Annotated in this window: 49 protein-coding genes (1 of these 49 running past the window's edge); 29 read left to right on the top strand and 20 right to left on the bottom strand. The window is 29.1% G+C overall.

Going from position 1 to position 57,671, the window contains the following annotated elements:
- Positions 1-1,047, bottom strand: the 5' end (the start) of a protein-coding gene (gene ligA / locus VBM90_RS02290; RefSeq protein ID WP_323176739.1) for an NAD-dependent DNA ligase LigA. It extends 1,098 nt beyond the left edge of the window; 1,047 of the gene's 2,145 nt are visible here — the first part of the coding sequence; it begins with the start codon at positions 1,045-1,047; the stop codon falls past the left edge of the window.
- A gap of 130 nt (positions 1,048-1,177) precedes the next feature.
- Here ligA and VBM90_RS02285 point away from each other — a divergent pair, with 130 nt between their 5' ends.
- From VBM90_RS02285 to rpmA, 5 genes are all read left to right on the top strand, one after another.
- The gene (locus VBM90_RS02285) at positions 1,178-2,323 is read left to right on the top strand and encodes a trigger factor-related chaperone (RefSeq protein WP_323176738.1); all 1,146 of its coding nucleotides are present in this window, start codon (positions 1,178-1,180) and stop codon (positions 2,321-2,323) included.
- A 220-nt stretch (positions 2,324-2,543) separates the two neighbouring features.
- The gene (locus VBM90_RS02280; protein ID WP_323176737.1) at positions 2,544-3,926 is read left to right on the top strand and encodes a YitT family protein; all 1,383 of its coding nucleotides are present in this window, start codon (positions 2,544-2,546) and stop codon (positions 3,924-3,926) included.
- A gap of 54 nt (positions 3,927-3,980) precedes the next feature.
- Positions 3,981-4,223, top strand: a complete 243-nt coding sequence (locus VBM90_RS02275; protein ID WP_323176736.1) for a hypothetical protein — start codon at positions 3,981-3,983, stop codon at positions 4,221-4,223.
- 203 nt (positions 4,224-4,426) lie between these two features.
- On the top strand, positions 4,427-4,726 hold the full coding sequence (gene rplU / locus VBM90_RS02270; RefSeq protein WP_257089080.1) for a 50S ribosomal protein L21: 300 nt from the start codon (positions 4,427-4,429) through the stop codon (positions 4,724-4,726).
- Positions 4,727-4,733: 7 nt separating this feature from the next.
- Positions 4,734-4,994 (top strand): 50S ribosomal protein L27, encoded by a 261-nt coding sequence (gene rpmA / locus VBM90_RS02265; RefSeq protein ID WP_257089078.1) that lies wholly within the window; start codon positions 4,734-4,736, stop codon positions 4,992-4,994.
- Between the two features lie 56 nt (positions 4,995-5,050).
- Here the strand turns inward: rpmA and VBM90_RS02260 are convergent, their stop codons facing one another.
- On the bottom strand, positions 5,051-5,776 hold the full coding sequence (locus tag VBM90_RS02260) for a DNA-processing protein DprA (RefSeq protein WP_323176735.1): 726 nt from the start codon (positions 5,774-5,776) through the stop codon (positions 5,051-5,053).
- A gap of 167 nt (positions 5,777-5,943) precedes the next feature.
- On the opposite strand from VBM90_RS02260, the gene VBM90_RS02255 reads away from it, so the two are divergent.
- The 3 genes from VBM90_RS02255 to VBM90_RS02245 are packed head-to-tail and all read left to right on the top strand — an operon-like array spanning position 5,944 to position 10,248.
- On the top strand, positions 5,944-6,981 hold the full coding sequence (locus VBM90_RS02255) for an NAD(P)-dependent oxidoreductase (RefSeq protein ID WP_323176734.1): 1,038 nt from the start codon (positions 5,944-5,946) through the stop codon (positions 6,979-6,981).
- Positions 6,959-8,050 (top strand): aquaporin, encoded by a 1,092-nt coding sequence (locus tag VBM90_RS02250; RefSeq protein WP_323176733.1) that lies wholly within the window; start codon positions 6,959-6,961, stop codon positions 8,048-8,050. The genes VBM90_RS02255 and VBM90_RS02250 overlap by 23 nt, the downstream gene beginning before the upstream one ends.
- A 56-nt stretch (positions 8,051-8,106) precedes the next feature.
- Positions 8,107-10,248 (top strand): Tex-like N-terminal domain-containing protein, encoded by a 2,142-nt coding sequence (locus tag VBM90_RS02245; protein ID WP_323176732.1) that lies wholly within the window; start codon positions 8,107-8,109, stop codon positions 10,246-10,248.
- Between the two features lie 43 nt (positions 10,249-10,291).
- Here VBM90_RS02245 and VBM90_RS02240 read toward each other — a convergent pair whose 3' ends face one another.
- Both VBM90_RS02240 and VBM90_RS02235 read right to left on the bottom strand, forming a co-directional pair.
- The gene (locus tag VBM90_RS02240) at positions 10,292-10,981 is read right to left on the bottom strand and encodes a ribonuclease HIII (protein ID WP_323176731.1); all 690 of its coding nucleotides are present in this window, start codon (positions 10,979-10,981) and stop codon (positions 10,292-10,294) included.
- Entirely contained in the window at positions 10,981-11,889 is a 909-nt protein-coding gene (locus VBM90_RS02235; RefSeq protein ID WP_323176730.1) for a Cof-type HAD-IIB family hydrolase, read from the bottom strand. The genes VBM90_RS02240 and VBM90_RS02235 overlap by 1 nt, the downstream gene beginning before the upstream one ends.
- 311 nt (positions 11,890-12,200) lie before the next feature.
- On the opposite strand from VBM90_RS02235, the gene pyrH reads away from it, so the two are divergent.
- The 6 genes from pyrH to VBM90_RS02205 all read left to right on the top strand — a co-directional run bounded on the left by pyrH (position 12,201) and on the right by VBM90_RS02205 (position 18,091).
- On the top strand, positions 12,201-12,920 hold the full coding sequence (pyrH, locus tag VBM90_RS02230; RefSeq protein ID WP_323176729.1) for a UMP kinase: 720 nt from the start codon (positions 12,201-12,203) through the stop codon (positions 12,918-12,920).
- Positions 12,920-13,471, top strand: a complete 552-nt coding sequence (frr, locus tag VBM90_RS02225) for a ribosome recycling factor (protein ID WP_323176728.1) — start codon at positions 12,920-12,922, stop codon at positions 13,469-13,471. The genes pyrH and frr overlap by 1 nt, the downstream gene beginning before the upstream one ends.
- A gap of 54 nt (positions 13,472-13,525) precedes the next feature.
- Positions 13,526-14,893, top strand: coding sequence for a tRNA uridine-5-carboxymethylaminomethyl(34) synthesis GTPase MnmE (mnmE, locus tag VBM90_RS02220; RefSeq protein ID WP_323176727.1), 1,368 nt, complete (start codon positions 13,526-13,528; stop codon positions 14,891-14,893).
- A 1-nt stretch (position 14,894) separates the two neighbouring features.
- Positions 14,895-15,698, top strand: a complete 804-nt coding sequence (locus VBM90_RS02215; RefSeq protein ID WP_323176726.1) for a TatD family hydrolase — start codon at positions 14,895-14,897, stop codon at positions 15,696-15,698.
- On the top strand, positions 15,698-16,477 hold the full coding sequence (rsmA, locus tag VBM90_RS02210; RefSeq protein ID WP_323176725.1) for a 16S rRNA (adenine(1518)-N(6)/adenine(1519)-N(6))-dimethyltransferase RsmA: 780 nt from the start codon (positions 15,698-15,700) through the stop codon (positions 16,475-16,477). Before VBM90_RS02215 ends, rsmA begins: the two co-directional genes overlap by 1 nt.
- 162 nt (positions 16,478-16,639) lie before the next feature.
- Positions 16,640-18,091 (top strand): DUF2130 domain-containing protein, encoded by a 1,452-nt coding sequence (locus VBM90_RS02205; RefSeq protein ID WP_323176724.1) that lies wholly within the window; start codon positions 16,640-16,642, stop codon positions 18,089-18,091.
- A 35-nt stretch (positions 18,092-18,126) separates the two neighbouring features.
- Here VBM90_RS02205 and rsmI read toward each other — a convergent pair whose 3' ends face one another.
- Genes rsmI through dnaX form a run of 6 tightly spaced genes read right to left on the bottom strand, consistent with a single transcriptional unit; the run spans position 18,127 to position 23,770 of the window.
- On the bottom strand, positions 18,127-18,834 hold the full coding sequence (gene rsmI / locus VBM90_RS02200; protein WP_323176723.1) for a 16S rRNA (cytidine(1402)-2'-O)-methyltransferase: 708 nt from the start codon (positions 18,832-18,834) through the stop codon (positions 18,127-18,129).
- Complete coding sequence (locus tag VBM90_RS02195; RefSeq protein WP_323176722.1) at positions 18,827-19,747, bottom strand: hypothetical protein; 921 nt, start codon at positions 19,745-19,747, stop codon at positions 18,827-18,829. The genes rsmI and VBM90_RS02195 overlap by 8 nt, the downstream gene beginning before the upstream one ends.
- The gene (gene tmk / locus VBM90_RS02190; protein ID WP_323176721.1) at positions 19,747-20,397 is read right to left on the bottom strand and encodes a dTMP kinase; all 651 of its coding nucleotides are present in this window, start codon (positions 20,395-20,397) and stop codon (positions 19,747-19,749) included. Before tmk ends, VBM90_RS02195 begins: the two co-directional genes overlap by 1 nt.
- 27 nt (positions 20,398-20,424) lie before the next feature.
- Positions 20,425-21,009, bottom strand: coding sequence for a toprim domain-containing protein (locus tag VBM90_RS02185; protein WP_323176720.1), 585 nt, complete (start codon positions 21,007-21,009; stop codon positions 20,425-20,427).
- A 5-nt stretch (positions 21,010-21,014) separates the two neighbouring features.
- On the bottom strand, positions 21,015-21,299 hold the full coding sequence (locus VBM90_RS02180) for a YbaB/EbfC family nucleoid-associated protein (protein WP_257089044.1): 285 nt from the start codon (positions 21,297-21,299) through the stop codon (positions 21,015-21,017).
- A gap of 8 nt (positions 21,300-21,307) precedes the next feature.
- Positions 21,308-23,770, bottom strand: coding sequence for a DNA polymerase III subunit gamma/tau (gene dnaX, locus VBM90_RS02175; RefSeq protein WP_323176719.1), 2,463 nt, complete (start codon positions 23,768-23,770; stop codon positions 21,308-21,310).
- A 539-nt stretch (positions 23,771-24,309) separates the two neighbouring features.
- Between dnaX and VBM90_RS02170 the strand changes: the two genes are divergently transcribed.
- A complete protein-coding gene (locus VBM90_RS02170; RefSeq protein ID WP_323176718.1) occupies positions 24,310-26,898 on the top strand; it encodes a DNA topoisomerase (ATP-hydrolyzing) in 2,589 nt (862 codons plus the stop codon).
- Positions 26,899-26,984: 86 nt separating this feature from the next.
- Here the strand turns inward: VBM90_RS02170 and VBM90_RS02165 are convergent, their stop codons facing one another.
- Positions 26,985-27,395, bottom strand: coding sequence for a hypothetical protein (locus tag VBM90_RS02165; RefSeq protein ID WP_323176717.1), 411 nt, complete (start codon positions 27,393-27,395; stop codon positions 26,985-26,987).
- Positions 27,396-27,458: 63 nt separating this feature from the next.
- The gene (locus VBM90_RS02160; protein WP_323176716.1) at positions 27,459-28,016 is read right to left on the bottom strand and encodes a hypothetical protein; all 558 of its coding nucleotides are present in this window, start codon (positions 28,014-28,016) and stop codon (positions 27,459-27,461) included.
- A 125-nt stretch (positions 28,017-28,141) separates the two neighbouring features.
- Here VBM90_RS02160 and uvrB point away from each other — a divergent pair, with 125 nt between their 5' ends.
- The 7 genes from uvrB to VBM90_RS02125 all read left to right on the top strand — a co-directional run bounded on the left by uvrB (position 28,142) and on the right by VBM90_RS02125 (position 39,854).
- A complete protein-coding gene (gene uvrB / locus VBM90_RS02155; RefSeq protein ID WP_323176715.1) occupies positions 28,142-30,139 on the top strand; it encodes an excinuclease ABC subunit UvrB in 1,998 nt (665 codons plus the stop codon).
- 13 nt (positions 30,140-30,152) lie between these two features.
- Positions 30,153-32,993 carry an excinuclease ABC subunit UvrA gene (gene uvrA, locus VBM90_RS02150; RefSeq protein ID WP_323176714.1) on the top strand — a complete coding sequence of 947 codons (2,841 nt, stop codon included), beginning with the start codon at positions 30,153-30,155 and terminating at the stop codon, positions 32,991-32,993.
- Positions 32,994-33,056: 63 nt separating this feature from the next.
- A complete protein-coding gene (hprK, locus tag VBM90_RS02145) occupies positions 33,057-33,995 on the top strand; it encodes an HPr(Ser) kinase/phosphatase (protein ID WP_323176713.1) in 939 nt (312 codons plus the stop codon).
- Entirely contained in the window at positions 33,988-34,974 is a 987-nt protein-coding gene (gene lgt / locus VBM90_RS02140) for a prolipoprotein diacylglyceryl transferase (protein ID WP_323176712.1), read from the top strand. The genes hprK and lgt overlap by 8 nt, the downstream gene beginning before the upstream one ends.
- Positions 34,975-35,188: 214 nt before the next feature.
- Positions 35,189-36,106 carry an NAD(P)/FAD-dependent oxidoreductase gene (locus VBM90_RS02135; protein ID WP_323176711.1) on the top strand — a complete coding sequence of 306 codons (918 nt, stop codon included), beginning with the start codon at positions 35,189-35,191 and terminating at the stop codon, positions 36,104-36,106.
- Positions 36,107-36,133: 27 nt separating this feature from the next.
- Positions 36,134-37,927 (top strand): ABC transporter ATP-binding protein, encoded by a 1,794-nt coding sequence (locus tag VBM90_RS02130; protein ID WP_323176710.1) that lies wholly within the window; start codon positions 36,134-36,136, stop codon positions 37,925-37,927.
- A complete protein-coding gene (locus VBM90_RS02125) occupies positions 37,920-39,854 on the top strand; it encodes an ABC transporter ATP-binding protein (protein WP_323176709.1) in 1,935 nt (644 codons plus the stop codon). Before VBM90_RS02130 ends, VBM90_RS02125 begins: the two co-directional genes overlap by 8 nt.
- Positions 39,855-39,946: 92 nt before the next feature.
- Here VBM90_RS02125 and VBM90_RS02120 read toward each other — a convergent pair whose 3' ends face one another.
- From VBM90_RS02120 to VBM90_RS02095, 6 genes are all read right to left on the bottom strand, one after another.
- Positions 39,947-41,962: a lipoprotein 17-related variable surface protein gene (locus VBM90_RS02120; RefSeq protein ID WP_323176708.1), complete on the bottom strand. Its 2,016-nt coding sequence runs from the start codon at positions 41,960-41,962 to the stop codon at positions 39,947-39,949.
- Between the two features lie 197 nt (positions 41,963-42,159).
- Positions 42,160-45,090 (bottom strand): AAA family ATPase, encoded by a 2,931-nt coding sequence (locus VBM90_RS02115; RefSeq protein ID WP_323176707.1) that lies wholly within the window; start codon positions 45,088-45,090, stop codon positions 42,160-42,162.
- Positions 45,090-45,770 carry a ribonuclease III gene (gene rnc / locus VBM90_RS02110; RefSeq protein WP_323176706.1) on the bottom strand — a complete coding sequence of 227 codons (681 nt, stop codon included), beginning with the start codon at positions 45,768-45,770 and terminating at the stop codon, positions 45,090-45,092. The genes VBM90_RS02115 and rnc overlap by 1 nt, the downstream gene beginning before the upstream one ends.
- Before the next feature lies 1 nt (position 45,771).
- On the bottom strand, positions 45,772-46,791 hold the full coding sequence (gene plsX / locus VBM90_RS02105; RefSeq protein ID WP_323176705.1) for a phosphate acyltransferase PlsX: 1,020 nt from the start codon (positions 46,789-46,791) through the stop codon (positions 45,772-45,774).
- The gene (locus VBM90_RS02100) at positions 46,791-48,455 is read right to left on the bottom strand and encodes a DAK2 domain-containing protein (protein ID WP_323176704.1); all 1,665 of its coding nucleotides are present in this window, start codon (positions 48,453-48,455) and stop codon (positions 46,791-46,793) included. Before VBM90_RS02100 ends, plsX begins: the two co-directional genes overlap by 1 nt.
- A complete protein-coding gene (locus VBM90_RS02095; RefSeq protein WP_323176703.1) occupies positions 48,448-48,774 on the bottom strand; it encodes a hypothetical protein in 327 nt (108 codons plus the stop codon). The genes VBM90_RS02100 and VBM90_RS02095 overlap by 8 nt, the downstream gene beginning before the upstream one ends.
- Positions 48,775-48,868: 94 nt before the next feature.
- Here VBM90_RS02095 and recO point away from each other — a divergent pair, with 94 nt between their 5' ends.
- From recO to VBM90_RS02070, 5 genes are all read left to right on the top strand, one after another.
- Positions 48,869-49,540 carry a DNA repair protein RecO gene (recO, locus tag VBM90_RS02090; RefSeq protein WP_323176702.1) on the top strand — a complete coding sequence of 224 codons (672 nt, stop codon included), beginning with the start codon at positions 48,869-48,871 and terminating at the stop codon, positions 49,538-49,540.
- A gap of 28 nt (positions 49,541-49,568) precedes the next feature.
- Complete coding sequence (locus tag VBM90_RS02085; protein WP_323176701.1) at positions 49,569-50,711, top strand: DnaJ C-terminal domain-containing protein; 1,143 nt, start codon at positions 49,569-49,571, stop codon at positions 50,709-50,711.
- Positions 50,712-50,798: 87 nt separating this feature from the next.
- Complete coding sequence (locus tag VBM90_RS02080; RefSeq protein WP_323176700.1) at positions 50,799-51,182, top strand: YigZ family protein; 384 nt, start codon at positions 50,799-50,801, stop codon at positions 51,180-51,182.
- A gap of 4 nt (positions 51,183-51,186) precedes the next feature.
- A complete protein-coding gene (locus VBM90_RS02075; protein WP_323176699.1) occupies positions 51,187-52,554 on the top strand; it encodes a leucyl aminopeptidase family protein in 1,368 nt (455 codons plus the stop codon).
- Between the two features lie 80 nt (positions 52,555-52,634).
- A complete protein-coding gene (locus VBM90_RS02070; protein WP_323176698.1) occupies positions 52,635-54,014 on the top strand; it encodes a M17 family metallopeptidase in 1,380 nt (459 codons plus the stop codon).
- Positions 54,015-54,113: 99 nt separating this feature from the next.
- Here the strand turns inward: VBM90_RS02070 and VBM90_RS02065 are convergent, their stop codons facing one another.
- Both VBM90_RS02065 and VBM90_RS02060 read right to left on the bottom strand, forming a co-directional pair.
- Positions 54,114-54,728: a hypothetical protein gene (locus VBM90_RS02065; RefSeq protein WP_323176697.1), complete on the bottom strand. Its 615-nt coding sequence runs from the start codon at positions 54,726-54,728 to the stop codon at positions 54,114-54,116.
- Between the two features lie 56 nt (positions 54,729-54,784).
- A complete protein-coding gene (locus VBM90_RS02060) occupies positions 54,785-55,345 on the bottom strand; it encodes a hypothetical protein (RefSeq protein ID WP_323176696.1) in 561 nt (186 codons plus the stop codon).
- A gap of 433 nt (positions 55,346-55,778) precedes the next feature.
- Here VBM90_RS02060 and VBM90_RS02055 point away from each other — a divergent pair, with 433 nt between their 5' ends.
- Together VBM90_RS02055 and VBM90_RS02050 are read left to right on the top strand one after the other, a co-directional pair.
- Positions 55,779-57,068 (top strand): MFS transporter, encoded by a 1,290-nt coding sequence (locus tag VBM90_RS02055; RefSeq protein WP_323176695.1) that lies wholly within the window; start codon positions 55,779-55,781, stop codon positions 57,066-57,068.
- Positions 57,069-57,222: 154 nt separating this feature from the next.
- Entirely contained in the window at positions 57,223-57,633 is a 411-nt protein-coding gene (locus tag VBM90_RS02050; protein WP_323176694.1) for a hypothetical protein, read from the top strand.
- Positions 57,634-57,671: the final 38 nt, after the last annotated feature.

Here is a 57,671-nt window from a genome sequence, read left to right as displayed (position 1 = left end):
TGCATATCTAGGGAATTTAGCAGTTTTACCTAATAAATCTCAATATTCAAGTTGATTCAGTTTGATGACAAAACCATCACAGTCATATTCAAATGAATCTTTAACTAATTCAAACTCATTAATTCTTTTGATTATTGATTGAAAATCTTTTTCTACATAGTGATATTGATGTGTAGGTAAGTTTAATGATTTCAAGAAATCAACAATCTGTGATTGTTCTTTTAGTCCGTGCTCTAATGGATCTACAATATCATACATAATGATTTGAAGATCTCTCTGAATGATTAATTTACCATTTTTCTGTCTTAAAGTACCTGCTGCCATGTTTCTGGTATTAGCAAAATAATCTTCTGTAGGTTGTTTTGGTTCCTTTGGAAGCGCTTTTATTTTACCGCTATTGTAATCATCTAATTTAGCTAAATAAGCTGGTCAAGTTTTATTAATAAATTCAAGTTTCTTCTCTTCGAATTCTTCTTTTAATTGTTGATTAATTTCAAGGAATTTAGATTTGTTAATATAAATTTCCCCTCTTATTTCAATTGGTTTTAGATAATTAATTGTTTTAGGAATGCTTTTGATGATTAAAGCATTTTTAGTAACATCCTCACCAACTTTACCATCTCCACGAGTTACTGCATTTGCTAATTTACCATCTTTGTAAATTAATGAGATTGATAGACCATCAATTTTTGGTTCAAGATTGAAGTTAATTTGTGATGAATTTATAGGTGCTGTAGCATTTTTAATAAAATCATTAACTTCTTCTTGTGAATATGCTTTAGCAAGTGAAAGCATTGGTTTTTGATGAGTATATTTAGAGAAGTTCAAACTTGGAACACCACCAATTTTAGTTGTGGGAGAATCCTCTTGAATAAACTCAGGATACTTAATTTCAAGCTCCTCAAGTTCTCTTAATTTACTATCATAAACAAAGTCATCAACAAGTGGTTTATCTAGATTGTAGTAAGCGTGATTGAGTTTATTTAACTCATTTGTAAGCTCAATAATGTAGTCTTTTATTTCGTTTTTTGTAGCAGGTATTTTCATATTTTTAAATTATATAGCTTATATAAAGTTTTAAACAAAATAAGCAAATTAGTAAGTTATTTGCTAAATTTTCGACACATTATTTTTATATTTGTATATAATTAAAATATTAATAGATTGAGGAGAAATTATGAAGTTCGAAATTAGAGAGTTCACAGTTGATAAAAAAGAATGATTAACTGTACAAAATAATGTTTTAAGTTACTTAGAATCAAATAAAAGAGAAGGTCAGAAAATTGATCAAAAACTCATTTTAACATCAGCATCAAACGCTTATATGGATTCAGTTAAACAAAAATTAATGGAAGAAATGAATCTTAAAGATGCAGATAAAATTGCATTTTTACCAGTTCCACAAGATGTTAAATTCACAATTGAAGATTTTTCATTTAAATTAAAAGTTTTCTATGAAAATAACCTTGAAAAATATAATTTAGATATTAAACCTGAACCATTTAAGTTATTATCAAATGACTATAATGCAAAAATTGATGAGTTTTATAACTTATTTATTTCAGGTTACAAATTTAAACTTAATGTTGATAGAGACGTAGTTGAAACTAACGATAATGTAATCATTGAAACTAAACCTGCTGATATGCAAGAAGCTAAATTTGAAAAATATCAAATTATTGCAAATCCTGAAAGTGAACATCAATTTGAAAAACAATTAATTGGTGCAAAACTAGGAGAAGTTATTACTGTAAATTATGCAGGAAGAGACTTTTTAGTTAAACCTATTCAAATTGTTGAAATTAAAGAAATGCCAATTACTGCAGAAAATGTTCATTTATTAAATATTGACCAAATTAAAAATATGGATGATGTTAGAAAATATGTTGAAAAAACAATTTTAGAACAAATTGTTAATGATTCTGTTTTTGCTTATGGTGAAAACATTTTAAGTCAATTATTAAAAGAATTTAATCAATTGCTTGAAATTGATGATGAATTAATTGAAAACGATATGAAAGAATTTAGATTTAAAGAAGACTTCGCAGGAGATAAAAGAGAAGTTGTTAAATCAACAATTATGAACTACTTCTGAACTATGTTATTCAATAAGAAAATAGGAATTAAAATTGAATATAGTGAAATGGAAGAAGAAAGACAAAAATTATTCACTATTTTTGGAGAAAAAGCTAACCAATTCGGCGTTCAAGCAATTTCAAATATTGTTTTACTTAAAAAACTAGGGACATACTACTTATCAAAAAATGAACCTGCAGTTTTTGAGGAAAATAAAGAATACCTACAAAAGTATTTAAGCAAATAAATGTATTAAATCAAAAACACCTCAATAATGCCACGAGGTGTTTTTGATTTTTTATAAACTGATTACAAAATCTTCTAGCTTGAACTGATTATATGTGTTTTTGTGTACTTAAAAATTAAAGTTTTATGACTATTTTGCAATTCTAATTATCATAAGAATATTACTTATATGACTAGGAATTTTTTAATTATTTAATGGATAATAATATAAAATATGTTTCATGAAGAATAAAGATAATTTTGCAAATGAAAATTGCAATAAAACTACTACACCAAAATCATCTTGAATTACTAATTATTTCAAATTTAAGTCAAAGAAAATTGACCTTATTAATAAAGCTTCAATGAATCTGGATGCTAATAATTCAGCAGTGATAATTAACCCTGCTGATATTAAAAAAGAAGAAGAAAAATTAAAATACAAGATGGCCAAGTATTTAAATAATTCAAAACAAAGTAAGCTTACATTTAAGACGTTTTGGGTTAAATATTGATTAAAACTAGTGCTTACTTTTGTATCAGCATTAATTTTTAACTTTGGAATTCACATCTTTTTATCAAAAGCAGACACGATTCCTTCTGGAATTACAGGAATTCCTACTATTTTGCAATATTTATTTCCTGTTTTAAGAAACTATTTTGCTTTAATTTATTTTGCATGTAATTTACCTTTATTCATTATATTTTGAAGAAAAGTCAAGTTTAGTTTTATAGGATTAACTTTATTCTTTATGCTTTGTTTACAATTAACAAACTTTATTTTCACAGAAGAGCATGTTCATTCATTCTTGTTTGAGAAAATCAATTTAGTTCCTATTGACTATGATAATTACAATGTATCAATTAAAGATTCTAAAGCAATTGTGGAAGTTGCTTCAACACCTGGGCAAGCTAATTTAAAAGAATTAATTGATTTTAAATTAAACCCAAGTGCATTTAGTGCTGAGAAAGCTGCAGAATTTGAAAAATACGCTCAATATTCAATTGAACAATTAACACAATTAGCTTGATATTCAGATGGAATTAGCTGAGGAGTTTTACTTTATGGATGTCTTGGAGCAGTATTTATTGGTACAGGAATAGCTATTTCGTGAAAAGTTGGTGGTTCAACTGGTGGAACAGATATTATTGCTTACTACTTCTCAACAAAGCATAAGAAAAGCGTTAGTTCAATTCTTGTTATTGTTGGTTTCATAACAGCAGTTACATTTGTGCTTATTTATGGATTTGTTCGTCCAAATCAAAATGGTGAGTTATTCGGAATGAGAGAACTTTCAACATTCTTATACTTAATAGTTACTAACTTAGTTGTTGGTATGTTATATCCTAAATATAAGAAAGTAAACTTAACAATTATTTCATCAAATCCTGAAACAATTATTGCTTACTTCAAACTTATTAATTACTGACACAGTTATAGAATTGAACGTTTCAAATCAGGTTACACAGGTAAAACTGCAATTAAAATTGAAACTACAATTCTTCTTCTAGAAGAGAAAAACTTAATTGCTGATTTAAAAATAATTGATCCTACTGTTTGAGTTTCTTGCTCAAAAGTAGCTAAAGTTTCTGGTAATTTCAATACAAACTATGTAGAACAGTAAAAAAACTGTTCTTTTTTGATCAATTTTTACTATATAAATGAAAGGAGGCTAACTATGAAACTTAATGATCTAAAACCACTAGAAAAAGAAAAGTATTCGCAAATTCAACCTGGTTTTTCGTTTGCCGCTTTAGTTCCGTTAATTCCATCGATAGTTCAAGGCGCAATATCTATTCTTGGTTTATTTAAGTCATTTACATCAAATTCAGGTTCAGTTAAAGGTAAAGATCAAGAATTCAAGTGAGATAATACTGTTAAGAAAACTTCTAATGTAATTGAAAATTACTTATTATTTTAAAAAAATCATTATTCATAATTTTTCAATTTAAAGTCATCATTTCATTGAAAAAATTTGTATAACTTCTATATTTTAAGACTAAAAAAACTTACTAATTTTACTTTATTACTATATAATAAGCATGTTACATTTGTAACCGTACTAAAGAGGTTCATCAAGTGCATAAGCCACCTCAAAGACGAGCCACATTTTGGAGGTATTGCATGTTTGCAATTATCGAATCAGGTGGAAAACAACTTTTAGTTAAAGAAGGTCAAACAATCTTCGTTGAAAAACTTGAAGGTCAAGAAAACTCAGAAGTTAAATTTGACAAAGTTTTATTAGTTAACGATAAAGTAGGGAGACCTTACTTATCTAATGCTGTAGTTTACGGAACAATCGAAAAACAAGGGAAAGCAAAGAAAATTGTTGTATATCGTCACAATGCAAAGTCTACTCACAAAAGAAAATTAGGACACCGTCAACCTTACACACGTGTTAAAATTACAAAAATCGAAGGGTAATTAGAATATGGCACACACGAAAGCCGGTGGTTCTACCCGTAACGGTCGTGATTCTCATAGTAAGCGTTTAGGTGCTAAATTAGGTGATGGACAATTTGCAACAGCAGGATCAATCATTTACCGTCAAAGAGGAACAAAAATTTTCCCAGGACAAAATGTTGGTCGTGGTGGAGACGATACATTATTCTCAAAAATCGATGGATATGTAAAATACGAAAGCAGAAGAAACAGAAAGTATGTTTCTGTATATCCTGAAAGACAAAACTAATTTTAATTTATATAGTAAAACGTGCCACAGCAATTATGTGACACGTTTTTTTATTTCTAAATTTCAGTAACAGAAGTAATTAAAGTGGCTCCGGACTTAATAAGCTGATTATTCAAATCACTAAAATCATCACTAGGGAAACATTTTATATCCTTACCAATATCAGCAAAGTAATTCACTAACTGTATTGCTTTTGAGTCTCCTTTTAAGGAGAATGAAATAAATTGTTTACTCAATAAAGAACTTAATAAATTTGCTTGTTTAAAATATTCTCTTCTAGGATGACAATTTAAGGGATACTGAGATATATAAAGTTCATTTGGTTTTAAGGTTTGTTTTAAAATCTCATCATTAAAACCTTCTTTTAGAATGTGAATAATAGAACCGTTGTGATTTCTATAAAAATCAACAATAGATTTTTCACTTTCTTTATAGTCATTGGTAATTAACACGTGAGAATTAACCATATTTTCAAGATGTTTTTCAGAATTAAAACTATCTAGCATGTTTCTTTCATCAACTAGATAAACTTTATTTTTGTTTTTAAGTAGTGAAGTGTTTCCATACATATAAAGCACATAAGGTGGATATTTAATAATGTTTAAATTCAAAGGATATTCTTCATCTAAAATGGTGATGAACTTTATTTTCTTTTTCACATACTCTTTTACTCATTGTGTTAATAGATTCATATCGATTTTAGGAATGCTTTTAAGATTTTTATAAATTATGTAGTTATTTCCCTTGTGTAAGTTAGATAAATAAAATAATATTAAGTTCATTTTCTCCTCCTATTTACAATAGTAAATTTAGCTGAAAATGAACTATTTTTATACCTAGTACACTATTAGTTTAGTTTAAATAAAAAGCCTTTGTTTTAGTATAAATTTAATATAATTACTTTAAAAATTATTAGGTTTATTTTTATTCATTTTATCTAGGAGAAAATATGAGAATTGCATTTTTTGATTCTAAAGATTACGATATTAAATACTTTGAAAAATATAATGATGGAAGACACGAAATTACTTTTTTTAAAGAGAACTTAAACTTATATACAGTTAAGTTAGCTAAAGGTTATGATGCTGTATGTGGGTTTGTTAACACTTATGGTGACAAAGTAATTTTAGAAGTCTTAGCAAAAATGGGTGTAAAAGTTTGATTGCAAAGATCAATGGGATACAACAAAATTGATGTTGCTAAAGCTAACGAGTTAGGAATTCACGTCTACAGAATTTTCAACTACTCAGCTGAAAGTATTGGTGAATTTGCTTTTGCAGGATTATTAGCACTTAACAGAAATCTTTTAATTGCTAATAAAAGAGTTAAAGATTACAACTTCTCATTAAATGGACTTGATGGACTTTGTGTTGGAAATTCAACAATTGGGGTTGTTGGTTCAGGAAAAATTGGACAAACATTTATTAAAATTGCTAAAGCAACAGGTGCTAGAGTTTTAGTATTTGATGCATTTGCTCAAGATAACTTCCCTCAATTAGCTGAACAATTCGGATTTGAATGAGCTTCATTTTCAGAAATCTTACAAAACTCAGACTTTATTTCAATCCACTGTCCTTTATTACCTTCAACAAGATACTTATTTGATAAAGCTGCTATTGATATGCTTAAACCAGGAGCAATTATTATCAACACAGCCAGAGGAGAAATTATTGAATTACAAGCAATGATTGATGGGCTCAAATCAGGTAAAGTTCGTGGATTTGCAACTGACGTTTTAGAAAGAGAAGAAGGAAGATTTTACGAAGACGTTTCATCAAGAATTAAAGAACTTAAAGAACAAGATCCTCAATGAGCAGAATTAATTGAAATGGACAACGTTTTAGTAACATCACACCAAGCATTCTTAACAGATTTAGCTTTAACTCAAATAGCTAAAACAACATTAGAAAATGCAGACGCTGCGCAAGCAGGAGATTACTCAAAAGCATTAGTTTTATTAGAGAATGGAAAAATACAAAATGGTTAATACACAGGAATTATTAATTAAGAAAAATAACTTTTTCAAAGATTTATTTAGCTTCTTTAAATTAAGAGCATCAGAAAGACAAAATGCTGAGAAACCAGCTGATTTAAAAACTTGAATCATCCACGGTTTATCAGAATTTATCGGAACAATCTTTTTATCACTTGCATTAGCAGGTCTATCAATTTACACATCTTCAGGTAAAGTTGTTGAAGAATATATGTTGCATAAAATCATTGTTGGATTTTATGCAGGATTTATTGCTGTTGGGGTAGTGTTATTCATCTTTTTACGTTGAAGTTGTGACCTCAACCCAGCTGTCACTATTTATCGTTATATAAACGGTAGAAATAATGGTTACTATGCTTTATATAAAATTGCAATTCAATTCTTAGGAGCATTTGCTGCTGCAGGATTTATCTATTTATTTGGATACTTATCAGTAGGGGCAGATAATTTACCTAATGCCCCAATTACTGCAATTGGCGCTTACAAAGCTTCTTTTGTTGCAGAATTAGAAAAAGGTTCAAATCCATCAGCAAACCACGTTTTAGCAAGTGGAACAGCGTGAATTTTCTTTGTTGAGTTAGTTATGACAGCTATCTTATTGTTCCCAATTTTTTCACCAAACATTAACAATAAATACCGTGATTTAATGATTATGTTCATCATTTCATTATCAGTGTGAATGGGAATTTTAGGTGGGACAGCAGCTATTAACCCAGCTAGAGGATTAGCTCAACAATTACCTGCATTCTTTACATCAGAAACTCATGTTGGTAAGCATTTAGAAACAAAAATTACTGAAATAGCCCCTGATTTTGGGTTCGATACTTCAGTAACATTGGATCAATTAAAAAATTCATTTGCATTCGATTCATTAGTTTACGCAACATTTGCTATGTTATTAGGTGACTTATTAGCTCCAGTATTCTATGCATTTGTTCAAGGATTTACACAAAGAGTTGTAAACCCATTTGTTGTTAAAGTTATTGCATTTAAAAACTTTAGAACAGACTCAATGACAACACCAGAAAAAGAAGCAAATAAATTAAACAACAATAAACAATAATAATCTTAAGAATCACTTCTTAAAGTGATTCTTTTGTTTCTAATAGGAAGGATAATATGAAAAATAACGAATTAGCCTTGGAGTTAGCTTCAAAAGAATTAAACATTCCTACAAATCAAGTTCAAACAGTTTTAGAAATGTTATCTAATGGAGATACAGTTCCGTTCATTTCACGTTATAGAAAACAACAAACTGGTGGGCTTAATGAAGAACAAATCTATCAAATTGAATCTATTTACAAATACAAAGAAGAGCTTTTAGATAGACAACAAGCAATTATTAAAATTCTAAGTGAAAAGAATTTACTTACAGACAAGCTTAAGGAACAAATCTTAAATACAACTGTCAAAAGCGAATTAGAGTCAATTTATGAACCATTCAAGGTTGGTAAAATCACAAAAGCAACAAAAGCCGTTGAACTCGGTTTAGAGCCACTTGCAAAGAGAATTTTTGAGAATAAAAACCCTCAATTTGATGTTGCAAGAGAAGCTAAAAAATATTTAACAGAACAAGTGCCTACAGTTGAATTTGCTATTGAGCAAGCTAATTTCATTATTGCACAGTGAATTTCACAGAATGTAGAAATTAAAAAACAAATTAAAGAATCAATCTACAATTTTGGAAGAATTAAAACAACAAAGTCAAAAAAAGTTAATGATGAAAATGATGATTTAGTATTCTTAAATTACTATGATTTTTCAACACCTATTAAATACATTAAAAACCACAATGTATTAGCAATTAATAGAGGTGTTAAATTAGATAAACTGAAACTTGAATTTGAGTACAAACACGAACCATTAGTTATTATCATTTTAAAAGCTATCGATAAAACAAGAAACAATAAAGACAATGTTATTGATGCGATTAATGATTCACTCAAAAGACTTATTTTACCTAGTGTAGAAAGAGAAATCTTTAGTGACTTATTTGAAATAGCTGAAAAAGCAAGTATTAATATATTTGCAAATTCAGTTGAAAAATTATTAACTGCTCCAGCAATTACAGGGCACAATATTTTAGCCATTGACCCTGCATATGTTAATGGATGTAAAATAGCTGGATTATCTGAAAATGGAGAAGTTTTAGGTATTGCTAAAATTTACCCTAACAAACCACAAGAAAAAGTTGCAGAAGCAACTAAGGTAGTTTTAGATTTTATTAACAAGTATAAAATTACTATTGTTGTTATTGGAAACGGAACAGCTTCAAGGGAAACTGAATTATTTATTTCTAATATTATTAAGCAAAACAATTTAAAAGTTAAATATGCTATTGTTTCTGAAGTTGGAGCTAGTGTGTATTCAGCTTCTCAAATTGCAATCGAAGAATTCCCTAACTTAAGTGTTGAAGAAAGAAGTGCAATTAATATCGGTAGAAAATTCTTAGACCCATTAAATGAGTTAGTCAAAATTGATCCTAAGTCAATTGGTGTGGGTCAGTATCAACATGACTTAAATCAAAAAGAATTAGAACAATATTTAAACTTTAAAGTTCAAAAAGTAGTTAATGAGTTTGGTGTTGACTTGAACACTGCTACAAAGCATATTTTGATGTATATAGCAGGTTTAAGCAAAAAGATAGCTCAAAATATTATTGAATACAGAAATAGTAAAAAAAGTAAGAATTTCGAAAACAGAAATGAACTTCTCAAAGTTCCTGGATTAGGTCCAAAAAGTTTTGAGCAATCAGTTGGTTTCTTAAGAATATTCACTTCATCAAACTTCTTTGATAAAACAATAATTCACCCTGAATCATATAAATTAGCATCAAGAATTGTTGAAAAATTTAACTTACAACCTAATGAGCAAGGGATAGATGTTTCCAACTTAAATGCACAAACAATTGCTGATGAGTTAAATTCGGACATTTATACAGTTGAATTAATACTTCAAGCATTATCAAGTCCTACTAAGAAAATTGTTGATAATAAATCAGGATTTATCTTAAAAGACAGTGTGTTAGATGTAAATGATTTAAAAGTTGGAGATACAATTCAAGGAACTGTTGAAAATATTACTGATTTTGGTATATTTGTTTATATCGGAATTAAGAAGAATCTATTTATTCACGTAAGTAATTTAAACTTAAACGGAAATGAATCGATTTTTGATAAGTATTATCCAGGTTTAGTGATTAACTCTGAAATCACTGAAATTGACTTACAAAGAAATCGTTTAAGTGGTAAAGTTTTATAGGACTAAAAAAATGAATAGACCAGTGTATAAGGTCTATTCATTTTTATTTAAGCTTAAAATTAAGTTTTAAAACAGAGTTTAATGAGCTTTCTCCATAAGTTTGTGTGAACTCGTGGATTTGAGCAACAACGTGCTTGCTAGCTCCAAGTAAGAAATTGAAATTTCAATTCTTGCATTGTTCTTCCATATATTGCAATAAATGGTATCTTGCAATAATTGAAGCACATGCAACTGATAAGTGAATATCTTCAGCTTTATTAACTAGCAATGTTGGTAATTGTAATTCATTTAATTTAGCTCAGTTATTTTCAATAAAGAATTTTTGATGATATTTTAATATTGAATTAGTTGTCGAATATTTATCAATAATAATTGCAGTTGCTTGAATTTTGTATTTTTTAGCTAATGAACTCAATGCACTTGCATGAGTGAAAAATTTAAGTTCATTAGCATTATAAGACTTGCTTAATTTGTTATATCCAGCTTGAGTAAGTGTGTAAACGGAATATTCAAGAAATTCCATTAATCTAGGAGCTAAAGATAAAATTTGTTTATCAGATAGTTTTTTAGAATCCTTTACACCTAATGAAGCAACAAATTGTTTAAGCTTATTTGGTAAATAAACTGCACAAGAAACAAGTGGTGTTCAGTAATCGCCGACCCCTGTTTCATCAACCCCGATTACTTGTTCTAAATCAACATTAAGTTGTTTGATATCATCAAGATATTTCATTATTCTTCCTCGATAGCTTGAATTTTTCTTTTACGTGCGTTTGATTTTTCTATCTCGGCTTGTGGATTGTCTAAGAATTTGTGAATGTATTCTCCAACTCCACCTTCTTTGTTTGTTTTAGAAATTCTAATTGATGCATATTTTTTAACGTCTTTTGAAGCATTAGCCATAGCTACTGAAATGTTTGCGATTTTAAACATAGGAACGTCGTTAAATCCATCTCCTAATGCAATTGTGTTTTCAACTTTAACGTCGTAGTATCTAATTAACATACTTAAAGCTTTACCTTTGTTAGCTGTAATGTTAGTCATATCAAAAACAGGTGTTAAACCTTCTCCTTTTGATCAGTATGAGAATTCAGCTAAGTCACCATATCTTGATTTAAGGTATTTTCTAAGTTCTTCAATGTTTGTTGTCTCTTTAACGTCAAAGATAATTCCTGTAGGCATCAAAGGAATTTTGTATAAGTCTAAACCGATACGTAATTTTGAACTTGTTTTAAATCCGAAAACTTTTTCAAGTTCTTCATCGCGGTGATCTAATTGAACTCAGTCTGGTCCTTCAATAGCGATGTTTGAAACTTCTTTTTTAACTTTAGGATCACCTAAAATGTATAATGCTTCATTTAAGTTTAAATATTTAATGTAAGGGATGAATTCTTGATCATATGGATGGTGAATATGCGCTCCATTGTAGTTAGCAACGATTGTGTCAAGACCTAATGATTCATAAATGAATTTAGTACTTCTTCAAGGTCTTCCTGTAAGGATACATACAACGTGTCCTTCCTCTGTTGCTCTTTTAATTGCGCTAAGTGTTCTGTCGTGAATAACACCTGTTGCACTAGATTGAAGTGTTGTACCATCTAAGTCAATAGCAAATAAAAATTTTTCTTTTTCTGCTGCCATAATCTACCTCTTTCTTTAAATTATTTTTGGAAAATTTTATTCCTATGGCATAGGAATATTAATTGAAAATACAACATATTTGTAAAATATGTTTATAAATTATAAAGTATTTTTTAAAAAACGGTAATTTGTGAGAAAAATTGTGAAAAATTCCATAAAAAAGTGAAAAATTGCAGTTTTTATCCTTAAATTTAGAGATTTTGTAAAAAGTTAAAAAAAATAGACTGAAAAATCTTTTTTCTATATAATTAGTTTAAACATTATTATTTATATTAAATAATAAAAACTTAACTTGTTAAATAGAGGTAGTGATGATTAAGTATCAAAGAATTCTTTTAAAACTTTCCGGAGAAGGTTTTGCAAACAAAGAAAAACATTTAGCAATTGACTATGATTTAGTTCACAAAATTGCATTACAACTTAAAGAAATTGTAGCTAAAGGTATACAAGTATCAGTAGTTATTGGTGGAGGAAACTTCTGAAGAGGTGCTTCTGCTGAAAAAAATGGAATTAACAGAAATAAAGCTGACTATATTGGAATGCTTGCTACAATTATGAATGCTATTGCCTTAGGTAGCGGTTTCGAGCGTGTCGGACTTAAAGCTAGAGTTCAAAGTTCATTAAACATTGATCAAAGAGTAGCTGAATATTACATTAATGAAAAAACAATCAAATACTTAGAAGATGGTGAAGTTGTTATCTTTGCCGGAGGGACAGGTCGTCCATTCTTTACAACAGATACAGCAGCAACATTATATGCATCAGAAGTTGGTGCTCAAGTTATTTTAATGGGTAAAAATGGAACTGATGGAATTTATGATTCAGATCCTAAGAAAAATCCTGATGCAAAACATTATGATCACATCACTTATGATGAAATCTTAGAAAAGAAATTACAAGTTATGGACTTAACAGCCACAAGTATGGCTAGAGACAACAATATTAATTTAATTGTGTTTAACTTATTAGAAGAAAATTCAATTTTAAATGCACTTGAAGGAAAAATCAAACATACAGAGGTTACTAAATAATGGAATTAGATATTTATTTATTAGATTTTGCTGAAAAAGCAGAAAAAGCACTTTCACATTACCGTTTTGAATTATCAAAAATTTCAACAGGTAGAGCTAACCCTCAATTGATCAAAGGCATTCGTGTCAATTACTATGACACACTTACACCACTTGAAGAATTATCAAACATTTCAGTTCCTGAACCACAACAATTATTAATTAAACCTTATGATATTACATCAGTTAAGGAAATTAATAAAGCTCTTGAAAAAGCAAACTTAGGTGTTATGCCAATTGATGAAGGAAGTCAAATTAGATTAAACTTCCCTCCTCTTACAACTGAAAAACGTAAGGAAATGGTTAAATCATTATCTAAGTTAACTGAAAATGCTAAAGTAGGTGTTCGTAATGCTCGTCAAGAAGTTAATAAAGCTATCAAAGCTGATGAAGAGTTATCAGAAGACGAACAAAAAAGATACTTAGATGTTATTCAAAAAGAAGTTGATAAAGAAATTAGTAAAATCGACAAAATTACAAGTGAAAAACAAGAAGAATTAATGAATAAATAAATGTCAAACTAGCTTTTTAGCTAGTTTTATTGTATTTATAAGAAAGGAGACAATATGACTAATGAAACAATTGCAGCAATCAGCTCAGGTTCTCATATAAATCAACCAATTTCAATTGTTCGTGTATGTGGTCCTGATGCAGTAAATGTTGTTTCTAAAGTTTTTAAAGGAAAAATTGGCGCAGATCACACAATTTCATATGGTTTCATTCACGATAATGGACAACTTATTGATGAAGTTTTAGTTATGTCATTTGTTGGTAAAAAAGATGCAAATGGTAATGATGTATTCAATAACTATGTTGGCGAACCTTTAATCGAAATTAACTGTCACGGTGGAATTGTTGTTACAAACAAAGTTTTAAGTTTATTACTTGAAAATGGTGCTAGATTAGCTGAACGTGGTGAATTCACAAGAAGAGCTTTTTTAAATGGAAAAATGGATTTAATTAAAGCTGAAGCTATTCACGATTTAATTATGGCTCAAACTTCATCTCAAGCACTTGCATCAGTTAATAAATTCAAAGGTAAAACTTCAGGTTTAATTGATGAGTTTTTAAATAAGATTGCTGTTTTAATCGGTCTTGCTGAAGTTAATATTGACTACCCTGAATACGATGATGTTGAACGTTTAGATTCAATTAATATGTCAGAGAAAATTTCTGTTTTAATCAGTGACCTAGAAAAAATAGTAAAAATTTCAGAGGATTCTAGATATGTTTTTGAAGGAGTTAAAGTTGCATTTTTAGGAAAACCTAACGTTGGAAAAAGTAGTATTTTAAATGCACTTTTATCAGAAGATAAAGCAATTGTTACAGATATCGCAGGAACTACAAGAGATTTAGTTGAAGCCACCTACAAAATCAATGATATGTTATTTAAACTTGTTGATACTGCTGGTTTAAGAAACACTCAAGAAATTATTGAAAAAATTGGTATTCAAAAATCATTAGATCAAATTGAAAAAAGTGATCTTGTAGTTCACGTTGTATCTGCAAATGAATCTGAAGATGATTTTGATAAATTAATTGAGCAAAAATCAAAAGAGTTAGGTAAGTTCTATTTAAAAGTTATGAACAAAAAAGACTTGCTAAAGTCAGATAAGTCATTAGATGATAACGTTATTTATATTTCTGCTATAAATAACGATATTGAAGCATTAGAACAAGGTTTAGTTTCGAACTTCCAGAATATCAACATTTTAGATGAGCGTATTTTTTCAAATACACGTCAACTTTCACTTATTAAGCAAGCTTTAAATTCGCTTAAGGATGCTAAAAATGCACTTGACAACTATGCGACTTTTGACATGATTATCATCGATTTATATGCAGCGTGAGATCAATTACAAAATATTAAAGGAAATGTAAACAGAGAAGATTTATTAGATGTTATGTTCAGCACTTTCTGTTTAGGTAAATAATATGAGTTCAAAGAAAAATAAATTTGTTGATGCACATAATCATTTATCAATGACCGCTTACAAACATGAAGAAATTATCGATATGATTTGCGAGCAAGCTTATGCTAATAGACTTGAATTTATGATTGTTAATGGTGGTCACGCTGAAGAAAATAAAGAAGTTATCAAGTTAGCTAAAAAGTATCCTGATTTAATTAAACCTGTTATAGGAATTCATCCTGAAGATGGAATTGATGAGAATGATTATTTAAGATATAAAGATTTAATTGATCAGACTATTGTTGGAATTGGAGAAATTGGATTAGATTATTTCTATGAAGAAGGTGTTCCATCAAGAGAAAATCAAATTAAATCATTTAGAAACCAAATCAAATTAGCACAAGAATTAAATCTACCCATTGTTGTTCACATTAGAGATAAAATCGACCAATACCAGGCTTACCAAGATGTTTATGATATTTTAAAAGAGTTTCCTAACATCAAAGTTATGCTCCATACATTTGCTGGAAATATGGAGTGAGCTAAGAAATTTTTAGAATTTAAAAATCTTTATTTTTCATTCAGTGGTGCTGTTACATATGGAACAACGAACCAAACTAGAGATATTATTGAGTTTTTACCGCTTGAGAGAATTCTTACAGAAACTGACGCTCCATTCTTAAGAGTTCATCCATACACAGAACAAAAAAATGAACCAAATACAGTTTTATTTGTCGCTTACTACATAGCAGGAATTAAAAAAGTGGGCATGGATAAATTCACAGATAGAATTAATAAAAACTTAAGGACTTTATTTAATTTATAATGCAAAATAAAAAAGAAGTTTATGCAAAAAAGAAGTTTGGACAAAACTTCTTAAAAGATCAAAACATTTTACGTAAGATAATCAACGTATTTGATGTAAAAGAACAAAAAGTGTTGGAAATAGGACCGGGTAGAGGTGCTTTAACTAATTATCTTTTAAATGCAGGTGCTTATGTAACTGCTTTTGAAATTGATGCTGATATGGTTGATGTTCTAAATAAAGAAATAAACAATCCTAATTTTAAACTTATTCATCAAGACTTCCTGGGAGCTGATATAACTAATTTTAAGGACACTTACATTATTGCTAATATTCCTTATTACATAACAACTGATATACTATTTAAAATATTTGAAAACAAAGATAATTTTGAGGGTGTATTAGTAATGGTTCAAAAAGAAGTAGCGCAAAGAGTTTGTGCTAAACCTAATACAAAAGATTATTCAAAATTATCAGTTTCATCACAATTTTTAGCTGATTGTAAATTAGAATTTATTGTTCCTGCAAATGCTTTTTCACCTGCTCCAAAGGTGGATTCGGCTATTTTATCTTTGAGATTTAAAAATAATGTTTCATTAGATGAATGAAATTCAATTAAGGATTTCTTCAAATTATGCTTTGAAAACAGAAGAAAGAAACTTTCTTATTCATTACAAAATAAATATTCAAAAGATCATATTCTTAATATATTTAAACAATTAGGGTATGATGATAATTTAAGAATTCAACAATTATCAGTAGAGAAAATTGTTGAACTATTTAATATGTTGGAAAAGTAAGTGTAACCACTTGCTTTTTTTCTAAATTATAAAAAGTAAAATATTATAAAAAATACTAATAGTATTTAAAATAAGGCATATAAAAATTAGGGGCGAATGTAAAAAAAAAAAAAAAGTATAATAAAAATATAGGACAAAAAACAATTCGGAAGGGACGTTTATATGAAAAAGATTGAATTTAGATTTAGTGAACAAAATCCAATGAAATTGGTTTTGATTGAAAATGCTTATGCTGGTGATATTATTGATTTGTCAAGCTTAAGTAATAAAGAATTATTCATTTTAAGTAGCAGCATAAACAATGAAAGAAATGACGATATTAGAAATCAAGTAAAAACAGAAATACTTGAAAATCTTACAAATTTACCTGAATATAAGGTCAATGTTCAAGGTGTGATTGATGAGTATGATAAAAAGATTGCTTCACTAAAAACAGAACTTGAAGTCTCAAAAAGAGCAAGACAAGACGAAATTGAAAAATTAGAATCATCATTTAAATTAGCTCAAGAAATAGAAAAACAAAAGCAAGCTAATGCTTATAATGATTTAAAAAATCAGTTAAGTGAATTAAATGCTTCTATGAATTCGACAATTGAAGCTGAGAAAAGCAAGCTTGAACTAAATAATATTAAAGCAATAGAGAAAGCTAAAGAAGAATACAAAAAAGAATTAGAAAAAGAAAATCAAGTTAAGAATAATCAAATTATCGAAGAATTAAAAAACAATTTTAAAGAGCAAATTGAAGAACTTAAAAAAGAAAAAATTGAAGTTCAAAATAGATTAGAAGCTGCCAACGACACAATTGATGCTCTTAAAACAAGTAAATCATTATTATCTTCAAAGAGAGTTGGAGAAAACTTTGAAGAACAAATCGCTCACTTATTAGATCAGTACACGAACTTGGATGATTTAGTTGATTATGAAAAAACAACAACTAATATTGATGGTACAAAACCAGACTTCTTAGTTACTTTCTACAAGAACGAAAATAATAATAGAGTGAAAATTGGTTCTGTTGTTATTGAAGCAAAATCAGAAACGGAAAATGGCTCACAAAAGAACTCACAATTCATAAATAAATTAATCAAAGATCAAAAAGCTCGTCACGCAGAAACTGCATTCCTAGTTACTGAATTGGAAAAAGAAGATGACTTTCTTGTAAAGATTGAAAGAGATAAAGATAACAAGAACCAAGTTTGAGTAATAAGATTACCATTTATGATTCAAATGTTGCAACTACAACGTTATATGTTTTTAAAGGCTTCTGAATTCAATTTTGTCGAACTTAGAGATAAAATGAAAATTCTTGAAGAATTTGAACAATTCAAAAATAAACTTTTAGAAACAAGATTAGAAGCACTTAATAAAGTTGCGACTGATATGAAGAAACAAGTTGAAAAAATTCAAGATTCAGCTAATACACTTGAAAACTTACTTACAAATGATCTTGAAAGAAAATTCAGATACTTAGTTGATGAAGTTGAAAAATTCAAATTAACTAAGAAAATGAAAAAAGTTAATTGAGATAGTGCACCACAATCTGTCGAAGCTAAAACTCCACATTTAATCGAGGGAGCACAAGAAGCTCACATAGTTGAAGTAGAAGAAGAATAGAAAAAGAAAATCAGCAAATAAACTGCTGATTTTTTCTAATCCTTTTTATATTTATTTACTTTTTCTCTTTTGATTTTAGGTAAATTCAGAACCATTGTAAACTCACCTTTAATAGAGTCTAAATTTGCAAAGTGCTGAAGAATTTCGCTAGCAGACCCATAAAAAAGATTTTCGTGTAGTTTTGTAAGTTCTTTAGCTAAACAAATTTTTTCTTGTCCATTAAATACAGAATTAATGTCTTCTAAAGTTGAGATTAATTTATGAGGCGACACATAATAAATGTGTGTACCGATATTCAATTCTTTAAGTTGATTAATTCTTTGTTGAGTTTTGTCTTTAATAAAACCGTGAAATGTAAAGTCATTAGTAAAGTTAGAAGCAACAAATGCTGTTATAGCTGCATTTACACCTGGAATAATTTCGATATCTATGTTGTTTTTTCTTGCTTCTGCAATAACTTCAAATCCAGGATCTGATACAACAGGCATACCTGCATCAGATACTAAAGCAACGTCTTCTCCATTAGATATTAAGTTAATAATTCCTTGAGCACTATGTTTTTCGGTGAAATTATTGTATGTTAATAATTTTTTATTTGATATTTCATATCTTTGAAGAAGTTTAGAAGTGACTCTTGTGTCTTCGCAAGCAATTATGTTTACCTCTTGTAAAGTTCTTAACGCCCTTAAAGTTATATCTTCAAGATTACCGATTGGTGTTCCTACAATATATAATTTAGCCATAGTACTCCATTAATTTGTTTAATAAAAGTTGTTTATGTAATTCAAAATTACCTTGAAAGTTTTTTGAGTTATTAAAGTCATCTAAGTCAACTATAAATGTTAATAAGTTAGGGTGCTTTTCTAATAATTCTTGTCTTAGTTTATTTAGTTCTTTGTGCAATGGTAATGTTTGGAATTCTAAAAACTTACCTAATATGAATGCTTTTAATAGTGATAAAACAAAGTGTGCATCTTTATCGTTATCCTTATTTATTAGTGTTCTATCTAAATATTCAAACATATAAATTTTATTTAATAAAGATTGTCTCGTAGCAATTATGAAACCTGCAATAAGGTGTTGATATTTAACTAAGTTTTCAGAAGCTTCAGTTAAAAAAGTTAAATCGTTAGAAAGCATTTTGACAACTGAAAAAGTTGGATCATTTTTCAATGAAGCAAATTTTTCTTCTATTATATCAGGTGAGAGAATATCAACTTTTAAGACTTGTGCACGTGATAATATGGTTGGAAGAACATTATTCAGATTGTTTGTTGTCATTATAATAACAACTTTATCTGATGGTTCTTCAATTGATTTTAAAAGTGAATTAAGTGCAATTAATGAAGAGTTTTCAATGTTTTTAATGATAACTATTTTGTACTTATCAAAGTTGCTTGAATAAGAAACTTCATTAAAAACATTTTCAAATTCTTCTTTTTTAATAGGTTCTTCTGAACCGTCTAAATAGTAAATGTTAGATGGCAGGTTTAATTTGTCTAATTTAGCTATTGGAGCAGGGTTAATCTTGTTGATAAAATCTAACAAATCGTTGTCAAAATTGTAGTTACTACTAGCAGTTAATAAAAATAAATGATTTAGCTTATTTAATTTTGCTGAATCATTTATTGACTTTAATATAGATTGATTAATCATTACTCAAATGATTTAAGGTAAGATAAAAATTTTGGACTTTGTTGTAACTGCTTGATAATATCTTCTAAAACTTCATCTTCTGTTTGAGTAGCGTCAATAATAATGAAACGTTGAGGGTCTGATTTAATCATTTCTAAGTACCCTTTGTAAACATCGTGGTGGAATTGTAATTTTTCTTGTTCCATTCTGTCTTCAACTAATCTTGTTTCTTCACGACGCTTTTTAGCTTGCTCTGGAGTTAAATTTAAGAAAATTGTAATATCTGGCATTGTCCCATTAATAACTATGTTAGTAATAGCTTTTGTAAATTCAATACCTAAATTTCTTGCATATCCTTGATATGCATAAAAGCTATCTACATATCTATCACAAATAAGAATTTTATTTTCTTTAAGTGCTGGTCAAATTACTTTTTCTAAGTGAATTCTTCTACTTGTTGTGTATAAAAGAGCTTCAGCAACAGGTGAAAGATCTGATTCTTTGCTTAAAATAATTTCTCTAATTTTTTCAGCTTCTTTAATCCCTCTACCACCAGGTTCTCTTGTTCAAAGAGCAGGAATGTGTGGGTAAAGTTCCTGAAATTTTACGTAAAGTTTCTGTGTTAAAGTAGTTTTACCACTACCGTCTAAACCTTCAAATGATATAAACATAGTTTCCTCCAGATGATTGTAATTAATTTATTTTTGTCTATTTATAAGTGAGAATTTTAAAGTGATAGCATCAATGTAGTCAACTGATGAACCCACTGGTAAACCAATGGCTAATCTTGTCACTTTTAAATTCTGTTTAGTAAGTTTCTCCTTAAGGAATTCATTAGTTACCTCACCTTTTATGCTTGGAGAAATCCCTAAAATAATTTCATCAAATTTTTGAGCATAATCTAAAAGTTTTTGAATTTCTTTTTGATACTTTTGCTCCTCATATTCATTGATAATTAGATGTGAAAATACATAATACTTACCGTTGTAAATATTAGCATCTTCAATTTTTTGCATAACTTGTCTGTTTTCCACAATTAACAACGTGTTATCTCTTGAACTATTGTCACAAATACTGCAATAATTGTTTTCAATAACTTGCGAACAAATAGGACAAAATGTTGTTTTTTCTTTTACATCGATAAAAGCTTGTGCAACTTGTTGTACTTGCTCTTTTTCAGCTTCTAATATTCAATAAACAATTTTTTCAGCTTGTTTTTTAGAAATACCAGGAATTTGCCTGATAACTTCTAAAAATTTGTTAATTTGTTCAGTATTAAACATTCTTATTAAAATGGCATTCCAGGCATTGATGGAGCTAATTTATCTTGCTCTTCTTTGATTAAATCAATACCTTCATTGATCGCTATTGTAATTAAGTCTTGAAGAATGTCTTTATCTTCAGGATCAATTAATAATTCATCAATTTCAATTGAAACGATTGACATATCTCCTTTAAGAACTACTTCAATACCTTGTTTAGAAACTGTGAATGTTTTTTCATCTAATTCTTTTTGTTTTGTTTCTAATTCTTTTTGCATATTTTTAATTCTTCTTAAAAAATCATTATTCATAATAACCTCTATTCATATTCGATTTCTAATTCTTCATCATCACCTAATAATAATTTACCAATTTGAGTTAAGTCAGTTAAAGTGTTTTGTGCAAACTCATCTTCTCATTTTTTAGGTTTATAATCTGCAATTTGGATGTCTTTATTTTGTCCAATTGTTTCTCTAATTTTAGCAAGAGCTGCTGCATCAACTGGATAAATATATTTGTTTTTGTTATCAAAAACATATTTAACAAATTCTTGCATTTTAGGTGTGTTAGCAAGCTCTTTTAGCTTATTAACTTTAGCAGTATCTTTATTGTAAATGTTAATGAAATATTCTGAAGCAGCCATAATTAATGAGTCTTCAAACAACTCAGCAATCTCAGAAAACTCAGGTTTGTTTTGAGTGATTATTGCTAAATCTTGATTAATTGATCTTTGGAATTGAGCTACTTTATCACGTGATGGATCTTCTTTAGATCAAAGAGTGTTGTATATATATTCGAAAACATTAACTTCTTGTGGTTCACCAATTTGTATTGGTTCATCATTAGTTGGAATTTCTTCAGGTTCTAGGAGTTTTTCTTCTTCTTTTATTTCTTCCTGAATTTCTTTTTGAACTTCCTCTACAAATTCCATTGTTTCACCAAACTTAGGAACTTCTACTTCACGAGTGTTAATTAATATTTTATTTGTTGATGTATCTGATTGTAATTGGATAATATCATCATTAACATCATCAAAATCACTTGATAATTCGTGTTTTTGGATAATAAATTCATTTGTTTTATTAACTTGATCAGAAATTTCCTTTGTGAGTGCTTTATTAATTTCTAAAGATTCAAGTAAGATGTTTTTTTCTTCTTGCGCTTCAGTAGGTACGTTTTCTTGTTGATAAGGTGTAAATTCATCAGTTAATCCATTCCCGACAGGTTCAATTTCAGGAATTATTAATGCATCAGCAAAATGATTATCTGATTGTTTTGTTTCTTGTTCAACTTTTTCTTCAGTTTCTTTCTTAATTTCCTCTGTTTGTGTTTGTGAGGACTCCTGATTTACCTGATTTATTTCAATATCAAAGTTACCGGATATAACTGAAAAAATGTTTTCAGTTGTTAAAACAAACTTTTCTTCCTCAAGTTTTTCTTCTTCTATTTTTTCACTCAAAAATGAGTTATCTATAAAACCATCATCTTCAATTTCTTCAACTTTTATGTCTTGGAGAATAGTGTTTTCATTTTTGTCGACTTCCATTGAAATATTATTTTGAGGTTCATTAGAAGTTAATTCTTCTTCAATAATTTCTTTAGTTTCTGTGAAAACATTATTAGTTGAAGTTTTGTGATTTTCTTTGTTAAACACAGGTTTGATAAATACAGGTGCAACATAAGTTTCATCTGAATCTTCATGTAAACTAGGATTGATAGCATTTAAAGCTTTCAAAACACCTAATTGAATAATTTCAAATGGATATTCGCTTTTGTTAACTTTAATTAACATATCATAGAATATGTCAGTTAATTCAAAACAAGTTTTATTATCTAAGTGAACTGATGATAACTCTTCAGGTTCAAATCAACTTAATAAACTTACATTATTTGTTTTAGATAATATTATCTTTTCTTTTAAGAAGTTAACTAAACTCAAAACGAATTGCTGAGGTTCAACACCGTTATTTTGGAATTCATTTAATAATGAAATTAATTTAGTTCCATTGTTAATAGAAATTAATTGGAAGATTTTAACAATTTGCTCTGATGATAAAACACCGAAGTTTTGATAAATTGATTCAGCACTTATGATACCTGAATGCAACATACTAACTTGGTCGGCAATTGTAAGCGCATCCCTCATACCACCGCTAGATAATCTTGCGATGAGTTTAAGAGCTTGAGTATCATATTTTATATGTTCTTGGTTGAAAACTTTTGAAAGTTGTTTAATGATATTATCATCATTCATTCTATGGAACACAAAGTTTTGAACTCTTGATCTGATTGTTAAAGGAATTTTATGTAAGTCTGTTGTCGCTAAAATGAAAATAGCGTGTTTAGGTGGTTCTTCAAGTGTTTTTAATAATGCATTAAAAGCACTTTTTGTAAGCATATGAACCTCATCTATGATGTAAATTTTGTATTTACCATTCATAGGCGTTTGCTCAATTTTTTCCTTAAGATCTCTAATTTCATCAACACCATTATTTGATGCAGCATCCATTTCGATTATGTCAATATTGTTGTTTAAATTACTTAAGCAAATTTCACATGGATTAAGAACATCAGCAGGATCTTTATGAACACAATTTAACATCATTGCAAATATTTTTGCAATCGATGTTTTACCAGTTCCTTTTGGCCCTGAAAATAAATAAGCATGTGATATTTTGTTAGTCTTTAAAATGTTTTTCAAAGATAAAATTATGTGCTCTTGGCCTATAACATCATCAAATGTTTTTGGACGATATTTTCTATACAACGCTTTATATTCCATGTTTAATTACCCTTCTTAAAATTTGATATTGACATAAAAGATAAAATCTTTATTTTAATTATTATACTAATAAAAAACATATAGTTTTTTAAAAGTTTTAAAAAACTTTTATACCTATGTGCTAGGAATAAAAGTCAAAAAAGCTTAATTTAGTGAATAAGCATAAAAAAAGACCGAAAGGCCTTGATTATTCAGCGCTTCTAGCAGCTCTTCTAGCGTCTCTTGCACGTTCTTTTGCAAGTTTTTTAGCACGAGCTTCAGCACGTAATTTGTTTTTTAATCTAACTACTTTACGCATTTTTATCCTTTATTTAAACTATTTTTATAATGATAATTTTTATGAATTGTGCATATATATTTTTGCAAAAATACATGCTGTTTTTCTTATGTTATTTTACTATAAAAAGTCTTAAATCCTTCATATTTTTTAATCTTCCAAATTTTTATTTCGATACCTATGAATATACTTTAAAAATTGTAATTAGCATCTATATAATAAATTATAATTTTAATTAACAAGCATTTAAGTAGGAGTAAGTATGAAAAAAAACTTAGAACAAAAAATTGCAGACAAAATTATCAGACAGTCATTAGATAAGATTATGGATGATCGTTTTGGTAGATATTCAAAATACGTTATTCAAAATAGAGCTATTCCAGAAGCACGTGATGGTCTGAAACCAGTTCAACGTAGAATTTTATATTCTATGTTGGGACTTGGTTTAACTCACGATAAACCATATAAAAAGTCAGCTCGTGTTGTAGGGGATGTAATTGGTAAATATCACCCACACGGTGATTCTTCAGTTTATGAAGCTATGGTTAATATGTCTCAATGATGAAAAATCAATCACCCATTACTTGATATGCACGGTAATGTCGGTTCTATTGATAACGACCCTGCTGCCGCTATGCGTTATACAGAGGTTAGAATGTCGCCTATTGCTGAATATGTTTTAGGTGAAATTAAGAAAAATCCAGTTAAGTTTGCTCCTAACTTTGATGATTCAGAAATTGAACCAATAGTTTTACCATCATTATTCCCTAACTTACTTGTTAATGGTGCTTCAGGTATTGCTGTAGGTATGGCAACTGAAATGCCCCCACATAACTTAAATGAAATTATTGATGGAGCTATCTACAGAATTACAAATCCATTTTCACATTTTGATGAAATTTCAAAAATCGTTAAGGGTCCTGATTTCCCAACAGGTGGTGTAATCAAAGGGAACAAAGGTATCTTAGAAGCGCTTGAATTTGGAAACAATACAAAAAACAAAATCAGATTGTTTTCTAAATACACAACTTCTGAAGATGAAAAACATAAATATATTGAAATCACAGAGATTCCTTATGGTGTAGTGAAGTCGAAATTAGTTTATGAGATTGACAAAATTATTAAAGATAAGTTAATTGATGGAATTACAGAAATTAAGGATCAATCAGATAGAGATGGCATTAGCATTTTAATTACTTTAAATAAAAATGCTAATGAACGTAGTATTTTAAATTACTTACTTCAAAAAACAAATATGCAAGTTATTTACACATACAACAATACTTGCATCCTTAAAAATGAGCCTGTTACACTTGGTGTAATTGGGCTTCTAGATGCTTACGTAGCTCACGTTAAAGATATTAAAGTTAAGACTTTAACATACGATTTAGAAAAACTTAAATTACGTTTAGAGCTTGTAGAAGGGTTTATTAAGGTTTCAGAAATTTCAGATGAAGTTATTGCAGTTATTAGAAGATCAGAAGGTTCTAAAGCTGGTGTTATTCAAAACTTAATTAAAGAGTTTGGATTTACACAAAATCAAGCAACAGCTATTGCTGAAATGAGACTTTACCGTTTATCTAAAACAGATAAGCAAGCCTACTTGAATGAAAAAATACAATTAGAAAAAGACATTAAGAAAATTTCCAAATTGCTTATTGATCCAAAAGCGTTTGATCAGTACATTATTGAACAATTAATGGAAATTAAAGTTAAATTTGGAACTCCAAGAAAAACTCAAATCGAAGATCAAGAATATGACTTTAGCTATGATCAAACCGATTTAGTCAAAGAAGAAATTCTTAACATTGGAGTTTCAAGAGCTGGATACATTAAGAGATTCTCACAAAAAGTTCTTGATAGTAATAAGATTGAAAATTATGGACTTAAAGATGATGACTATTTAGTTTTCTTCGGAAAAGTAAATTCGTTACATAACTTAATTTTCATTACAGCTCAAGGTAACTACATCGTGTTCCCTGCTTACAAAATTCCAGAAGATAAATGAAAAGACAATGGAACTCACTTATCTGCTTATGTAGATATCCGTGTGATGGATGAAATTGTGGGAGTGTTTGAAGTTTCAGATTGAAATATTTTATCTTACATTGCTCTAGCAACAAAAGATGGATATGTTAAGAAAACAGTGCTTAAAGATTTTGAAGTTTCAAGGGTTAATAAAATTTACAAAGCTATTAATATTGAAAAAACAGATGCAGTTGTTAATGCTGTTATGACAGATGGAACAACTAACGCAATCATAATTACTGAAAAAGGTAATGTAACTAAGTATTCTGAAACTGAATTACCACAATTTGGAACTAAAGCTAAAGGTAATAAAGGGGTTTACTTATCACTTGATGATAAGATTGCTACATTTACTTGTGTTAAATCAGATCAAATGGTTGGTATCTTATCAACAAATGGACAAATTATTAAAATTAATTCATCTAAATTACCATCTGTACCTAAAAATATTAAAGGTAAACCTTTATTAAAAGATAATAAGAAATTTATTCCATACGTTTGTGAGCCAATCAATGATGAATCAGTTATCTACATTAAAGATGATTTTGAGCACACAATTATTGAATCTGTTAAATCATATGGCGTTTCAAGCGATAGCGCAAGAGTTTATAATATAGATGTTCCAAGTATTTACAAAATGTCATTTAATGTTAAATATTTTGATAAGGATTATGCAATTGCGCAAAACTTATTCACCCAAGAGCAAGTGAAGAAAGAAAAAGATCTATTAGAGAAGACAGATACTGTAGTTTCTAATGTTTCAAAAAGTTTAGATGACATTTTAAGACGTATTGATGAATTAACTAAGAGTACAAAGAAATAATATCTCAGCAATGGGATATTTTTTTATTTGCAAAATTTGATTAAAAAAAGAATAGCTATTTTTTAGCTATTCAATTATTAATTCATCTAAACTATTTTATTCTTTAAAGCAATTATTGCGCCAATCATTGAGAATAATGGTCCTAAGAAAATAGAAATTATGTAAAGCACCATTACAGCTGTATTTTGTGATGAAACTCTTATCGCTCCTATGATTACGAGAATAAATCCTGTAAGTCCTGTTGCAAAAGATATAAATCCAAGAATACCAAAAACTATAATGTATGATACCATGAATGCTGCAACATCAGAATAGTCTTTTTCATAGGTTCCATCACCTGAATCTGTTATTGTTGCAGATACACCAGCAACTGCTACAGAGAATAAGAAAATAACAACTGCAAAAACTATTCATAATAAAAGGTTTACAATTGATAAAGCTAAAATGGGTTTAGATAAATTGCTTTGTTGTTTGTTCATAATAACCGATGTTTCCATTTTTATACTCGTTATATTTTAACTATATAACATATTAATTATATATTATTTGAGTTAGTTTAACTAATTTGTCGGAATAACAGTTATCTTGTAGGTTGTTTGTGATTTGTTGATATCAATTCTTGTTGATTCAGTAGTCATTTTGTAACCTTCCGGAACTAATTTAGCTACGTCATAGTAATAAAAGTAATCAGGCAAGTTAGTTGTATTTGTGAAAATCACTTCATCATTATCGTTCACAAATTCAAATGTGTATGGGAACATAGTAACAGGAGCACGTTTTTTGGTGATAGTTATATTTATAGTTTCTGTATCATCTAGAGCATAAGTGTTTTTGTTATATTCATATTCACCTGTCTTATATTCTTCAGGTAAATTCTCATCATCTACTTCAAAAAATTGAATATATTCATCAGCATCTATTGAATGCATATAGGAGTAAACAATTTCATTTTTGTATAAAAAATTAATTTCGACTTCTCTTTTAGGTATTTCGTAGTGTCTATTTGAATTTTGCACAGTAATAACAATTCTTGCTATAGTCACACCTAAGCCACAGACCATTAAAAATGATGCTCAAATTATTCATATTAAGGTTTTCTTATTAATTTTCTTTTTCACATCTCTCCTGTTAGTTAATAAATTTAATTATAAAGATTTATCAGATTTTAAGTCTAAAAAATAGACTTTTTAGTCATTTTTAAAAGAATATTATGCTAAAAATTAACATATATAATATATTAATCATGAGTATATTCGATTTAAAAGCAGACTATAAACCACAAGGCGACCAACCTAAAGCAATTAAAGAATTAGCAGAGGGTGTTAAAAAAGGAAATACTGACCAAGTTCTTTTAGGAGTGACAGGTTCAGGAAAAACTTTTACTATTGCTAATGTTATTAAAGAAGTTAATAGACCTACTATTATTTTGTCTCATAACAAGACTTTAGCAAGTCAGTTATATAGTGAGCTAAAGTCATTTTTCCCTAATAATGCAGTTGAATATTACATTAGTTACTTTGACTTTTTCAGACCTGAAGCATATGAACCAAGTACTGATGTTTATATTGAAAAGGATTCTAAAACTAATGAGCAAATTGAAATCTTAAGAATGAGTGCAATTAATTCATTAATTACACGTAAAGATGTAATTGTTGTGGCCAGTGTTTCAGCTATTTATGGAGCACTTTCTCCAGATGTTTATAAAGATTCATTCTTTAGATTTTACAAAGGTCAAGAAATCGGGTTGAATAACTTTATCACACAACTTATCAAAATTAAATATGATAGAAATGATATAGACCAGTCTCCTGGAGATTTCACAGTTAAAGGTGACACGGTAATTGTTAGACCTGCTGATTCTGAAAATCATGCAATTAGGATTTCATTTTTTGGAGATGAAATTGAAGATATTGCAACAATAGATCCACTTACAAAGGAAGTCTCTAAAAAACATAATATCTATGTACTTTCACCTGGAGATGAGTATGCTACAGATAAAACTGTTTTTGATAGGATAATTCCAAAAATTGAAGAAGAATTAGCGCAATCAATTGCAAAGTTTGTTAAAGAACAGAAAATTCTTGAGTCTGCTAGATTATCTCAAAGAGTCAAAAATGATATTGACGATATGAAAGAATTTGGTACTTGCAAAGGTATAGAAAATTACTCAATGTACCTTGATGGTAGAACTTTCGGTCAAAGACCATACACAATTTTAGATTACTTCCCTGAAGATTCATTAATGTTAATTGATGAGTCACATATGTTTATTCCACAATTAGGAGCAATGTATAAAGGGGATAGATCAAGAAAAGAAAAACTTGTTAATTATGGTTTTAGATTACCATCTGCTTTTGATAACAGACCTTTAATGTTTAATGAATGAGAAACTGAATTTAAGTTTCCTAGAATTTACATTTCAGCAACACCGGGCGATTATGAACTTGAAAAAACTGAACCAAGTAATATTTCAAAACTTTATGTTCGTCCTACTGGATTAGTTGATCCTGAAATTATTATTAAACCAAAGCAAAATCAAATTGAAGACATCTATGACATCATAATAAAACAAAGAGAAACTGGTGAAAAAACAATCATTCTAACAGTGACAAAAAGAAGCGCTGAAGAGTTATCGACTTACTTAATTGAGCACGGAATTAAAGCTGCTTACATTCACTCAGAACATAACACTTTTGTTAGAAATGAAATTATTAGAAAGCTTAGAAAAGGTATTTACGAAGTTATTGTCGGGATTAACCTTTTACGTGAAGGTATCGATATACCTGAAGTTTCTAGAGTACTTGTTTTAGATGCAGATGTAGCTGGTTTTATGCGTAATGCGAGAAGTTTAATTCAGATTACAGGTCGTGCAGCTCGTAACGCAAATGGTAAAGCAGTTTTCTATGCTGATAGAATCACTGAAGCTATGAAAATTTGTATGGATGATAATGAAGAAAAAAGACGTATTCAGCTTGCTTACAATGAAAAACACGGAATTGTACCTAGAACAATTATAAAACCTATAAGTGAGCCAATTCATGGTCACGATATTACAAATGCTGTTGAAGCTATTTTAGCTAAACAGAACAAAACTAAATCAGGCGACAAAATTGATAAGAAAGCTAAGCAAGAAATTATTGACGATATTAGAAATCAAATGAATCAAGCTGCAAAAGAGCTTGATTATGAAAGAGCTATTGAGCTTAGAAATATATTATTAGAATTACAAGAAACAAAATAGAAAGGAGTATTAAATGAGTAAAGAAAATTTATTAATTATTCAGGGAGCTAGAGAAAATAACCTTAAGAATGTTGATTTAACTTTACCTAAAAATAAGTTAATTGTATTTACAGGTCTTAGTGGTAGTGGTAAAAGTTCACTTGCGTTTAACACAATCTATGAAGAAGGAAGAAGAAGATATGTCGATTCTCTTTCATCTTATGCAAGAATGTTTTTAGGAGGGACTAAAAAACCGGATGTTGACAAAATCGAAGGATTAAGTCCATCGATTTCAATTGAACAAAAAACTGTTCATAATAACCCTAGATCTACTGTTGGGACAGTTACTGAAATTTATGATTATTTCAGATTACTTTTCGCAAGAATTGGCAAACCATATTGTCCTACACATAACATTGAAATTTCAACTCAGACAACTAAAGACATTTTAAATTCAATTTATGAACAAGAACCTAATTCAAGACTTGTTATTTTAGCCCCATTAGTCGATGGAGAAAAAGGAACACATCAAAATCTTTTTGAAAAGCTTAAAAAAGAAGGTTTCTTAAGAGTTAAAGTTAACGGTATGTATATGATGCTTGATGAACCTATTGATTTGACCAAAAACAACAAGCACACTATAGAATTAGTAATTGATCGTGTTAGATTAACTGAAGAAAATTACAATAGAATTTCACAAGCTTTAGAAATTGCAACTGAATATGCAGATGGATTGATTAAGGTTGAAAATGTTGACTTAGATAAAACATTTATATTCTCAAAAACATACTCTTGCATCTACAAAGATTTCAATATGCCTAAAATTGAAACAAGATTATTCTCATTCAATGCTCCATATGGAATGTGTGATAACTGTAAAGGTTTAGGTCTTGAGTTTAAAGCTGACTTTGATTCAATTGTTCCTGAACCTTGAAGATCAATTAACGAAGGTGGTATTGAATATTTCCAAAATACAGTGAATACTCAAAACCTTGAATGACAAGAGTTTGATCAACTTTTAAATTACTACAATATAAATAAAAACACACCTATTGAAGATTTATGAGAAAAGGAGCTTGAAATAATTAAATATGGTTCACATGAACCTATCGCTTACACATTGGTTTCTTCATCAAATAACATCATCAGAAGAGAAAAAGAAATTGATGGTATCTTAACTAAGATTGAAAAAATGTATTATGAAACTACTTCAGATAGAAGAAGAGATTACCTTAAAAAATATATGGGTTCATTCACTTGTTCAGTATGTAAGGGTTCAAGATTAAATGAGTATGCATTAGCAGTTAAATTAGATAATAAAAATATTTATGATTTTATTGCTTTATCAATCGAAGATTCACTTGTAGCAGTTAATAAATTAATTGATACATTAAATGATAATGACAAGCAAATTTCATCATTAATTACAAAGGAATTAATCGACAGATTAAGCTTCCTTAAAAATGTAGGCCTTGACTATTTAACCCTTAACCGTAGTGCTGAAAGTTTAAGTGGTGGAGAAGCACAACGTATTAGATTAGCTACTCAAATTGGTTCAAATTTAACAGGTGTTTTATATGTTTTAGATGAACCATCAATTGGATTACATCAAAAGGATAACTTAAAACTTATTGATGCGCTTAGAAAAATGGTTGATATTGGAAACACATTAATTGTTGTCGAACATGATGAAGACACAATGTTTGCATCTGACTATATCGTTGATATAGGACCAGAAGCCGGATTAAATGGTGGAACAGTAGTTGCTCAAGGTACTTTAGATGAAATAGTAAAATCAAAAAATTCAATTACAGCTAAATATTTATCTGGTGAATGAAAAATCGAAGTTCCAGCAACACGTAGAGGTGGCAATGGTAAACAAGTTACTATTTATGGAGCTAGAGAAAATAACCTTAAAAATATTGATGTAACTATTCCTCTAGGTAAATTAGTTGCAGTGACTGGAGTTTCAGGATCAGGAAAAAGTACATTAGTTAATGAAATTTTAGTTAGAGGAATTCAACATTCAATCGGACTTAGCGAAGGTTTAAATCACAAGAAAGCTAAATTTAAAACTATTTCAGGCTTAAATAACATTGATAAAGTTATTGCAGTTTCTCAGTCGCCAATTGGAAAAACTCCAAGATCAAACCCTGCTACTTACACAGGTGTATTTGATGATATTAGAGAAATTTACGAAAACATTGAAGAATCCAGAATTAGAGGATATACAAAAAGTAGATTCAGTTTCAATGTGCCTGGTGGTAGATGTGAAAAATGTTCAGGAGATGGTTTCATAAAAATTGAAATGCACTTTTTACCTGATGTTTATGTGCCTTGTGATCAATGTGATGGTCAAAGATACAATAAAGAAACACTTGAAATAAAGTACCACAACAAAAATATTTCTCAAGTTTTAGATATGAGTGTTGATGAAGCGATTGTATTTTTTGAGCACAGAAATAAGATTATTGAAAAACTTCAAATCCTACAGGACGTAGGTTTAGGTTACATTAAGCTTGGACAAATGTCGACAACTTTAAGTGGTGGAGAAGCACAACGTGTTAAGTTAGCAACTTACTTGCAAAAGAAACCAACAGGTAAAACAGTTTATGTCCTTGATGAACCAACAACAGGATTACATACTCACGATGTTAAGAAATTAATTCATATTCTTAATAGAATTGTTGAAAACGGTGACTCAGTTATTGTCATCGAACACAACTTAGATGTAATCAAATCTTCCGATCACATTATCGATTTAGGACCTGATGGAGGAGTTCACGGAGGACAAATCGTTGCTCAAGGGACACCTGAACAAGTTGCTGTAAATCCAAGAAGTTACACAGGTCAATTTCTTAAGAAAATTTTGTAATCAAAAACTTAATTAATTTAATAAAATTAAATTACAAAATTTAAATTTCAAGGAAAATACTCAATGAATAAAGAACGTAAAAAAATTAATGTTAAGAAAATCATTGATTTCTATGATTTAAAAATCATAAATGGTGAAAATCAAGAATTGGTTTATAACGACATTTATCAACCTGCAATCAAACGTGTAGGGTTAGAATTAGCAGCTAATTATTTAAATGACAGAATTAACAAAAACGTTATTGCTTGAGGGACTGCTGAATCATCTTGATTTTTTGAAATAGGTAAAACTAAAGCTTACCAAGCTATAGAGTGTGTTATTTCACAGCAACCTCCACTTGTTATTTTGTCTAAAGGGTTTAATAAACCTGCGATTAACTGAGTTGTAGATATAGCGAACAAATATAAAGTTCCAGTTGCACTTGTTAATATGAGTACATCTTACATATCAACAAACATCGGTTCATATTTAAATAACTACTTTGGAGAAGTTACACAAGTTCACGGAACATTAGTTCTTATTGGAGGAACAGGTGTGCTTATTACTGGAGCTAGTGGAGTTGGTAAATCTGAAGCTGCTTTACAACTAATTCAGCAAGGTGCAGTTTTAATTAGCGATGATGCTGTGTTGATTAAAGATAACGGAAACATTTTTATCGGATCATCACCAGAAATTACACGTAATTTTCTTGAAATCAGAGGTATTGGTTTAGTTGATATTAAAAAACTTTATGGAGTATCAACTGTGGCCAAGTCATCAATCATCGATCTTGTTATCGAACTTGTTAAACAAGATGGTAACAGTGAATTCGATAGATTAGGTGTTGATTATTTAGAATATCCAATTTTTGGACGTTCAATTAAGAAAATGCAAATACCAATCAAAGAAGGAGGTTCAGCTGCTTCATTAATTAGAGCTGCTGTTAATACTTACTTAGCTAGAAATGATGGTATGAATGTATTAGATGAAATTTATGAAAGGACACTATTAGAAAATGAATAATTCAGCATATCCTGCTTGAGTACCTGATTCTCCAATAGCAGAGGGTACTTCAACAATCTTATTTAGTATTGGTTCCTTTCAAATGCACCTTTACTCATTTATGATTATGTTAGGTTTTATCCTATCAATTCTTACTGTTTTATTCTTCTGATTTAAAGAAGGCTGAAATATAGATATCTTATTTGTGATAATTTTAATCACAGTTCCTGCTGGTATCTTTGGAGCTCGTTTAGGGTTCATTATTGAAAGACTTATTTATCAACCTGATAATCCATTCCCTAACTCGCATTGATACGCAATTTGACAAGGGGGATTAAGTATTCAAGGAGGAGTTATTCTAGCCGCTTTCCTTGATATAGTTTACTTATACACAAAGAGAAAAGATGTTGATCTGAAAAAAGCATTTGGATACATTCTTCCAGCAGTTTTAGTAGGACAATTTGTTGGACGTTTTGGAAACTATGCTAACCACGAGGTTTATGGAAAAATAGACTGAACTGGTGCATCAGTATTAGTGTTCGGAAAATCATTTGCTTCAAATATGTACATTTCTGACTCATTAACTGCAAGTATGGGTCTTGAAGGTGCCTACAGATATCCATTATTCTTATACGAAGGATTAGCAAACTTAATTGGTTATATTTTAATTTGTTGAGTTGTTAACTACTTTGGATTATTAAGACCAGGGTCAGGTGGAGCTTTATACTTAATTTGATATGGTATAACTCGTGCTGCGATGGAACCTTTACGTGAAGAATCATATAACCTTTATTCAGTAGTTGCGATCTTATTCATCATCGGTGGTGGATTAGCACTTATCTACTTTGAATTCTTAAGAGGAAATTTATATGTAAGAAAATTAGAAAAATACAAATTTGTATTTGAACACAAAAATAAAGAAGCTTACTTAAATCACGTAAACATCACAAGTTTTAGCTACTTATTTAGTAAATTATGAACTAAAAGACCTGTAGCTTAATTTAAATATATCCAAGCAATTGGATATATTTTTATTTTGCAAATTTAGATGCTTAATCAAACTAAAATTTACTTAGCTCAATTAGCAAAAACTTACTTTTTCACCAATATAACTAGCAAATTTGTATTTTTTGATAAAATCTACTCACATTTAACAATGATTTAAAAAGTTATAAAATTTAAAGCTAAATAATTAGTTTTTAAGGAGAGAAGCTATGAACGAAATTTATGATCTTGTGATTATTGGTGGAGGACCTGCTGGATTAAATGCAGCTTTATATGCATCAAGAGCAAATTTGAATGTTGCATTTATCGAAAAGGGTGCTCCTGGTGGTAAATTATCATCAACTGCAAAAGTTGAAAACTGATTAGGTACATCTGAAATTGAAGGTTGAAAATTAGCTCAAGAATTCTTTGACCATGCTAAAGAATATGGAGCTAAATATCTTTATGGTACAGTTACAAAAATTAATAACTTAGATAAATATGATAAAGAAATTGTTTTATCAGATGGTTCAGTTGTTAAAGGTAAATCAGTTTTAATTGCAACTGGAATGATAAATAGAAAACCAACTTTCATACCTGAATATGATAGATTTGAACACTTTGGAATTAGTTACTGTGTCGTTTGTGATGCTCCATTATTTGGTAAAAATCCATCGGTAGTCTTAGGTGATGGAAACTCAGCTGTTGAAGAATCAATTTACTTATCTAGAATTGCTAGTGAAGTTAATTTAGTTATCAGAGATGAAACCTTTAAAGCTGATAAAGTTTTAGTTGAAGAATTATTGAAGCAACCAAATATTAAAGTGTTTAAAAATTCACAAATAGTTAAGTTGCTGGGTGATAGACAACTTGAAGGAGTTGTTATTGAAAATAAAAATGGTGAGCAAATAGAACTTAAAGTTTCATCGTTTTTCCCTTACATAGGATTTGAATCGTCTGCGTGATTTGCTCAGGATTTAGGAATACTAGATGAAAAAGGTTTTATTGTTACTAACGATAAAATGGAAACAAATGTTCCAGGAATTTATGCAGCAGGTGATATTAGGCAAACAAAAGTTCGTCAAATAGTTACAGCAGCATCAGATGGTGCAGTAGCTGCTAGAAGCATAATTGATTATTTAAGTTAATTTGCAATTTAAAAGAAAGGAGTGATAATGCAGAGGGCACAAACTAAAAATTATGTTCCAACACATTTTAGTTTCTTTGAATTAACGAAAAATTATAGAACTGCTTCATTGCTTTCTATATTATTTGCTATTTTAGAAGTTGTAGCACAAGTGCTTATTCCGTTAGCTGTTAAGAAATTGATGGATAATGGAATTCAAAAGTTAGCATTTGCAGCATTACAAAACGAAGCGTGAAATGGTATTTTAAAATATTCGCTTGTTATTATTGCGCTTGCTTTAGCATCACTTGCTTTTGGTGCACTTAGTGGAATTTTCGCATCCAAAGCAGCTGCAGGACTAGGTTATAATGCTAGAGCATATGCTTATAAAAATTTAATGAGGTTATCATTTAAGAACTTAGATAACTACTCAAATGGTACACTTATAACAAGACTAACAACTGATATTGTTTCTATTCAAAATGCTTATTTAAACATCATTAGAATGATGCTTAGAGCACCAATTATGATTTTGGTTGCTATTTCTATTGCATTTACAATAGCACCTATATTAGCATCAATTTTGCTTGCAATTATGGTTGTGTTAGCTATATTTATTGGTTTTGTAATGTTTATGGTTTATAGAAGATATCATTTAATGCTCAAAGCTTATGATGGCTTAAACACAAAAATTGGTGAAAACTTAAATGCAATTAGAACAATTAAATCATTCGTTAAAGAACATGATGAATTGATTGATATTAAGAACTCATCAGCATTAGTTAGAAAAATTTCTATAATGACTGAAAAATGAATTAACTCAAACAGAGCTTTATTTGGGTTACTTATTTATGTTTGTTTAGTTTCATTTATTGCAGTTGCTACAAAAGATATTGTTGTGAATAAGCAAAATGCAACAATGGATTTTGGTACATTAACTTCTTTCATTGGTTATATGTTCCAAGTTTTAGTTAACTTCATTTTATTCTCTGTAGGTGTTATTAATGTAACTTCTGCTAAGGCATCAGCTAAAAGAATTAGAGAACTTATTGAAGAAAAACCAATTTTAGTTCAAAAAGAAGATGGGTTCACAGAAGTTGCTAGTGGAAAAATTGAATTTAGAAATGTGTCTTTAAAATATAAAGAACATGCTGAATTAAATAACTTAAATAATATTAATTTAACAATTGAACCAGGTGAAACTGTTGGTATTTTAGGAAAAACAGGAGCTGGTAAATCTTCACTTATTTCACTTATACCAAGGTTATATGATGTAACTAATGGAGAAGTCTTAGTTGGTGGAGTTAATGTTAAAGATTACAATCTTGAAGCACTTAGAAATCAAGTTTCTGTAGTGCTTCAAAAGAATGTTTTATTCACAGGAACAGTTGTTGAAAATATGCGTTGAGGAAATGAAGAAGCAACTGATGAAGAAATAATTGAAGCACTTAAAAAAGCATCGGCTTATGACTTTGTTTTTGCCAAAGATGGCTTGAGCACTTGAGTAGAAGAATCAGGAAACAACTTTTCAGGTGGACAAAAACAACGTCTTTCAATAGCAAGATCTATACTTAAAAAATCAAAAATTCTTATCTTAGATGACTCAACTAGTGCAGTTGATAATAATACCGATAAGAAAATCCAACACTCACTTAAATACGAATTAGGAGATGTAACTAAAATCATTATTGCACAAAGAATTTCATCAATTCAGCACGCAAATAAGATTGTAATTATTAATGATGGTGAAATTTCAGGAATTGGTAAGCACGAAGAACTTTTAAAATCAAACGAATACTACAGACATTTATATGAAACACAAAATAGAGGTAGTGATGAATAAAAGAAAAACTATAAAAAGCTCAGAAGCTAAAGGCGCTCTTAAAAGAGTTATTGCACTTATCTGAGCTACTAATAAATGATATTTCATGCTCATTATTTTCGGTTTCGTTATTTCATCAGTAGTAAATGTTTTGGGTCAATCTTACCTAGGGTTAGTGCTATTCAACAAATTCTTAGTTCCATTTTTTCAATCAGGTTTCACTGAATTTGATTGAAATGGATTCAACCTTTCAATCATTATCTTAGTTAGTTTATTTTTATCAGGTGTGCTTTTTGAATTTATAGCAACAAGATTAGCAGTATTCTTAACACATACAACTATTAAAAACCTACGTGATAGCTTATATGAAAAAATGCAAACATTACCAATAAGCTACTTTGATAAGAAACTTAAAGGTGACTTAATGTCATTGTTTGTTAATGATGTTGATGTGCTTAAGCAATTCATAATGCAAACTGTACCAACAATATTTTCAAGCTTAGCAACACTTATTGTGACAACAGTGTTTATGCTTTACTACAACTGATTTTTATCATTAATAGTATTTGCACTTGTAGGAACAACTATGTTCTTATCATCTGTTTATGCAAGGAAATCAAGTAAATTCTTTGCATTAAGACAAAAACGTCTAGGTATTATTAACGGATTTATAAATGAGATGATTAATGGTGTTAAGGTTATTAAAGTCTTTAATCATCAAGAAGCTTCATTTGAAGATATGCAAAAGAGAAATAAAGAGTTCTATGAAGCTGACTACAAATCAAAAGCTTATGTAACTGTTTTATTCCCTGTATTTATGAATATTGGAAATATCAACTATGCAATTATTGCTATTATTTCTGGACTCATTTACCTTAACGGTGGTAAGATTGGTTCATTAGATGTCACAATCAGTGCAGGAGTTATTGTTGCGTTCTTACAATATGCAAGAAACTTCTCATTACCAATTTCTCAAATTGTTCAAGAGTTTAATACACTTGCAATGGCCGCGGCTGGTGCAAGACGTGTGTTTGATGCAATGGATAATTTATCAGAAGTTGATAAAGGTTCAATCGAAATTATTAATCATTCAGATTTATCTAAATCAAGCATTGTTTGATTTAATTCTCATGATAAAGAAAAATTCTTAAGCGAACCATCAAGATACTACTTCAAAATACCAATGGGCTCAATGGGATGCTTAATTAAAAGAATTGATGGTAAGTTTGATTTCAATCACGTTTATGCAGGTTATGTTGAAGGAAAACCTATTATTAAAGATTTTGATTTACATATTAAACCAGGTGAAAGAGTTGCATTTGTTGGTGCGACTGGTGCTGGAAAAACTACAATTACAAACTTAATTAATAGATTTTATGATGTATTTGAAGGTTCAATTAAACTTGATGGAATTGATATTAGACTAATTAAAAAATCTTCATTACGTAAATCGCTTGGATATGTTCTTCAAGAAACTTCATTATTTACTAAATCAATAGCTGACAACATTGCTTATGGTGCTCCTGATGCAGCAATTAAAGATATTAAAGAAGCTGCAAAAATTGCTAATGCAACTAGATTCATTAAACAAACAGAAGATGGGTTTAATACTATCTTAGAAAATTCAGGAGAATCGCTTTCACAAGGCCAAAAACAACTTCTTTCAATTGCTAGAACAAGTATGTTAGATCCAATGATATTAGTGCTTGATGAAGCTACTTCAACAATTGATACAGAAACTGAAAGAGAAATCCAAGAGGGTATGTATGAACTTATGAAAAATAAAACTTCATTTGTTATAGCACACCGTTTAAGTACAATTAGAGATGTAGATAAAATCGTTGTAATGGATCAAGGACAAATTAAAGAAGTTGGTTCTCATGATGAGCTTATCAAATTACACGGTATCTATCACCAACTTTACACAGGTAAAATTGAACTTGATTAACTCAAATCAGAATAGCTTAAATAGCTATTCTTTTTTATATAAAAAAACACCTTAGTAATTACTAAAGTGTCTATGTGCAAGTGAAATAAGTATTATTTACCTTCTTTGATTTTAGTTCATTTAGCTACAAAATCAGGTATTGATTTGAATTCTGATAATTCAAAGAATGTTTTAGATGGAATGAAGTATTTGTAAACTTGATCAAGTTCTTTAATGTTTGTGTCATAGAAACCATTTTTTGGTTTAGCTTGATCTCTTCTAATAATGTGGAATGTAGTAGGAATTGCAAAATCTTCAGGATCAACAAATGCTTTAGCTTGTTCTAATGATAAGTTGTAAGCTGATCTAACAAATGCAAGTGTTGATAATAGAACGGTTGATGAAGCTTGAATTCCGAATATATGTGTTTTAGAATCGTTGTTAAATGTCTCGTTGAAGAATACTGACTTACCATAATCAGCTTTAGAGTGATCAACTGCGATAATGTTTTCTCAAGAAACTGAAGAGTCAAGAATAATTGCTTTATTGTTATCTCCAAATAATGTTCTAATGTACTCGATTGATTCATCTTTTGAATAAACTGGGTGCATTTTATACATATAATTGTATTCAGATTCAGGATATTTAATTTTTATAGCATTGATGAAACTTATAATTTCTTCTCTATTTTCAGTAAGTTCTTTAATTCTTCATTTTCCATATAATGGATCAGTCTCAACTTTTGTTTCGTATTTTCTAAATAATGATGAACCCATAAATACTAAGTTCTTCTTAGATGAATCATAATGTTCTTTTCCGTGAATTACAAAGTCAAGAGCATTACGAACCTCTAATCTATTTAGTTTTTCATATTCAGTAATTGCTTTTTCCATTTCTAATTTATCATTTTTGAAAATTTGTGAATAATCAGTTGGGTAATCTTTAATTGATAATGATAAATTAGCCTTGTCTAAAGCTCTAAGTTGCTTGTTGAAATATTCAATGTATGAACCATCAAAGTTGTAAAGTTTAACTTTGTCAGTTAATTGGAAGTAGTATCTATAGTCAATTGTTTGTTTTTGAGTTCTTTGCATTTCTTTAAATGAAGCTGCGATTTCATCTTTTGAAAGATTGTTTGAAGTTCTGTTAGCTCAACTTTGATATGAAGCCTCAACAAATTTATAAGGTTGTGCATTTCCATCTGATAAAAGCACTATTTTATTAGCGTGTTCTAGAACGTAATTTCTAACTTCTGCTGGTAATGATGGGAATGAAATGTCCGGAATGTAGAAGTCGAATTTATTTACACCTGCATCTTTATATGGTTTTAGGTAAGTTAATAATTCATTTAATGTTCTCGGAAATACGTCGTATTTTTTGTTAGCATTATCGTTTAATGATGGATTCATATCTTTTAATTGTGATGCAACCATTAATTTACCATTACCAATGTTGTATTGACCTGGTGTTTGTAAAACGTCTCCATATTTTTGCAATAAATAGTCAAAATTAAATCTTTGGGTTCCTGTGTTTGACTTATCATAAACTGAATTGTCTATTAAAAATAGTACATCATTAAGTGAATCTTGATTTCTATTTTTGTAGTTTAATTCACCTAACATTAACATAAATGCAGAGTTGAAATATTGAGCCGCATTTCTAGACATAAACACAGTTGGAACTGAGTTTTCAGCTGAATCAACAATCTCGTTGAAGAATTGTTGATATCTTGGATTAAGTGGCTGAGCTTTAATATTTTTAAGAAAACCTTTAATTAAAATTTCTTTTGAATATGTAAGTTTACTATCTTCTTTTGATTCAAGTAAAACAGTGATTTTTAATGTTCCTTTATCATCGTCAGTTTGTGAAACTGAAATAGTTTTATAAATTACAAGCTCATCTGTTGATGGATTAATAGTTACATATTGACTGAGATTTTCTGTGTTTATAACAGATGGTTTTACATAACTATTAACAACATTATATGTAACATTAACCTTTGCTAATGGATTTTTTGTATAGCTTGGTGCTGCTGCACAACCTGCGCTGGTTGCAACAAGAGCAGTTAAAGGTGCGCTTGATAATATAAATAAATTTTTTAAATTTTTTATTAATCTTTTTTGTTTCATAATTAAATAATACAACTTTTAAAGTAATATGTCAAGTTTCGCGTTTCACGGAAACCATAGTCAGCAAGTCCTAAAAGCAAAAAAAAAAAAAATAGGGTCATAAAAGTGCAAAATTTCGTTATTTTGCTTATTTTTCAGAAATTTAGATAAACAAAAAACTACCACAATTTCTTGTGATAGTCAACTATCAAATTGAATTAGTTAGCTTCTTCAGTAATGTATTTTTCAACATCTTTTAAGTGAATACTGAAGAAACTTGTAATTCCACGTGTTTGCATTGTTGCAGCAAATAATGAGTCAACTCTTTGCATTGTTCCTGTTCTGTGTGTGATAACAATGAATTGAGTTTGTTTCTTAAGTTCTTGTAAGTATTCTGCATATCTAACAACGTTAGCTTCATCAAGCGCAGCTTCAACCTCATCAAGAATACATAATGGAAGAGGTCTAGCTCTTAAGATGGCGAATAATAATGAGATAGCAATAAGCGCTTTTTCTCCTCCTGAGAATAATTTAAGGTTTTTAACACTTTTTCCAGGAGGTTGAGCAAAGATGCTGATTCCTGATTCTAAAATATTATTAGGTTCAACGAATCTAACTTCAGCAGCTCCTCCACCGAACATAGATTTGAATACGTTGTTGAATTCTTGGTTAACATCGTGAACAACATTTGTAAGTCTTGTAACAATGATTTTGTCAAGTTCAGCGATAGCTTGGTATAAAGTGTCTCTTGTTTGAACTAATTCATCTCTGTTAGCTACTAATGTGTCATATCTGTTTTCAACTTCTTCAAGTTGTTCGATAGATTCTAAGTTAACATTTCCAAGTTCAGCAATTTGTTGTCTTAATTCTTCAACAAATTCTTTTGCTTTTTCATAAGAAATTTCTAAAACAAAGTTTTGATCAGCGTATTCAACTGTCATATGGTAAACGTTAGCTAATCTGTTTGTATATTCAGTGAAAATCTTGAATGATTCAGATTTGTTAATCATTTTGCTGCTGTAACCTTTGTTTAAGGCATTTTGAGAATCTTGAGCATCTGATAATTTAGTGTTGTAAAGTGATAATGCTTCATCTCAAGATTGATATAAGTTTTTAGCAACAGCAAGCTCATTTTTAACAACGATAAGTTTTGCTTGTAATTTGTTTCTTTCAATAACTGTTTCAGAGTTTTCAAAATCATCAAGTGATAATGAAGAAGCATCAACTTTTCCTTTTAAGTTTGTAACTTCTTCACGTTTTTGTTTGATTGAGTTTTCTAAGTTGTGAATTTCTAATTCAGTACTTCTGCTCTTTTGAATTAATTGGTTACGTCTAAATGATAATTGTTCGATTTGTTGTTCATTTTTCTTAATCATTGGTTCAATACCAGCGATTTTGTTTTCAAGGTTAGCAATTTTTTCATCAATACCTAAGACGTTATCACTTTCTTGAGCAGTCCCTCCAACGATAACCCCTCCAACACGGATGATGTCACCATCAAGAGTTACAATCATATATTTTTTCTCAAGAAGATTTGAAATTGCATTAGCTGATTTAATGTCATCAACTACTACAACGTTCCCTAATAAGAATTTAACTAAAACTGAATATTGTGGATCTGCATCAACTAAATCTGAAGCAAGAGCAACAAATCCAGGGTGTCCTGTAACTGCTAATAAATAGTCGTCACGAACAAATTTTTCTTGGATAGATGTAAGAGGAATAAATGTTGCTCTACCACCATTGTTTTGTTTAAGGAATTCAACTGCCTTAACAGCTGTGTTTGGAATATCAACAACAATGTGTTGTGCAGCGTGAGTTAAAACAGTTTCAATAGCTGTGATGTATTCTGGTTTAACTTTAATTAAATCTCTAACAAGTCCTTTAACACCTTTGAAAGACATTTTGTTTTCCATAATTGTTTTAGGACCTTTGAAAAGGTTTAATTTAGATTCTTTAGTTCTGTATAAAGATTGTAAAGTCGTTTTTGCAGAAATTAAGTTGTCTCTGTGGTTTTGGTTAGCAATTCTTAAATTGTTTACTAAGTTTGTATCTTCTTCAATTTGTTTTCTAGTTTCTTCAAATTGAGCTTTAAGTTCACCATAAGTATGTGTGTTGTAAAGTAATTCAGCTTCAAGTCTTTTAATTGCGCTTGCATATGATTTGATAGCTTCATCATTATCAACTGTTACTTGTCCACTTGTGATTAAGTTAATTTTTGCAAATTGTTGATCAATTGTTGAGTTTAATGAGTTTAATCTTGAAGCCATACCATTGTATGTTCCTTCAAGTTCATCAACTTGTTGTCTTGCTTTTTCTTTTTCAACTTTTGCGTTTTTAATTTCGATTTGTAAACTAGCAATTTCTTCTTTGTATTTTTGCATTGTTTCGTCTACACCACGAAGTTCTTCGTCTAATTCTTCGTAAATTCTTTTATTTTCTTTTATTCCTTTAGCTAAGAATGGAATTTCAACTTTTTTAAGAGCTTCTGCTTTATCTCTGTAGATTAAAGCTTTTTCAGCTTGTTTTCTTAATGGTCCAAGTTGTTTTTCAAGCTCTGAAATTCTAGGTTCAAGTTGATTCATTGAATCTTCAGCACTTTTAAGCATTCTTTCTGATTCAGTTTTCTTGAATTTGAATTTAGAAACTCCAGCAGCTTCTTCGAAAATTCCACGTCTATCTTCGTCAGATGCTTCAGCGATGTCTGAAACAGTTCCTTGAGAAATAATAGCTAATGAGCTTTTTCCAATACCTGTTTCCATTGCAATACTTTTAATATCTTTGTATCTGCAAGGTTGCCCATTCATATAGTAGTTGTTTACACCTTTACCACGTTGCAATTCACGTGTGATTGTTACAACTTCATCAGGAATTGAGTTATTTGAGTTTTTGTTATCAAAAGTTAATGTAACTCTTGCAAAGTCCATTGGTTTAGCTGTTTTAGAACCAGCAAAGATAACGTCTTGCATTGAGTCTCCACGAAGTTCTTTAGAACTTTGTTCTCCTAAAACTCATTTAATAGCATCGTTGATGTTACTTTTACCAGAACCGTTTGGTCCGATAATACCAGCAACACCTCCATCAAAACGTAAGATTACAGGTTCAGCAAATGATTTAAAACCATGTGCTTCGATTTTTACTAATTTCATTATTGCACCTCAATTTTATCTTTAAGCTTTTGTAGTGCATCAATAGCAGCATTAGTTTCAGCCTCTTTTTTGCTTAAACCAACACCTTCACCATAAATAACACCATCGTGTTTAGCTTTTGCTAAAAAACGTTTATCACTGAGTTGATCAGTTTGATATGTGATACTTTCCTTTGTCATACTTTGAAAGTATTCTTGTAGTTGACCTTTAGGATCTTTATTTTCGTCATTGTGCACCGAGTCAATGATAGGAGATATATGTTTGATTATGAATTGTGAAGCTTTTTCAAATCCTTGATCTAAAAATATAGCTGCTATCATTGCTTCGAATACGTCTGCTTGAACTTTTGGTGAATTAATCACTGATTCACGCATTTTTCCAGGCCCAGTTCTTAAGATTTTTAAAAGACCTAATTCGTTAGATATTTTAGCAAGTGCTTCCGTTCTAACTGCAGTTGATCTTAATCTGGTTGCGTGACCTTGCGATAATTGAGGATACTTTCTGAATATGTAGTTTGAACTAACAAATTGTAGAAGTGAGTCTCCTAAAAATTCAAGTCTTTCATAGTTGTCATCTTTATCTCTATTAAAAGACGAATGTGTAATTGCTAATAGATAATAGTCCGTTCTAATTGGTTGAATATTATTTATTTCAAAAAAGCTTTTAAGTGAATTAACCATATTACTCTTCACTTTCTAAATTATCAACTTTAATTGAATCTGATAATGTTTGGAATTTTTGTAATAAGTTATTTTCAAGAGCTTCTTGAATTGATAATAATGCATTGTAGTAAGCTTTTGCATCAGATGAACCATGAGCTTTAATTGCTAGTCCATTAACACCAAGTACTCAAGCAGAACCAACTGAACGGTAGTCAAGTGATTTACCAACATTTTTAAATGCACCTTTTAAAAGTAAATAACCAATTTTGTATTTTAATTTAGTTAATATTTGACCTTTAAGTGCTTTTGAAAATGCACCAATTGCACCTTCATAACTTTTAAGCATTGTGTTACCTGCATAACCATCTACAACAGCTACGTCAATGTTTCCATTAAATAATTCTCTGGATTCAACAAATCCAACATAGTTAATATCATTTAATGTTTTCAAATATTCGTGAGCTTGTTTAGTTGATGTAGGACCTTTGTAATCTTCAGTTCCAATGTTAATAAATGCAACTCTAGGTTCTGCTACTTTAAACATTGTTTTATAGAATAATGAAGCAAGCATGGCTCATTCAACTAAATATTGTGCTTTTGTTTCTAAGTTAGCACCTACATCTAAAAATAGCAATTTGCTACCTAAAATAGATGTAGCAACTGGCATAAATGCCGGCCTAGAAATGTTTTGTAATCTTTTTAATTTAAGCGTTAATGTTGATATATAAACTCCACTATCTCCACTTGATAAAACTGCATTAGCTTCATTGTTTATAACTTTACTAATTGCAAGATTCATTGATGTATCTTCGTTCATTGATTTTCTAATGTTCTTAGGTTCACTAGGAACATTTTTGTTTTTAATAAGTAAGATATTTTCAGGAAGTTTTGTTTTATCAATATTTGAAATTTCACCAATTAATTGAATTTGTGTATCAGGGAATTGAAGAGCAAATTTGCTAGCAGCTTCAACTGCTGCACTTGGACCATTATCATTTCCATTTATGTCAAAAGCAATTTTGAATTTATAGTCTTTCATTATTCAACTCCAATGATGAATTGATATGTAGGCTGATTACCTTCAATAATTTCAACTTCAATATCATAGTTTGATTCAATGAAGTTAAGAATTTCTTCAGCTTCATCAAGTGAGCTTTCATCCCCGTAGTAAATTGTGACTAATTCTTTGTCTTCTGTAATTGCTTTTTTAACTATTTTTTTAGCAGCATCTAAGAGTTTTGATGAACTTGCAGTGATTTTTCCATTGATGATAGATAAATAATCACCATCTTTAATTTGAACACCATTTAATTTTGTGTTTCTAATTGCTTTTGTAATTTCACCAGTAGTTACATTAGCAATTGCATCATTCATCATTTCAACGTTCTCTTCGACTGAAGATTCGTGATTGAAATTAAGCATAGCTGTTATTCCTTGGATTTGTGTTTTTGTAGGAATAATAATAACGTTTTTGTCTTGGATAACTTGCGCTACTTGTTGTGCAACAAGTATGATGTTTGAATTGTTTGTAAGAATAAATACTGAATCTGAATTTACATTATTAACTGCATTTATCAAGTCTTGAGCTGATGGGTTTTGTGTTTGTCCACTTTCAACAACAAAGTCACAACCTAAATCTTTCATTCTTGCGACTATACCTGAACCTAAGTTGCATGAGATAATTCCACAAGGTGTTCTACTTTCTTCACTATGTTGTAATTGTGACTCTTTAAGTTTTTCGGCATTAGCTTTTGAATAGTTAGCTTGAAGCGTCATATTTTCTGATTTGATTTTGATAAATTCACCATATTGTTGAGCAAAGTTTAACATATCACCAGGTTTAACTGTGTGTCCGTGAACTTTAAGGATATTGTCGTCAGAAACAACAACAAGCGAGTTAGCCAATTTTTCAAGTTTTGCAACAAAGTTTGCTTTCTTGAATTTAGCTGGTTCAGTTAAATCGATAAGAACTTCTGTACAGTAACCAAATTCTCCTTCATAAACTTCGCTATCACCAATAAAGTTTGTGACTTCATCAGAATTATCTTTAAGTTCAACTGGTCTATCGTGAAGAGCTTCGTTCATTCCTCAGAAAATTGTGTAAAGACCTTCACCACCACTATCAGTAACTCCAACTTCTCTTAAGTTCTTAAGTTTGTTAGGTGTTTCATCACAACTTTTCCGTGCAAATGCAACAACTTCTTCAAAGAATACTGAATAGTGAATGTCTTTACCCTCGAATTCTTTTTTAAGATTTTCGGTTGTTTCTCTAATAACTGTAAGAATTGTTCCCTCAACAGGTTTAAAAACTGATTTGTAAGCAATTTCAGTCGCTTTCTCAAAAGCTTGGATTAAATCTTGAGTATTTAATTCAACTTTACCATCTGTACCTAAAGCAAATCCTTTGAAAATTTGTGAAAGGATAACACCAGAGTTTCCTCTAGCTTCATAAATCATATTTGTTGAAACTTTTTTAGTAATAGCATATACTGGTTCATTTTGAGCTTTTTCTAAATCAGGTATAGCAGCTGCTATTGTTGAAGACATATTTGTTCCAGTATCTCCATCAGGAACAGGAAACACATTTAACGCATCGATTTTGTTTTTTGCATTAACTAATGCTTTAGCTCCTGATAAAAATGCTTTAGCTAACTCAGAACCATTCAGGATATTTCTTTTATCTACTTTCTTACTTTTACTCATTGGTTACTCCCTTGACAATGATAATTAGTTTATTGAATTTAAATTTCTTAGCTTTTAATTTCATTTCCATAATTTTGTAAATTTGTGAAATGATGAATTTAATTGGTGTCCCATCAAAAACAGTAATTGCTGCCTTAATTTCAACACGTGAATTTTCAGTTAATAAAACCTCAATGTTTTCAAAATATTCTTCAGGATTTAATCTGACAATTGTGCCAGGTTCACAATTGATATCTAAAGTCGGTTCGTGTAAGAATCTTACACCTGGAACTTTAGAAATTGAATCAATGAACATTTGTTTAATTTGCAATGTATCCATCCAAAACCTCCGTGTTTAATAAAGTATATATATTTTACCCTAATTTATTTTTATAAATATATAATATTTATACACTCTAATAAGCAGTGAAATTATGGCTGAAACAATCAAAAACGCAATAGTTTTAAACTTACACGAAATATCAGACAATGAGCATATTGTCAGTTTTTTCACTGCTTTTGGGAGATTAGATTTAGTTGCTAGAGGTCTAAATAATGTACATTCAAAAAATAGAAGTAACTTAATAGTCGGTTCAATTGTTGAAATTGAATATTTTGCTTCAAGAACACAAAATAAGTATGGAAGATTAAAAAAATCAAGCACAATAAAATTACTTGATGTTACTAATTTAAATAATATTAAGCTATTTAATAGTTTGAACTTTTTATTCCAGAATATAAGAACTAGAAATCATTTATTTGCTGAATACAATAGACATTTTGATAGTTTTAATAATGTACTTTGAACTAAAGTTTCAACATACTTTTATGCACACTCATTACTATACTTTGGTATTGATTTATCATTTAATTCTTGCAAAAGATGTGGAAGAATTAAGGACTTTATTTCTTTTGATTTTAATTTAGGTTTTATTTGTCAAAATCACGATATTACCCAAAGACTTGATGTTCCAGTTTTACAAGCTATATGATATTCATTTAACGACTTTTACGCCTATGTCAATGATGTAAACAGTGAAATTAACAAGCTTATTTTTATTGAATATAAGAAACAAATAATTAATCATTTAAATATTAGCAAATAACTGAGTTTTATGCTAAAATAATAAAACTATGAGTAAAAGAGATTATTATGAAATTTTAGGTGTTTCAAAAACAGCTACTGAACAAGAAATTAAAACAGCTTACAGAAGTTTAGCTAAAAAATATCACCCAGATAAATTGAAAGATGGAACTTCTGATGAAAAAATGAAAGAATTAAATGAAGCTTATTCAATTCTTTCAGACCCTGAGAAAAGAAAAGTTTATGACCAATACGGACACGATGCAGCTAATGGAAGAGCAGGAGCAAACACAGGAGGAGGAAACTACTATGGTGGTGGATTCGGTGGTGCACAAGGCTTTTCTGAAGATTTCCAAGATATTTTTGAGAACATTTTCGGTGGATTCGGAGGAAGAAGACAAAGAAGTTCTCAAGGTTCATACCAGCAAAGAGGGGATGATTATAGAACTAATATAAACATTTCATTTATGGATGCTCTTAAAGGAAAAACAATTAAAGAGAAATTAGATAAATGAGAAATGTGTATGTTCTGTACAGGGACCGGAGCAGAAAATCCAAATGATTTACAAACATGTAGTTCATGTAATGGAGTAGGACACAAAAGAAGAGTTGTTAATAGTTTCTTTGGTCAACAAGTTCAACAGGTTGTTTGTGAAACATGTCATGGAAAAGGTAAGGTTGTTGTTTCAAAATGTAAAAAGTGTCGTGGCGAAGGTTACTCAGCTATCCAAAAAACCGTTTCTATTAAAATAGAGGAAGGGACAGTTTCAGGAACAAGATTAAAAGTTGCTGGATATGGTGGTTTAGGTAAAAACGGTGGAACACCAGGGGACTTATACATTACAGTTAACGTGCTACCTCATAAATATTATGAAAGAGATGGGATGGATATTGAAATGGACTTTCCAGTTTCATTCATTGATATTATGTTAGAAAACACAGTTGACGTCCCAACTCCTTGAGGAAATGTAAAAATTAAAATGAAGAAAACCTACACAAACTCAAAAGTGATTAAGGTTCCTAAAAAAGGAGTTCACTTCAGAGGTATGGAAGGTGATTTAAGATTACATTTAGAAGTTATTATTCCTGATTTAGATAGAAAAAATAAAAAAGAAGTTTTAGCTGCATTACAAAATGTAACTGATTCATCAAATCAAGATTTTGTTCAAGCAGTTGAAAAAGCTAACAAATAATTTTTTTACCTAACTCTAGTAGTTAGGTTTTAATTTAGCAATTAATTTTAGTTAGTTTATTAAATTAAATTATAATTAATTTAATTTATGTATAAAAACGAGTTAATTATTAAAAAATCAGAATTTATTGGTTATTTATATCCAGTTTCCTCAAAAGAAGAAGTTAACCAAATTCTAAATAATCTTAAAGAACAATATAAAGATGCAAGACATATTTGCTATGCTTATTTATTAAATTCAAATGGTGCTGAAACAGGTGGATTTTCAGATGATAAAGAACCTAGTGGAACAGCTGGTAAGCCTATGTTTGAATTAATCAGACTAACAAATGCGCAAAATGTTTTAGTTGCAGTTGTTAGATATTTTGGTGGAACAAAATTAGGAGCTGGACCACTTAAAAAAGCTTACAGGCAATCAGCTTCAACAGTAATTAACTTATATTTAAAAGATAATCAAAGTAAGGAGAAATAAAAAAATGATTAAAGTAATTAAAGAACTTAAAAAAGATGTTTTAGTTTTAAAAGCAGCTTATGAAAACAAAGATTTTCCTTCTTATGTAGCTACTAAAAACGGAAAAATTACAGATAACTTAAGCGAAAATGTTTCATACATTTACATTGATAAAAAACATCAATCATTTGATGAATTAGCAGCTTTATTTGAGAATTTAGCAACATCAGTTAATAGAGATTATCAAGTTGATGTCGAATCATTTGTTTTAAATAATGATGTGCTAAAAACATTTAGAATTATTTATTCAAAATTATTATTTGGACAAGTTAAATTATTCAAAAAATCAATTGAAGAAGATAAAGAAAAATTCAAAAACATCTATGTGTATGTGAGAAACGAAAATGTTTCAACAAAATTAGTTAAGAAAATTGAAGTAGTTGCAAAAGCAATTAATGATGTTAGAAATCTTCAAATTAAACCAGAAAACTTCTTAAACTCAGAAATGTTAGCTAGTGAGATTACAAATGATTTTTCAGGAATTGAAGGTCTTGAATTAACAGTTTTAACTAAAAAAGAAATTGAACAATTAAATATGGGTCTTTTATTATCTGTTAATAAAGGAAGTGTTCATGAACCAAGAGTTGTAGTTGTATCTTATAAAGGGAACAAAAAATCAAAAGAACATATTTCTATAGTTGGAAAAGGTATCACATTTGACACAGGTGGAGTTAATACAAAAGGATATCATATGGAAGGCATGAAATATGATATGTCTGGTTCAGTAATTGCGGCTTATGCAGTTAAAGCTTTAGCTCAATTAAAAGCCAATGTTAATGTTTCTGCTGTTATGTGCATTACAGATAACAGAATTAACAATGATGCTTCATTACCGGAAAATGTTTACCAATCTATGTCAGGTAAATGAGTTGAAGTAGTTGACACAGATGCTGAAGGAAGATTAGTTTTAGCTGATGGAATTTTCTATGCCGCTGACAAATTAAAACCAACAACAATTATCGATGTTGCAACATTAACTGGTTCAATGTTAACAGCATTAGGAAATACTTTCACAGGAATCTGATCAACAAATGATTCAAAATGAGATGACTTTTTAGCAGCTTCTAAAGAAGCGAACGAAAAAGTTTGAAGAATGCCTTTACACGAAGATTATAACAAAGGTAACAAGTGTTCAAAAGTTGCTGACTTAGCTAACTGAAGTTCAAAAGTTAGACCAGATTCATCACAAGCAGCAATGTTCTTAAAAGAATTCACTAAAGATATTGATTTTATTCACTGTGATGTTGCTGGTACTTCAGATGTTCAAGGTGAACCACAAGGTGCATTAGTTGCAACATTAGTTGAATATGCATTATTAAATGAAAATAAGTAATATAATTTACTTATTTATTTAGAAACTTTAATATTTATAAAATATTAAATAACTCACTTATATTTGTATGAAAGGAAATTATGATTAAAACAGTTGATAAAGTTAGAAATAACTCAATGCTTTTAAAAGCAGTTTATAAAAATGATGAAAACTTACCATCAACATTAATTCAAAAAAATAATGTTGTAACAGAATACTTTGATAAAAATGAAGCTCTTGTATTTATGGGAGAAAAAGATAAATTATCTTTTGATTCAGTAGCTAAATTTGCAAAAGGTTTCTTTACAAATCAAGGTAGAGATGTCCAAGTCGATTTAGATTCATTTGTAACAGAAAAAGTTACATTAGCACAAGTTGTTAAAGCTTTTGTTGAAGCTTACAACTATGTAAATGCTGATTTATATTCAGCTAAAACAGCTAAAAAAGATGAGAAATTTGCAATTTCATTATTATCAGTTAAAGATGAAAATGAATATGCAGATGCATTAAAACAAGCAGTTGTATTATCAGAGGCTGTTAACTTCGCAAGAAACTTACAAGTGACACCACCAAACATTTGTAACTCAGAATGATTAGCAGAAGTTGTTAGAAAAGATTTAGAACAATACTCAAACTTAAAAGTTACTGTTCTTAATAAAAAACAAATTGAAGAGCAAAAAATGGGACTTTTACTTTCAGTTAACCGTGGAAGTATGTTTGAACCAAGAGTTGTTGTTATTGAATATAACGGAAACCCTGAATCAAACGAAAAGACAGTTTATGTAGGTAAAGGAATTACATTTGACTCAGGTGGATACAACATTAAAACAGGTAGAAACATGTTAGGTATGAAATTTGACATGTCTGGTTCTGTATTTGTTGCTTCAGCTCTTAAAGCTATTGCTCAATTAAAACCAAAAACAAATGTTGCTGCAATTATGTGTATTACAGACAACAGAGTTAATGGAGATGCTTCATTACCTGATTCAGTTTGAACATCAATGAATGGTAAAACAGTTGAAATTAACAACACAGATGCTGAAGGTAGATTAGTTATGGCAGACGGATTGACATATGCTGTAAGAAACTTAAAAGCCACAAGATTAGTTGATGTTGCTACATTAACAGGTGCTATTTTAGTAGCATTAGGACAAACATACACAGGTGCATGAGCTACTACAGATGCTGCTTGAGAAGAATTATTAAAAGCTGCTAAAGAACAAAATGAATTAGTATGAAGAATGCCTCTTGATGAAGCTTTTGCTAAAGAAATAAGAAACTCAGTAGTTGCTGACCTTAAGAACACTGACTTAAGTGGTATTGGTGGAGGTTCATCATCAGCCGCTATGTTCTTAAAAGAATTCACAGAAGATGTTGAATACATTCACTTAGATGTTGCAGGAACAGCTGATATTGCTTCAAGACCTACAGGTGTAATGGTAAAAACATTAACACAATTAGCTCTTGATTCATCTAAATAATGAAACCTCAAAAAAGTTATATAAAAATACAAATATCACTTGCTAACTAGGATATTTGTATTTTTTGTACTAATTTTTTAGATTGAAGAATATATTATTTTACTTAATTCAATAAGTAAAAGATTTATCAGCACTCTTATTTTGTTTACTTGCTAAATATAACTTTTTACCATCTTGAAAGACTAAAATGCAAATGAAGAATAAAATTACTAGCGATAATATTGTGCAAGCAATAAAACTAATTAGAGGTATAGAAATATAAATTCTCTTTGGATATCCGACAGAAATGAATATAAATTGAAAAACTATACCTGTTATAAAAATTGGAACAAGAATGATATATGTGCATATAAATGTAATAAATTTCATTTTATATGCAAATGAATATTCAATCTTTATATTTTCACATAAGAATGGAAATAAACTCGTAAATCAACTATTTTTATTAACTCTTCTTAAGTAAGTAACATTATGTATTATTAAAAATATACAGATAAAATATGTGATGATATAGTGTGCTGCAAAAATTAGGTAAGCACCGTCTCCAATGCATTTAGGAATATAATCAGGTACTTCTATTGCAAGACCTGGTACATTTGACAATCTTACAGAAGATAAATCTATAGCATAAATAGGTAAAGCTATAGCAAGAGAAAATAATAAAATTAAATATACACTTAAAGTTGAAAATTTTAATCAGTTTTTTCTTAACATGATTTTATTAAACCTTCTTTCTTTAGAGTTCGATTATTAATTAACATAACTCATACTTATTTAGTAGTTGCTTCTTTGTTTGTTAAATATAATTTTTTTCCATCTTGAAAGACTAAAATGCAAATGAAGAAGAAAATTATTATTGATAATATTATGTAAGCAACTAAAGCAATGAGGGGCATAGAAATATATGCGTTAAGTCCAAAGGAATTGAATATAAATTGAAAAACTAAACCAGTTATAAGAATTGGAACAACAATTATATATGTGCATATAAATGTAATAAATTTCATTTTATATGCAAATGAATATTGAATCTTTATATTTTCAAATAAGAAAGGGAAGAAACTTGTGAATCAACTATTCTTGTTAACTTTTCTTAAGTAAATAACATTATGTATTATTATAAATATACAGATGAAATATGTGAAGAGATAGTCACCTGCGAAATCCAGATAAGCTCCATCAGAATAAGTTTTATGTATTCCTTCTGGTAAATGTGGCAAACTAGTTTTATATAAATCTATAGCATAAATAGGTAATGCAACCACAATAGAAAATAAGAAAATTAAATATGCACTTAGTGTTGAAAACTTTAATCAGTTTTTTCTTAACATTATTGTAAAGCTCCTTTTTTAAGATTAAATTATTAATTTCTTCGCCAGTATATAATTTATTTTTATATTTAAACTTCCTATAGTGAAATAGTAAGAACCTCAAGCGCCATTATAGTATGAGTATAAAATTGATACTTAAACAGTTGGTAGCGCTATAACTCCTGTAGCGAAGATGCTTAAAATTAATTTTGCATTTTTCATAATATATCTCCTCACTTTTATTATATTCTTTTTAAGTAAATTAAAATAAATTATTGAAAAATATTTAACTTATTTTTGATGCTTACTACAGAAATGCAACTAAAATGGTTTTAGTTTTATTTAGCTTTTTTTGAGCTTAAATTTCTTTGAATATCAGATATAAGATTCCTTTTTTCATCTCGAATGAATAAATGAATGTATAATTAAATACCATACATTAATGAGGGGTATTATGTCACTATTTAGAAGCTTAAATGCTAACTTATGAAAATATATAAGTAGTATTTCATTATCATCAATCGGGTCAGAAGCATTTAAATTAGCTTCTAGTTTATATATTTACAAAATAACTGGTGATTTCTGATTAGTTACATTGTTGTACTTATTAGTACAATTGCCATCTTTAATAATTTATGCAATCTCATCAAAACTTGTTAAGTTACTACCTGATAGAGTTGCTCTTCTTATTTGTGATATTGCTAGTTCAATATTGTTGATAATACCTTTAGGAACTTATTTTGCATTTATTAATAATTTATCTACACATACGTTTTCAATTATTTTAATTGTGACAAGTACACTTTTAGGAACTGTCCATTCCTATAGATTTATACACCTTAAGAATATTCTTTACTTTTTAGCAAAAGATAAAAATGATTTAAATAAATTCAACATCGGTAACTCATTTGCCATATCAATTGGATTAGTTTTATCTCCAATATTGTCACTTCTGCTTTATAAGTATTTACCTTTCTATTCTTTAGTTATTTTTAACATCTTAACTTACATATTATCTGGTTTACTTTATTGAAGTTTAAAAACTAAATCAGAAATGACTGTTTTTGTGGATAAAGCAAAAGCAAATGATAAATCACATAAGATTTTAAGTTCTAAATTTAAGTTATTTTCATGAATATTCATATTATCTTCATCCTTAGTAATTGGAATATTCTTATTTCCTAAACAATCAGGAGTTATTCAATTTTTCAAATGAGTTAATGATTATAAATATGAGGATTGAAGTTTCTATTTCACAATTGTTTTAGCTCTATTAAGTCTAGCTGGTGTAATTGTTGTTTTCTTATTAAACAAATACAAAGTAAAAATTGATCTTAGATGAATAATTTTCGGAATGTTTACATTGAGCGTCATTTGAATTTCATTATCATTCGTTTCAAATAAACAATTTATTTTAATTAGTTACTTTTCGATTAACGCACTACAACAATTGGTATTTAGTATGTTCTTACCAGGATTTTATAGCAAGTCATATCAATTATTTGAAAAAGATAAGTTCCATTTACAAAATGGGTTGTCGATAGTGTTTAGAATTATTATGTCTTCATTATTAATAATTGCACTTACAGCAATTAACAATTCAGTTGGATACTTATGAACTTACATTGCATATTCAGTAATAGTTATAGTTTGTGGAGTAATTGCTATAGTTTCATACACCAGAATTAATAAGTTGTATAAGCTCCCTGCTATTAAGAAACTTGATAATTTATGAGTTTTATAGATTTACATACTGCAATTGTCAAAAAATACATGAACAGCAATAGCTGTTTTTTTGTTTCATTAAGTGTTTTCAATATCAATGTCATTTATACAATTTACATATTGCATTTATGCAAAAATTATTTTTTCTTATAATTGCAAGAAAGGGGGATAGTATGAAAGACAAAAGCAGACAAAAGTTAGTTGATTTGTTTAATGAGTTGAAAAATAATAAAAAAGAATTCTTATCATCTCATGTTCTAATGAGTGAAAATAACTTCGAGGATGAATTCAAACAAATTTTAATATCACATGGAATAATAGAAATACCTGGACAATCAGCAACTAATCAAAAAAGATTCTTCGCTTCTTTAAAAGGTTATGAAGACCAAATGAGTGAAACTGAAATAAAAGAAAAATGAAATAGTTTAAAAAATGAGATTCAATCAAAGGATAGAATTGAGTTAGTCGAAAATAAATTTACTAAATTAAACAATTTTTTTATAAAACAACCATTTGGTTCTCAAAATTATCCAGATTTTATCATTTTCACAGAAAAAAATGTATTTCCTAAACTGGGACACTAAAAATGGACAGAAGGTTTAATTAGACATAATAACACCTC

Source organism: Mycoplasma sp. 2704, assembly GCF_034863285.1.
In the GTDB taxonomy this organism is placed as follows: Bacteria; Bacillota_I; Bacilli_A; order Mycoplasmatales; family Metamycoplasmataceae; genus Mycoplasmopsis.
The sequence above is the reverse complement of the archived record's forward strand: the minus strand, read 5'-3'. Positions and strand labels throughout refer to the sequence as shown.